The 57671-nt window shown below is 67.9% G+C and carries 34 protein-coding genes and 1 tRNA gene (2 of these 35 cut by a window edge); 28 read left to right on the top strand and 7 right to left on the bottom strand.

All coding sequences use genetic code 11. The annotated features are described in order from the left end of the window. The 14 genes from FKZ61_RS12115 to FKZ61_RS12050 all read left to right on the top strand — a co-directional run. Positions 1 to 170, top strand: partial view of a GPW/gp25 family protein gene (locus FKZ61_RS12115; protein ID WP_141610381.1) — the final stretch only. Its footprint begins 229 nt before the window's first position; only the last 170 of its 399 coding nucleotides appear in the window; its start codon lies off the left edge, out of view; the stop codon is at positions 168 to 170. Positions 171 to 173: 3 nt separating this feature from the next. Next, the gene (locus tag FKZ61_RS12110) at positions 174 to 2396 is read left to right on the top strand and encodes a putative baseplate assembly protein (RefSeq protein ID WP_141610380.1); all 2223 of its coding nucleotides are present in this window, start codon (positions 174 to 176) and stop codon (positions 2394 to 2396) included. After that, positions 2396 to 4993: a phage tail protein gene (locus tag FKZ61_RS12105; protein ID WP_141610379.1), complete on the top strand. Its 2598-nt coding sequence runs from the start codon at positions 2396 to 2398 to the stop codon at positions 4991 to 4993. Before FKZ61_RS12110 ends, FKZ61_RS12105 begins: the two co-directional genes overlap by 1 nt. A 21-nt stretch (positions 4994 to 5014) precedes the next feature. After that, positions 5015 to 5326 carry a hypothetical protein gene (locus FKZ61_RS12100; protein ID WP_141610378.1) on the top strand — a complete coding sequence of 104 codons (312 nt, stop codon included), beginning with the start codon at positions 5015 to 5017 and terminating at the stop codon, positions 5324 to 5326. Positions 5327 to 5332: 6 nt separating this feature from the next. Continuing rightward, positions 5333 to 5527, top strand: a complete 195-nt coding sequence (locus FKZ61_RS12095; RefSeq protein WP_141610377.1) for a hypothetical protein — start codon at positions 5333 to 5335, stop codon at positions 5525 to 5527. A 95-nt stretch (positions 5528 to 5622) separates the two neighbouring features. Then, positions 5623 to 6519, top strand: a complete 897-nt coding sequence (locus FKZ61_RS12090) for a hypothetical protein (RefSeq protein ID WP_141610376.1) — start codon at positions 5623 to 5625, stop codon at positions 6517 to 6519. Between the two features lie 15 nt (positions 6520 to 6534). After that, the gene (locus tag FKZ61_RS12085; protein WP_141610375.1) at positions 6535 to 8460 is read left to right on the top strand and encodes a hypothetical protein; all 1926 of its coding nucleotides are present in this window, start codon (positions 6535 to 6537) and stop codon (positions 8458 to 8460) included. Continuing rightward, positions 8457 to 12548 (top strand): hypothetical protein, encoded by a 4092-nt coding sequence (locus FKZ61_RS12080; protein WP_141610374.1) that lies wholly within the window; start codon positions 8457 to 8459, stop codon positions 12546 to 12548. The genes FKZ61_RS12085 and FKZ61_RS12080 overlap by 4 nt, the downstream gene beginning before the upstream one ends. Positions 12549 to 12568: 20 nt before the next feature. After that, positions 12569 to 14503: a hypothetical protein gene (locus FKZ61_RS12075; protein ID WP_141610373.1), complete on the top strand. Its 1935-nt coding sequence runs from the start codon at positions 12569 to 12571 to the stop codon at positions 14501 to 14503. Further along, positions 14500 to 16521: an AAA family ATPase gene (locus FKZ61_RS12070; RefSeq protein WP_141610372.1), complete on the top strand. Its 2022-nt coding sequence runs from the start codon at positions 14500 to 14502 to the stop codon at positions 16519 to 16521. Before FKZ61_RS12075 ends, FKZ61_RS12070 begins: the two co-directional genes overlap by 4 nt. An 11-nt stretch (positions 16522 to 16532) precedes the next feature. Continuing rightward, positions 16533 to 18146: a hypothetical protein gene (locus tag FKZ61_RS12065; protein ID WP_141610371.1), complete on the top strand. Its 1614-nt coding sequence runs from the start codon at positions 16533 to 16535 to the stop codon at positions 18144 to 18146. Positions 18147 to 18177: 31 nt separating this feature from the next. Beyond that, positions 18178 to 21303, top strand: coding sequence for an eCIS core domain-containing protein (locus FKZ61_RS12060; protein ID WP_141610370.1), 3126 nt, complete (start codon positions 18178 to 18180; stop codon positions 21301 to 21303). 85 nt (positions 21304 to 21388) lie between these two features. Beyond that, entirely contained in the window at positions 21389 to 26113 is a 4725-nt protein-coding gene (locus tag FKZ61_RS12055; protein ID WP_211358530.1) for an eCIS core domain-containing protein, read from the top strand. Next, on the top strand, positions 26110 to 26808 hold the full coding sequence (locus tag FKZ61_RS12050; RefSeq protein ID WP_141610369.1) for a hypothetical protein: 699 nt from the start codon (positions 26110 to 26112) through the stop codon (positions 26806 to 26808). Before FKZ61_RS12055 ends, FKZ61_RS12050 begins: the two co-directional genes overlap by 4 nt. Before the next feature lie 187 nt (positions 26809 to 26995). Here FKZ61_RS12050 and FKZ61_RS12045 read toward each other — a convergent pair whose 3' ends face one another. Then, positions 26996 to 27766: an SDR family NAD(P)-dependent oxidoreductase gene (locus FKZ61_RS12045; RefSeq protein WP_141610368.1), complete on the bottom strand. Its 771-nt coding sequence runs from the start codon at positions 27764 to 27766 to the stop codon at positions 26996 to 26998. 258 nt (positions 27767 to 28024) lie between these two features. Between FKZ61_RS12045 and FKZ61_RS12040 the strand changes: the two genes are divergently transcribed. From FKZ61_RS12040 to FKZ61_RS24290, 11 genes are all read left to right on the top strand, one after another. Then, on the top strand, positions 28025 to 28426 hold the full coding sequence (locus tag FKZ61_RS12040) for an SCP2 sterol-binding domain-containing protein (protein ID WP_141610367.1): 402 nt from the start codon (positions 28025 to 28027) through the stop codon (positions 28424 to 28426). A 12-nt stretch (positions 28427 to 28438) separates the two neighbouring features. Continuing rightward, on the top strand, positions 28439 to 28696 hold the full coding sequence (locus tag FKZ61_RS12035; RefSeq protein WP_141610366.1) for a UPF0175 family protein: 258 nt from the start codon (positions 28439 to 28441) through the stop codon (positions 28694 to 28696). After that, positions 28693 to 29181: a DUF3368 domain-containing protein gene (locus tag FKZ61_RS12030; RefSeq protein ID WP_141610365.1), complete on the top strand. Its 489-nt coding sequence runs from the start codon at positions 28693 to 28695 to the stop codon at positions 29179 to 29181. The genes FKZ61_RS12035 and FKZ61_RS12030 overlap by 4 nt, the downstream gene beginning before the upstream one ends. Positions 29182 to 29369: 188 nt before the next feature. Beyond that, entirely contained in the window at positions 29370 to 31373 is a 2004-nt protein-coding gene (gene dnaG, locus FKZ61_RS12025; protein ID WP_141610364.1) for a DNA primase, read from the top strand. Positions 31374 to 31498: 125 nt separating this feature from the next. Further along, positions 31499 to 32683: an RNA polymerase sigma factor RpoD gene (gene rpoD / locus FKZ61_RS12020; protein WP_326838565.1), complete on the top strand. Its 1185-nt coding sequence runs from the start codon at positions 31499 to 31501 to the stop codon at positions 32681 to 32683. A 120-nt stretch (positions 32684 to 32803) separates the two neighbouring features. Further along, positions 32804 to 32879, top strand: a tRNA-Asn gene (locus FKZ61_RS12015). Positions 32880 to 33428: 549 nt separating this feature from the next. Continuing rightward, a complete protein-coding gene (locus FKZ61_RS12010) occupies positions 33429 to 37082 on the top strand; it encodes an indolepyruvate ferredoxin oxidoreductase family protein (RefSeq protein WP_141610362.1) in 3654 nt (1217 codons plus the stop codon). An 18-nt stretch (positions 37083 to 37100) separates the two neighbouring features. Continuing rightward, entirely contained in the window at positions 37101 to 38279 is a 1179-nt protein-coding gene (locus FKZ61_RS12005) for an acyl-CoA dehydrogenase family protein (protein ID WP_141610361.1), read from the top strand. Between the two features lie 487 nt (positions 38280 to 38766). Then, positions 38767 to 40401 (top strand): carboxyl transferase domain-containing protein, encoded by a 1635-nt coding sequence (locus FKZ61_RS12000; protein WP_141610360.1) that lies wholly within the window; start codon positions 38767 to 38769, stop codon positions 40399 to 40401. 39 nt (positions 40402 to 40440) lie between these two features. Beyond that, positions 40441 to 41991, top strand: a complete 1551-nt coding sequence (locus FKZ61_RS11995; protein WP_141610359.1) for an acetyl-CoA carboxylase biotin carboxylase subunit — start codon at positions 40441 to 40443, stop codon at positions 41989 to 41991. Next, on the top strand, positions 41988 to 42581 hold the full coding sequence (locus tag FKZ61_RS24290; protein WP_170199606.1) for an acetyl-CoA carboxylase biotin carboxyl carrier protein subunit: 594 nt from the start codon (positions 41988 to 41990) through the stop codon (positions 42579 to 42581). Before FKZ61_RS11995 ends, FKZ61_RS24290 begins: the two co-directional genes overlap by 4 nt. Positions 42582 to 42583: 2 nt before the next feature. Here FKZ61_RS24290 and FKZ61_RS11985 read toward each other — a convergent pair whose 3' ends face one another. Continuing rightward, positions 42584 to 43501: an HpcH/HpaI aldolase/citrate lyase family protein gene (locus FKZ61_RS11985; RefSeq protein ID WP_170199623.1), complete on the bottom strand. Its 918-nt coding sequence runs from the start codon at positions 43499 to 43501 to the stop codon at positions 42584 to 42586. A gap of 230 nt (positions 43502 to 43731) precedes the next feature. On the opposite strand from FKZ61_RS11985, the gene FKZ61_RS11980 reads away from it, so the two are divergent. After that, on the top strand, positions 43732 to 45009 hold the full coding sequence (locus FKZ61_RS11980; protein ID WP_141610356.1) for a DUF3179 domain-containing protein: 1278 nt from the start codon (positions 43732 to 43734) through the stop codon (positions 45007 to 45009). A 255-nt stretch (positions 45010 to 45264) separates the two neighbouring features. Here the strand turns inward: FKZ61_RS11980 and FKZ61_RS11975 are convergent, their stop codons facing one another. The 3 genes from FKZ61_RS11975 to FKZ61_RS11965 form a co-directional block, all read right to left on the bottom strand. Next, positions 45265 to 46056 (bottom strand): hypothetical protein, encoded by a 792-nt coding sequence (locus FKZ61_RS11975; RefSeq protein ID WP_141610355.1) that lies wholly within the window; start codon positions 46054 to 46056, stop codon positions 45265 to 45267. A gap of 3 nt (positions 46057 to 46059) precedes the next feature. Beyond that, complete coding sequence (locus tag FKZ61_RS11970; protein ID WP_211358529.1) at positions 46060 to 49626, bottom strand: SH3 domain-containing protein; 3567 nt, start codon at positions 49624 to 49626, stop codon at positions 46060 to 46062. A 107-nt stretch (positions 49627 to 49733) separates the two neighbouring features. Further along, positions 49734 to 50513, bottom strand: a complete 780-nt coding sequence (locus tag FKZ61_RS11965; protein ID WP_141610354.1) for a DUF2975 domain-containing protein — start codon at positions 50511 to 50513, stop codon at positions 49734 to 49736. Positions 50514 to 50803: 290 nt separating this feature from the next. Here FKZ61_RS11965 and FKZ61_RS11960 point away from each other — a divergent pair, with 290 nt between their 5' ends. Further along, positions 50804 to 52477, top strand: coding sequence for a gamma-glutamyltransferase family protein (locus tag FKZ61_RS11960; RefSeq protein WP_141610353.1), 1674 nt, complete (start codon positions 50804 to 50806; stop codon positions 52475 to 52477). A gap of 602 nt (positions 52478 to 53079) precedes the next feature. Beyond that, on the top strand, positions 53080 to 54510 hold the full coding sequence (locus tag FKZ61_RS11955; protein ID WP_407659903.1) for a UTP--glucose-1-phosphate uridylyltransferase: 1431 nt from the start codon (positions 53080 to 53082) through the stop codon (positions 54508 to 54510). A gap of 177 nt (positions 54511 to 54687) precedes the next feature. Here the strand turns inward: FKZ61_RS11955 and FKZ61_RS11950 are convergent, their stop codons facing one another. Together FKZ61_RS11950 and clpB are read right to left on the bottom strand one after the other, a co-directional pair. Then, the gene (locus tag FKZ61_RS11950) at positions 54688 to 55149 is read right to left on the bottom strand and encodes an Hsp20/alpha crystallin family protein (protein WP_141610352.1); all 462 of its coding nucleotides are present in this window, start codon (positions 55147 to 55149) and stop codon (positions 54688 to 54690) included. A gap of 231 nt (positions 55150 to 55380) precedes the next feature. Further along, positions 55381 to 57671, bottom strand: the 3' portion of a protein-coding gene (clpB, locus tag FKZ61_RS11945; RefSeq protein ID WP_141610351.1) for an ATP-dependent chaperone ClpB. The gene runs 304 nt beyond the window's last position; 2291 of the gene's 2595 nt are visible here — the last part of the coding sequence; its start codon lies beyond the right edge, outside the window — the gene reads right to left on this strand; it ends in the stop codon at positions 55381 to 55383.

The following is a 57671-nucleotide window of genomic DNA, read 5'->3' as shown; positions in this document are numbered from 1 at the left end:
AGGTGATCACCCAATCCCTGAACCGCTGGGAGAGCCGTATCCTGGTGGACCGGGTGGAGGTGCGAGAGGTGCCCGACGCGCCGGCGCAACTGCGCATCGAGATCGCCTACCGCCTGCGGCGCACCGGCCTGCTGCAGCAGATGGGTCTCACCATGGAACTGGAGGCATAGACCATGCCCATTCGTCCGCCTGCCCTCGACGACCGCAGCTTCGACGACCTGGTCAACGAACTGCTCAGCCGCATCCCGGCCCACACGCCCGAGTGGACCCATCCCCGCCAGGGCGACCCGGGCCGCACCCTGCTGGAGCTCTTCGCCTGGCTGACCGATACGCTGCTCTACCGGGCCAACCTGATTCCCGAACGCCAGCGGCTGGCCTTCCTGCGCCTGCTGGACGTGCCCATGCGGCCGGCCCGGCCGGCCCGCACCCTGGTGGCCGTGGCCATGGACGACGAGCAGCAGACCCGTGCGACGACCATCCAGGCTCTGGCCAAAGTCTCCGGCCCGGTGACCTTCGAAACCCGCACCGAGCTCACCGTGCTGCCCATCCAGGCCGAGGCCTACTACAAGCGCCCCCTCCCCACCGATGGGGACAGCCAGCTCCAGGAGCTCCTCCTGGGCCTGCAGGTCCTCTATCGGTTGGGCGACCGCCGCCCCCAGCCCTACGTCACCACCCCGGTCTTTGCAGGCGGCGCGGCAGAAGCGACCGGCTTTGACCTGGTGGCCGATACCGTGGACCGCTGTCTCTGGCTGGCCCTGCTGGCGCCCACCCCGGATGGGGTCGAGGCCGTCCGGGAGAGCCTGGGCCGCAGCGACAGCGGCGGCCATCAGCTCCTCAGCGTGGGCGTGGTCCCCGCCCTGGAAGTCCCGGCCCTCTTCGCCGACATCGGTCCCCGGGCCCGCATCCCCCACCTGTGGGAGGTGACAGGCCTCGACCCGGTCAACGGCCGCACCCAGTACCACCCGCTGGACGTGATCGCCGACTCCACGGCCGGCCTGACCCGGCCTGGCGTCCAGCGGCTGGCGTTGCCTGCGGCTCGCTTCCTGGCCGCGCCCGGCAACGATGTGCGCAGCGAGCCGCAGGCCGGTGTAGGCGACCAGCCACCCCGCCTTGACGATCCCAAGAGCGCGGCGCGGTTAGTCACCTGGCTGCGCCTCCGGCCCCTGGTCCCCCTCCAGAGCCTGGCCCTGAGCTGGGTGGGCATCAACGCGGTGGAGGTGGAACAGCGCCAGTCCATCTTCAACCGGGTCGTGGGTCAGAGCAACGGCCGGGCCGACCAGGAGCTCCAGCTACCCGGCCGCTCTGTCGAGGCGGAAAGCCTGCAGCTCCAGGTGGAAGAGCCGGGCCTGGGCTTCCGGGCCTGGCGCCAGATCGACGACCTGGCCCTGGCCGGCCGGGATGACCCGGTCTACCGCCTGGACAGCGAGGCGGGCACGGTCCGCTTCGGCGATGGGGTGCGGGGGCGCATCCCGCCCCTGGGCGGCCGCATCCGGGTGGGCCTCCTGCGGGCGGGCGGCGGCCAGGTCGGCAACGTGCCGGCCGGCTCCCTGAACGCCATCACCGCGGTAGATCTCCAGGGGCGCCCCGTTCCCAAACTCAAGGTGGCCCAACCCCTGCCCGCCACCGGCGGCGAGGACGCCGAAACCCTGGAGGCCGCAGAGCAACGCATCCCGGCCCTCTTCCGCCACCGGGATCGGGCCGTCACCACCGACGACTATCGTCGGCTGGCCGCCGAAACACCCGGCGTCCGCCTGGGACGGGTGGAGGTGCTGCCCCGCTTCCGCCCCCAGCAGCGAGACCCCAACGCCACCGGTGTGGTCTCGGTGATGGTGTGGCCGTTGAAAGAGACGCCCACGCCGCCCAACCCCCGGGCGGACCGGCCCACCCTGGAGGCCGTCCATGCCCACCTGGACCAGCGGCGCCCCCTGGCCACGGAGCTCTACGTCATCGGCTGCGAGTACGTGCCCCTGGGCGTGAGCGTGGGAATCACCATCGCCGACGGCGCCGGCCAGGAGACGGTCCTCAACGGCGTGCGGGAGGCCCTGCGACGCTTTCTCTGGCCCCTGGGCGGCGGCGGCCCCCTGGGCAACGGCTGGCCGCTCAACACCCCGGTGCGGGACCGGGAACTGGAAGTGGCCGTGGCCCGGGTGGAGGGGGTGCGCGGGGTGCGCGGAGTGCGCCTCTTCCGGCGCCAGGGCGATGACTGGCAGCCGGTGGCCGGACCCAATCCCGGCCTGCCCCAGGAAGTGGCCATGGCCCGCTGGCAACTGCCCGAGCTCCTCTCCCTGGTGGTGGTGGCCGACGTGGATCCCCCAGGCGATCTGAGCGGCGTCCCCAATCCCTTCGCCGCCGACACCGCCGTGGCCGTGCCCGTGGTACCGGAGGTCTGCTACTGATGGACGCCAATGGCCTGCGTTTCTGGATGCTGGCAAACGAGGATGACTGGGCGCTTCCGGGCGCGCCGCCCCAACTCCACTACGATCGGGAGCGACGGTCCCTGCGGCTGGCCAGCCAGCGGCTCGGGGATCCTCTGGGCGCGCCCCCCGGGGATGATGCCGAGGTCGAGGCCCTTTCCCGGCTGGAGCAGGTGCCCGCCACGGTGGATGGCTTCGGCACCTGGGCCTACTGGGATCCCCTGGCCGAGGCGATCCAGGTGGCCTGGGCAGGCCCTGGCGTTTTGACCCTCTTCAAGCCGCCGCTGTCCGGTACCCCTACGGACCTGGCCGTGGGCCACGATGGCGTGCTCTATGTGGCCATGGCAGGCCGCCTCCTCCTCTACGACCTGCACCGCCTGTGGCGCCCTGTAACCCTGGCCGCACCTGGCTTCGACGCCTGGCGCCTGGCGGCCGACCCCCGGGGTGGCGTCTGGGTGCTGGACCGGACCCACCGTCGCCTGGCCCGGGCCCAGGGCCTGCCCTTGCCCGAGCGCCCCTACGCGGCCTATGCAGCCCAGGTTTTCCGGCCCTGTCCTGAAAACCCGAACCCGCCCCGACTCACCGTCCTGACGGACCTGACCTGGCCCGACGACGAAACGCCCGTGGCCATCGACTGCAGCCCCCAGGGCCAAGTGGCGGTCCTGAGCTGGCGGACGGGGCAGGAAGCGCTGGTGCGCCTGCTGGCGCCCGGGAATGCAGAGCCCCTGGGCTGGTACAAAGCCGTCCGACTGCTGGGGATGCAGCACCCGTACAGCATGGCCTGGGCCGCCGAAGGCCACATCGCGGTCCTGTGGGCCGGGACCCCGGCAGAGGCGCCGGTCTACCCCGTGGATGCCCTCCCCGTGGGAGAGGAGAGCCCTGCCGTGCTCCCGGTTGGGGACTTCTACCCCCTCCAGCAGCATGACGGCGGCCCGTTCTTCAACGGCGTGACCCTCCCGCCCCACTATCCTACCCGGGAGGCCGGCACCCTGGCTCCCCGGCCGCTCCACCGGCTGTCCTTGCCCGCCTTTGCCCCCCAGGGCGAAGCCACCGGCCGCCTCCCCCTGGACAGTGGCTCGCCCCAGACCATCTGGCATCGGCTCTACCTGGAGGCCCACTTCCCGGCCCGGGGTGGCATCCAGGTCTTCCTGGCGGCGACCGACGATCCCCTGCCGCCGGCGGATCCAGCCCAGTGGCACGAACACCGCTTTGGCCCCCTCTTCGCCGACAGCCACCGGGATCGGCTGCCCCAGGGCGCCTGGGTCTCGTGGCCGTCTGAGTTGCCCTTTCACCCCGGCCTGATCCGCTGCCCTCGCCGGCCCGGACGGGCGGGGCTGTTTACGGTGCTCATCCAGCGCAGCGGCAGGCGGGTGCGCACCCTGCGGGGACGCTATCTCCACGTCCGGGTGGCTTTGCAGGGCGACGGCCGCACCACCCCCGAGCTGTGGGCGCTGCGGGCCTACGGCTCCCGCTTCTCCTACGTAGAGCACTACCTGCCGGCCCTCTACCACGAGGATACCTTCAGCCCGGAGGCGGACGAATCCCTGGCGCCGGGGGAATCCAGCACGCCGGCCGATTTCCTGGAGCGCTTTCTGGGCAACATGGAGGGCATCCTCACCCCCCTGGAGGACCGCATCGCCGCCAGCTATCTGCTCACCGACCCCCGCACCGCGCCCGAAGAGGCGCTGGCCTGGCTGGGCAGCTGGATCGGCGTCACCCTGGACACCGCTTACGGGCCGGACCGCCAGCGGGCCCTGATCGCCCGGGCGCCCGAACTCTACCGCCGGCGAGGCACCCTGGCCGGCCTGGCCCTGGCCCTGGAGGTGGCCACGGGCGGCGGCGTCTCTGGCGGCGAGATTGTCATCGTGGAGGACTGGCGGCTGCGGCGCACCTTTGCCACCATCCTGGGCGCCGAGCTCTCGGGGGCCCAGGATCCCCTGCTGGCCGGGCTGACGGTCAGCGGCAATTCCTATGTGGGCGACACCCTTTTTCTGGGCGATGCCGCCGTGTTGGAGGAGCCCGCCCGCCAGGAGTTCCTGGCCCTCTTCCGGGTGGATCAGCTGGCGGATGAAGGCGAGCGGGCCACCGTCCAGGCCTTTTTCGACCGGCTGGCCCATCGGGTCACTGTGTTGGTGCACCAGGATGTGACGCCCCAGGATCTGGGCCTGATCCGTCGCATCGTGGCGCTGGAGACGCCGGCCCACGTGGAGGTCAAGGTGCTGGAAGCCAGCATGTCCCTGCTGGTGGGGCTGGCCTCGCTGGTGGGCGCGGACACCTATCTCGGCCGGGCAGAGGATGGGCGGCTTCCTGGCGGGCCGCGGCCGGGCGAAGGCAGACAGCGCCTCCCCCGATCCGTGGGCACCGCCGGGGGGCTCTCCCTGGGGCGACCGGCCAGCCTGGATCCCAGGCTACAAGGGGGAGCCCTGCCCGCCACCCCCATGGGCATCCGGCCGCCCCAGGCCCACGTGGCGCCCGTCCCGCCCACGCCTGCGGGCACCCCGTTTGTGCTGGATGCCAGCGGCTCCTGGGCGCCGGCAGGCCGACGCATCGTCCGCTACATCTGGCGACGAGTGGAATAATTCCTGAATCTGGAGGATCTCATGCCCAAGTTTGAAATCGGAGTACCCGTTCCCACCACCGACGCCAAGGTCGAGGTGGAAGTAGACGCCAACGATCCCCTGCGCCCCGGCCGATACATCTTTGAGCTGCAGGTGGTGGACGACGACGGCAACGTCTCGGCGCCGGCCCAGGCCGTGGTCACCATCACCGACCCGGGCCCCACCGCGGTCATCGAGGCACCGTCTGAGGTGCCCTTCGGCGAATCCTTCGCCCTCAGCGGTGAAGGATCGTTCGATGTGGCCGGCGGTACCATCCGAGAATATGTCTGGACCCTGGTGAATGTGGAGCGGTAGGCGACCATGCCCAGGTTTGAGCGGGACCAGCCCATCCGCACCCGCTTCCCCCGCGTCGAGGTGGAAGCGCCCACCCGGCCAGGACGCTACCACTTCCAGCTGGTGGTGGTCAACGACCGGGGCCAACGCAGCGCGCCGGCCCGGGCCGTGGTCGTGGTCCGGGAGCGGCCCGGCGACACAGATCCCACGCCGCCTCCGTAGGGCCATGAGACACGAGAGGCAGCCCCGGGTAACCATCCGGGGCATGCCCGTCTACCCAGGCCTGAAGCAAATCCGCAGAAGATGGGAAGGGAATGATGAGCACACGGGATGATCCACTGGTGCGCCCACGGGAGACCCCCCGGCGACTTTTCTACGCCACAGGAATCCTGCTGGACGCCGACGATTTTACCGACGAACAGACCTATCACCGGGGACGGCTGGCCCGAGCCCTGGCCTATCTCCACGGCCACGGCACGGTCGCCGGCCTGCGGGTGGACTGGGAAGCAGCCCTGGCCCCCGGCGAGGACCCGGACTTTCCCGATGGCCGGGAGGAGCAGCTCCTGGTGCAGCCCGGGCTGGCCATCGACCGCATCGGGCGCCTGATCGAGCTGCCCCGGCCCGCCTGTATCCGCCTGGATCGCTGGTATCAGGCCCAGGATGCGGAGGCCCTGCGCCAGGGACTACACGGGACGCCGGTGGCCGGTGTGACCGTGGGCGACGGCATCACCATCGACGAGGCGGTGGTGGTGGACCTCTTCGTCCGCTTCACCGTCTGCGAACAGGGCAAAACCCCGGCCTTCGCGGCCGGGCCCTACAACGCCCTGGACGCGGTCATGCCATCCCGGCTCCAGGACGGCTACGAGCTGGAGCTGGTGATCCGGACCGAGGCCGACCCGCCCCTGCCCCAGCCCCTCTGGCCGGACCTGGCCGCGGTCCCCCCGGCGGACCGGGCCGGCGCGCTGCGCGCGGCCATCCTGCAGGCCTGGCGGGAAGGCACGGCCTTCACCGACCTGGGCGGGCTGACGCCCCTGCCCGAGCATGCCCTGGGCCAGGATCCCACCGCGCTCTTCCTGGCCCGGCTGCTGCTGCCGGCCACCGCGGCTGCATCGCCTGCGCCGCCAATCCGGGGAACGCAGCCTGTCCAGGTCGGCAATGACGCCCGCCCGCTGGTTTACCCCAGCGGTGCCCTGGCCCGCTGGCTGGGCCTGTGATCAAAGGAGGCAACCATGTTTGACACCACCCAAGTCCCCGCCCGCGAGCGGATCGACAGCGTGGAGGTCCCGGCACTGCTCAACAGCGGTGTCCTGATTGGGGACGACCTGCGGCGGCGGCCCCTCTACTTCAACGGCCGCTTCCTGACGGCCGAGGATCTCACCCGGGAGCAGGTCTACTTCCTCAGCCGCCAGCAGGATCTGGGCCACGCGGGCGGCCAGGGCGTGGTGGACGGCCTTTGGGTGCGCCAGGGAAGCGCCGCCGGCCGGATCCACATCGACGCCGGCCATGGCATCACGGCCCTGGGCGAGAGCGTCCTGCTGACCCAGGGGGTGGAGGTCGACCTGACCGATGTCCCGGAGATCCAGCGTCTGGATGCGGCTTTTGGCCTCCTGCGCCTGCCGCGGGAGCCCGCCCGCAATCTCACGGGCCTGTACATCGTCGCCCTGCGGCCGGTGGAGTTCAGCGCCAACCCCATCGCCTCCTATCCCACCTCCCTGGAAGCCAAACGGACGGTGGAGGATAGCGAAATCGTGGAGGCCACCGCCATCACCCTGATCCCCTTCGCGGACAACGCCGGGGCCGGGGGGCTGGCGGTGGCACCGGGCCGACGTCGGAGCCTGGTGGCCGCCCAGATCTTCGGCGACAGGCCCCAGGTCTCCCCAGCCCTGGATGGCAGTGCTCCGGGTACCACCGGCGCCCTGCCCCTGGCCATGGTGGCCCTGAGCAACAACGTGGTCCAGTGGATCGACAACTACCTGGTGCGCCGGGACGTGGGCGCTGGCTTCCCCCTGGGCCAGGGCGACGTGTTGGGCCTGGGGCTGCTTCCTCGGGCCACCCGGGAAGCCCATGTCCTGCAGTACCACGAGCAGCTGGATGAACTCCTGGCGGACCGGGCCGCCGCGGACGCCGACCAGCACATCAGCGCGGCCGACTACTTCCAACTGCTGCCGCCCGTGGGCCGTATGCCCAAAGGCGCGGTGCGGGCCGCAGATTTCACCCAGATCTACTTTCCCGTAGGCGTGGCCGCGGACCTCACCATCGTCCCGGACGATGAGCTGGCAGCCCTGGTGGAAGAGAGCCTCCTGCTGCCGGCCATCGACCTCTCCCTCTCGGCCGAGGAGCAGGCATCCACCTCTGTGCTGGTGGTGATTCCGGTGCCCCGGCCCCAGGTGCGCCGTCTGCAGCAACAGCTGGGCACCCTCTCCCGCAGCCTGCGGCCGGTCGCGCCCAACCTGCGGGCCACCTTCTCCCCCCAGCAGGCCCTCTCCACCCTCAAGTCGGCCGCCCTGACCCAGGCCGCGCCCGTGGAGACAACCCGCAGCGAGGCCGACGTGCTCTGGCAGGCTCTGCTGGACAACGCATCCACCCTCTGGTACGTGCGGCAGCGCAACCTCACGGGCCGGGCCGCACCCGGTGGCCCCCCCGTTGCCGTGGAGCTGACGGCCGATGAGCGGGAACGAGAGCGAAATCTGGTCAACCGGCTGCGGGAGTTCGGCCTTACCACCCGTTTCGGCAACCTGCGGCGCCGGGGCACCGCCCTGGCCGACGCCGAGCTGATCACCACCCTGGCGGCCCCCCGCTTCACCACCTCCCGCACCCTGCTGGACGCCGCCATCCGGGAGTTGGAAAGCCGCTCTCAAGGGACACCGGGCATCGACCGGGCTGCCGTCCTGGCCGTGACCGAGCGGTTCGCCGACGTGGAGCTGGGCGAAGGGATCCGCCGGCTGGAGGCAGCCAACCCCAACCTGGCCAGCACCACCCTGTCCCGGAGCCTGGCTCAATCCGGCCGGGTTCCCGAACTGGATCGCCTGGCCCGCCTGACGCCCACGCCCCGGCTGCCCGCCCTGGCCGAAGAGCTGGAAGCCGTCATCCGGGCCGGCTCGCCCCAGGACGTGGCGGAGTTTGTGGACAAAATGCTAAAGGAAGTGGCGCCATGAAAGTCAGACCGCTGGCCAACCCCATGGAAGGTGAACGGATCGTCGGTGTCCAGCCTAAGATGGCACCCCAGGTGCAGGAGGGGGCAGCCGCGCCGGCGGTGCGGCACCGGATCCGCTTCTACCCGGGCCGGGCCCTGAGCGACATCGCGCTCACGGTGGAGCAGCAGAACCGGGCCGGACGCCTGGCCTTGCTGGGCCAGGCCTTCTCCCCCGGGGTGATCCACGGGCTGGAAGTCGCCCTGGAGCGCACCGGCAGCGCCGCGTTCTACCACGTGGCCGTGGGGCGGGGGCTGGCCGCCAGCGGCGAGGATGTGAAGGTGGTACGCAACCTGCGCATGGATGTGCGCGCCGTGCCCGTCTACGCGCCGGTGGCCCTCCTGGCAGGCGAAGCGCCCCCCGCCGGGGATCCCCCCCTGGCCCGGGTGGGCGAACCCTTGCTGCCCCGACGGCTGGGCCCCTCCCTGGGAGAGCTGCTGGATGAAGGCATCCCGCTGCCGCCGGCCGGGGTGCTGGTCCTGCAGCCGGTGGTCAGCGAAGTGGCGGCCCGCTTCGATCCCACCGACCCCTGCCCGGTGGAGCCCGGCGACATCGCCTTCGAGGACTGGCAGACGGTGGATGGCTGCCGGCTGGTCTGGTATGCCTGGCCCGAAGAGTGGAAACCCCTGCCCCTCCCCGGCGACGGATGGCGCAACCGCCTGGCCCACACCATCTTCGAGGCGGAGCGCCTGGCGTTCTTTGGCAAGATCTTGCCCTGGGAAAGCCTGGGTGTACCCATCGCGCTGGTGGGCTTTGACGACGCCTGGCAGCCCCTCTTCGTGGATCGCCACGCGGTGGTGCGGGAGGGGGGACAGCGGAAGGCGCGGCCGCCCCTGGTGCCGGACTCGGGCACGCCCTTCCTCTGGCAGGCCCGCATCCAGCAGTTCATCCAGCAGGTGGCCGAGGCAGTGGCCACTGGCGCGTCCCCGGAGACCCTGCGCCAGGAGTTCCACTACCTGCCGCCCGCCGGCCTGTTGCCCCGCACTGCGGTGGAGGCCAGGGAGGCTCGCAACCACTTCTTCCCGCCCGCCTACACCGTGGACGCCGTCCCCATTCCCCTGGAGCAGTTGGAACTGGCCACCGCGGAGAGCGCCTCCCTCTCCCCCTTCGACCTCTCCGTACCGGACCGGGTGCGGGTGCTGGTGCCGGTTCCCCAGAAGTGGTTCGACCCGCACCTGCTCCAGATCGAGGCGGTCAGCCCGGAATTTCAACAGGCCATCGACCAGTTCGTCCAACGTCGGGCCCGATGGCTGCGCCGGCGGCTGGACGTGCGGACAGTGGCCACTGCCCTGTTCCAGGCCATCCACGGCGAACCCCTCACCTTCCCCGACCCGGATCCGGATGCGCTGGAAGCCGAGGCGATCGCGGACGACGGTGTGGATCCCAGCGTGCCCGAATTGGCCGAGCCGGAGCTGCCCTACGGCACCCAACCGGCCCCCCAGGGCGATAGCAGCCGCCTGATGGTCCTGGCCGTGGAAGCCCTGCGGGACTACCTGCGCGACCAGACGCCCCTGAAACATGTGACCGTGGTCTCCCTGCAGGGCGCGCCCCAGGGCATCTTTCCCCTGGCATTTCCCCCTGAGCTGGCCGGCCGCATCGAGTACAGCGAAATGGGCCACAGCCTCATCTTCCACGGCCGGATGACCGACCAGGAGTTCGAGCTCCTGGTCAATTTTGGCAACCTGGGGGAAATCGCCGCCTTCCTGGGGCGGCTGTACGAAGAGAGCCAGAACGACGAGCTGTCGGAGCTGGATCGCCTGGGGCTGGAGAAGTTCATCCTCTTCCTGGAGGCCAAAGTCCGCCAGGCCAATGACCAGGTGGACCTGGGCTTCGTCCGGGCCCAGACCAACATCTACCGCCTGCGCCACCTGATGTGGGGCACCCTAGATGCCAGCCGCCTGGCCACCTCCCCGGCCCTGGCCGCCATCGCCACCGAAGAATCCGCCCGGACCACCAAGGAGGGCATCCAGGAATATCTGAACAAGGTCAAAAGCCAGACACCCGAACCCGACCCGGAGTTTCTCCAGCGCTTCCTGAACAAGGTGAAGAGCCCCAGCAGCGGGGTGGGATTCAAGCCCGTGGGCGCCCCCCAACCGGTCAGCGCGGTGGCCTTCACCTCGTCCGAATTCCTGGGCGCGGGCACCTTCCGGGAGCGGGAGCGCGCCGGGGGCGGCCTGGTGGTGGACCGGCTGCTGCGGGAAGAGGGGACGCTCACCGGGGTCACCGAAGCCACCACCGTGGAAGGACGCGTCACGTCCGGCGGCCTGGCGGAAAAGGCCACCGCTTCTGTGGAGAAAGTCAGCGAGCGGGGCGTGCTCTTCGGTGGGGCCGAGGCCGTAGCCGGAGCCAGCAAGGAAACCATCGTGGAGCAGCCCTCCATCGTGGGCAACGCCTACGACTTCCGCACCGTCACCGTGGCCGAGCGCATGAAGATCCCGCCGGCCAACGAAGCCAAGGCGGCCTCGGTCGCCGCCAAGTTCGAAGCCGTCGTGGGCATCGCCGACCTGGGCATCCAGGTGGACGACCTGGTGGTCAGCCGGCCCCGCTTCAACGCCCAGGGCGAAGAGGTGGCACCGGCCCGAACCTTTGCCGACTACCGCCGGGAAGGCTTCCAGGTCATCCTGGACGACCCCGACCCGGAAGACGCGGACGAGGCCCGCTACTTCGCCGCCTCGGTGGATGTGTTGGACGACCTGGTGGCGGCCCTGCGCCGGGTGGAAGGGCGCATCCGCCAGTACAACCAGGCCATCGAGCGCTGTCGCCAGACCCTGGCCCAGGTGCAGGCCCTGGCCGTCCAGGCGGACCGTCGCCTGGCCACCATCGGCAACCGGCTGGCCGAAGCCCGCCACGACGTGGCGGTGGCCCGGGCCCTCCTGGCCGAGGAGACCCAACGGGTCCAGGCCATCAACGCCCGCCGGGACCAGATCCTGGCCGAGCAGGTCACCTTCCTGGCCTTCCATCGCCCCCGGCTCAGCGAAGCCCGACTGGAGATGCCCACCCGGGTCATCGACTCTGGCCTGCGGGAGGCGCCCCTGCCCGCCTGCCGCCGGCGAACCCTCACCCCGCCGCCGGAACTGCGTCGCCTGGTCAGCCTCCTGCGCCAGACGCCGCTCCTGTGGTACCGGCGGGCCCCCAGCCTGCTGGAGCGCCTGGGGCGGCCGGAGACCCTCTGGCGGACGGTGCAACGGGCCAGCCTGCGGGCACAGCAGGAGGCACTGATCGTCCAGGAAGCTCCAGGCTACGACCCGACGGCCGGTGGCCTGCTGGCGGGCAGCCTGGAGAAGATCCTGGGGGCCCAACAACAGAAGGTCAGCCAGATGATGGTCACCAAGGCCCAGTTTACCGTCAGTGCCCTGGCCGATCTGAGCTGGCAGCAGACCGTGGAACAGGCCCGGCTCGTTCTCTCGCTGGGGGATCTCAGCGACGCGGACCACGGACACGCGGACGTGGCCCAGGAGGCCACAGCCCACCTGGACGAGATCGCCCAGACCGCCACCTGTCTGTACGGCCATTTCGGCGACGTGTCTGCGGCCATCCGGCTCAACTGGGCAGAACGACTCAGCCAGTTCGATGCCCCCGTCCGGCTGGAGGATCTCTCCATCCTGCCCCGGTGGGGCGAAGTCGACCGGCTGGCCCGTCGGGAGATGCAGGCGCTGGTGGACTGGCTTTACGACAACATCGACCGCCGCCAGCCGGACGCCCTCGGCCTGATGGACGACCTGGTGCGGGTCTGCATCCTCCTGGCCAGCCATGCCCCCGTCCACCAGATCGTGGCCGGCCGCGTCCAGCAGCCCACCCGGGCCCAGGTGGGCACCCGGGTCAAGGTGGCCGTCCAGCCGGGCAAGGTGGCCATCGGCACGCCGGCCCTCATCTACGCCAACAACCAGGTGGTGGCGGAAGCAGTGGTGGACGACCTGTTGGGCGGCCAGGCCGTCACCCGGGTGATCAAGACCCTGCACGCCAACATCCAGATCGACCAGGGGGCGTCCGTTCACTTCGGCGGGCTGGAGGCGCTCCAGGGCAATGCCCTGACCGCCCGGGTTGGGTTTTGAGCAGTCAAATGGGAATCGCCATGGATCCATCTCCGCCGCGCCGGGTGCGCACCCTGCGTCTGAGAGCCCCCCGCGAGCCCCTGATCCGGCGGGGCGCCATCTTGCTGGCAGACGCGCTCCATACGGCTACCCTGCCCGGTGACGATGCCCGCCTGTGGGTGGTGCGACACCTGGACGTGGGCGCCATCCACCCCGGAGAAAGCTCCGCCGCCCTGGCCCTGCGGGTAGAGGCCCGGCTCCGCCAGGTGACCGTCCAGGCCGTCCATGGGAGCCGGCCCGACGGAGAGCGCCGCCCTGCCGTCTACTTCCGGGACGAGCTGGAGCCGTACATCCTGCTGGCCCGGCACCTGGCCCAGGGCGGCACGGCCAGCGCCTGGTACTGGCCCCGGGCCATCCGCCCCTGGGATCCCCGCATGGCCACGGCCGCGGGGTTGAGCCTCCTGCTGGCGGGGGCCACCGGCACCCGGGTGGGGCCGGTCGGCGCCCTGCACCTGGTCCGGGCCCTGCTGGAGGCGAACTGCCTGGATCCCCTGCTGGCCTGCCTGACTCCACTGGACGGAGACGCCTGGCTGCGGCGCTTTGGCTGGGACTGTGCCCCCCGCCGGTTGCCCCCTGGGCGCGACCCCGGTCATGCCCTGTCCTGGCCGGCCCCACCTGCCAGCCTGCCCGGCCAGGACGCGCTGATCCGCTGGGCCAGGCAATGGGGCCTGGAGGACGCCCGTACCCGCTGGCTGGCCGCCGGGCTGTGGACGCTGGCCAGCACCTGGGCCGGAACCTGGCTGCTGGATCCTGGCGGCCTCATGGCCCAGGTGGGCCAATGGCTTCAGGCCCGGGCAGGCGAAACCGGCCAGGCTGCAGCCCAGGCCGGGACCCCAGACCAGGCTCTCCCGCCGGCGGCCGGCCGGCCGGAATCCCTCCGCCGTGCCCAGGACGGTCTGGAGCCAGTTGACTCGGAGGCGGCGGAGGCCAGTCAGGCTTCCGACCGGCTCCACAGGGAGGGCCGCCAGCCGAGTCTCCCCCCCGCATCGGCGCCCGCCCACGCCCCTCGAGGACAGCCGTCCGCGCGCCAGGGCCAGGAGGCGGAAGCCCCGAGGGCGCGACCACCAGCCGGGTCGGAGCTGGATCCTCCACCTGTCCCCGGAGAGGAGGATGGCCGGCAGGCAAGCCGGTATGCGGGACGGCTTTTCCTGCTCAACGTCCTGAACCGCCTGGCCTTCGGCCCCTGGCTGGCGGAGCATCCGGCGTGGCTGGCCGGCCACTTCCCGGCCCACCTGTGGCACCACCTGGACCGACGCCTGGACCTGGATGGCCAGGATCCCCTGCTGCTCGCCCTGGCGCCTCCCCTGCCAGCGCCCGCCCAACTGGCCGACCTCGGGGACCTGCACTTCGTGGCGCCGGCGGCCTGGCGGGCAACAGTCTGCCGGGGCGAGGGGCTCCAGCTGCGACGTCTGGGACCGACAGGCGAAGTCCGACTCCTGCGGGACGGCTCTGGCCGCCTGTCCCTGGCCACCTGGCACGGGGACCCACCGCCAGAAGTGCCAGCCCGCTTCGGCCCGGTGCCCGAAAACCCGGACCGGGTCAGCCGCGGACTCGGGGCTTCCGCCTCCCGGCTGGACTTGGCCTGCCAGGCGTGGACGCTGGCCATCCGCCGCTGGCTCTGGGGCTACGCCCGGCTGGGGCTGGCGGAGACGGTGAAACGGCCGGGCTACATTGCGGCCACTCCCACCCACGTGGACATCTATTTCCCCATCCGAGACACGGATCTGGCCATCCGCAAGGCCGGCCTGGATCTGGACCCGGGCTGGGTACCGTGGTTCCAGCGGGTGGTCACGTTCCACTACGTAGACGACCCTGTGGACGACGATGCCCTGCCTGGGGGCTTTCTCCGCCTCGCCGGCGACGGAAATCCATCCGGTCCCCCGGAGGGCACAACTGGAGGAAGAGGACGCCCATGACCATTGCCCCCACCGAGCAGGCTCAGCGCCAGAGTAGTGCCGGCCCGTTGCCGGATCAACCGCCCAGCCAGGGCACTCCTTTGCTGCGCCATTTCGCCCTGGCGGCCCTGGCCGACCGCCTGTACGAAACCCTGGCCGACCGCCCCGATCTGCCGGAGCATCAGTTCCTGCTGGATCAGCTAGCCGTGGTGCAGGCCGCGCCCGGTGGGCATGGGGACTGGGTGGAGCGGCTGGCTACCGCCCTGCGCCGGCCAGCATCCGCCGACCTGCACCTGCTCCACCTGGCCCAGACCCTCCAGCTCACCGTCTTTGAGCTGTTGACCGTGGCCTTGACGGCGGCGGTGGAAGACGAGGCCATGGTGGGCCGGACGCTGGCCCACCTGCAGACGCCCCTGGGCGGTTCCCGGCCTACCCTGGGCCTGTTGGCCACCGCCTTCTCTTCCCTGCTAGATGCGACCACCCATCCCATCCACCTGCTGATGACCGGCGCGGCCGTGCAGAGCGGCCTGCTGGAAGTGCTGAACGCCAGCGCCCCCTGGACAGAGCGCAGCCTGCGGGTGCCGCCCCACCTGTGTCTGGCCATCCACGGCCACGATGGCCTGTACCCCGGCGCGACCATCGGCGTGGCGCTCGAGGGGCTCCCGCCGCTGCCCCCCTCCCTCCGGCGGGAGGCCGCCCAGCATGCCCGGGGGCTGGCCGCGGGCCGGCAACTTCTGGTCATCCGCACCAATGCCCTGGCCGAAGGCAAAGCCGCCGCCGCCTGGATCGGGGAGGAGCTGGGCCGGCGTCCGGTCTTTCTCTCCGAGGAGCGGCCGGTGGGGCTGAGCCCCTGGCTGATCCTCCGGGAGCTGCTGCCCGTCTTTTTGCTAGAGTTGGCGCCGGGCCAGCGGTATACCCTCCCGCCGCTCCCCTTCTACCCGGGCCCCGTCCTGGCCCTTTGCGGCCCAGACGGAACGGTGGATGGTGAAACCATGCCCACCCTGCGCTGGTCCTTGTCCGTCCCGCCGCCGGCCGAGCGCCGGCAACTCTGGCAGATGGCCCTGGACAACCCGGACGAGGCGCTGGTGGATGAGCTGGCCCGGCACTACCGGCACGGCAGCGCGCGCATCGCCGAGCTGGGTCACCTGGCCCGGCTGCAGGCCATCCGCCGGGGGGCAGAGCAGCCCGAGCGATGTGATGTGCTCCATGCGGCCCGCAGCGGCGAAGGGGGCGGGCTGGATGCCCTGGCCCAGTTGCTGCCCGACAGCATCCCCGACGAGGCCCTGGTCACGCCTCCCACCCTGCAGCAGGAACTGGAACGGTTGCTCCTCCGTTGCCGGGCGCGGGATGGGCTGGTGGAGGGCCTGGGCCTGTCGGCTGTGGCCCGCTATCGGCCGGGGGTGTGCGCCCTCTTTGTCGGCCCTTCGGGCACGGGCAAGACCCTGGCCGCCGGCTGGCTGGCCACCCGGCTGGGCCTGCCCCTCTACCGGGTGGACCTGGCCGCGGTGACCAGCAAGTACATCGGCGAGACGGAAAAAAACCTGGCCCAGCTCCTGGCCCGGGCCGAACAGGCGGAGGTCATCCTGCTTTTCGACGAAGCCGACTCGCTCTTCGGCAAGCGCACCGACGTCCAGCAGGCCAACGACCGCTTCGCCAATGCCCAGACCAACTACCTGCTCCAGCGCATGGAGGCCTATGACGGCATTGCGATCCTGACCAGCAACAGCCGCACCCGCTTTGATCCGGCCTTCACCCGCCGCCTGGATGCCATCATCGAGTTCGCCGTGCCCGGCCCCCAGGAGCGGCGCGCCCTCTGGCTGGCCCATCTGGGAGAGCACCATCGCCTGCCTCCCCAGGATCTCAACCGGCTGGCCGCGGCTGCGGATCTCACCGGCGGCCACATCCGCAACGTGGTGCTGGCCGCGGCGGTGCTGGCCCAACAGACGTCACGGCCCATCGAATACCGGGATATCCTGGAAGGGTTGAAGGCCGAATATCGTAAACTGAACAAACAGATGCCGGTAGTATTGAAACCATAGCGGAACCTGCCATGGCCGATGGACTGCTGCCGGTGGCGCCCGAGAAAAAGGGCTGGCCACCCCAATCCAACAAGGAGACCCGACCCGCAGAGCGGGACGTACCTGCCCGCGCGGGGACGCCCCTCTTTTTGCAGCGCGCGCCAGGACAGGCCCCAGCGACTGGTACCGACGTGGGCCAGGCATCGACGGATGTCCCACCGGAATCCGCGGCGGAATCCCCCCTGTACGACACGGTCTACCAGGAATTTTGGTCCCTGGTGGCGGGGCTGGCCATGGCCAACCAGCAGGCGCCCACGGTCACGCGTCAGACGTGGGGCGAACAACTGGGGCGGGAACTGGGCGAACTGGGCGGGCCGGGCGAGCGCAGCGACGCAGAGCTGGCCCAGCTCCTCACCCGGGCGCAGGGATACCGGGCCCAGATCAAGAAGTTCAACGAGGACGCCCAGCTCTACTGGGGCGACCTCATCGAGCAGGCCCGGTGGGAGCTGGAGCGGCTGGAAGGCCGGGATGACCCGGCCGACGTCAAGGCCCGGGAGGTGCTGGCCCGGGAATTTGCGGCCACCGAGAAGCGGGTGGACGACGTGGGCGACTTCCTCGTCCGGGAGGATCTCACCCAACTGGAGTACATGCTGGAAAACCGCACCCACCTGGAGCGGGGCCTCCAGATGGCACAGCGGATGGCGGACCTGGACACGCCAGAAGAGCCGGACACCGGGGGCCAGGATCCCGGCTTCATCCTCTCGGTGGTGCTCTGCTACCTGGGCATCCCGCCCTCTTTGTGGAAGACCGTCACCGAAGAGCTGCTCCAGGCCGTCTGGGAGGAGTACCGCGAGACTTACGACGAGGCGGCAGCCCAGGAGAAGTTCCGTTCCTACCGCCGGGCCTTCTATGCCTATTCGCCCTTCAAAATTCTCAAGCTGGTGTTGACCTTCGCGGTGCAGGGTAAGATCGGGATCATCCCTGTGCGCAGCGAAGCAGCCCGGCGGTTACAGGCTCAGATCATGAAGCGGCTCATGGCCTACGGCGCCACCGAGGCCGGCATCAAAGCGGTGGAGGCGGTGCTACGCAAGGCGCTGCTCATCGTGGAGCTGGCCTTCCTGGGCGGCTGCATGCTCCTGGCCTTTGCGGAAAAATTGGGGCAGGCGGTGCTGGCGCTCATCGAAGGAATGGTGAAGGGCATCGAAATCACCATGGAGTTTGGCCGGATCATGGGCGGGTTGGGCCGGGGCATCCTGGAGCAGATCTTCCTGCAGCCCCTGCTGGTGGCCCGGGCCACCCTGGATCCCGCCAACTGGCAGTTGAGCACGGTGACGCCGGGACTGGCCAGGGACCTCCAGGAATTCGGCCGGGCCATCTGGCAGGAGATCGAAGGCGATGACCTGGACACCCTGTTGGCCAAGCAGGATCTGGCCATCGAAGACTACCCCCTGGATCGGGCCCTGCTCCAACGGGTGGTAGACGGCATCAACGCGGACATGGCAGCCTGGGGAAGCGGACAGCAGCTCACCCTGGAGGAAGTAAGCGCCATGACACCCCTGGCGCTGGTCCGTTTTCTCCACAGTCAGAAGCTGCTGACTTTTGTCGCCCATCCGGAGACCATCGCCGACGAGCTGTTGGGCAGGTGAGGGGAAATCCCCAGAAAGTGCTGACAGATCCTTGGAAGCCACCTTCGCGGTTGAAAAAAAGCCAGAAAAGCGCCCCACTCCGGCCCCCCAGGCGGATCCCGCGCCCCAGGCAGCCAAGGACGCCATCGTGGGTACGGCGGTCGGCACGCCCCTGTTCCTGGTGCAACGGCAGTGCGCCACCTGCTCGGGGGACGACGACACCCTGCTCCAGCCCGCGCTGGCGGTCAACGAGCCAGGGGATGTCTACGAGCAGGAGGCGGAGGCCGTGGCGAACCTGGTCATGCGGCAGCCGGCGGCAGGGAGTACGCCCACCGTCCGCCGCTGCGCCTGCGGCGGCGCGCCCAGGGGGCACCCGCCCCCAAGCAGCGGACCCGACGCCGAATGCCCCGCCTGCCGGGCCCGGCGCCTGTCCCTCCAGCGCCAGGCCCAACCCTCCGGACCGGGACGCGCCCCAGCCTCGGTGCTGCCCCAGGGCGGCGGCCACCCCTTGCCCACAGCCACCCGCCGCTTCTTCGAACAACGCTTCGGCCAGGACTTCTCCCCCGTCCGCATCCACAGCGACAGCCAGGCCGATGCGCGGGCGCGGGCGGTGCAGGCCCGGGCCTTCACCGCAGGCCGCGACATCGTCTTTGCCGCCGGTCAGTACGCACCGGAAACAACGGCCGGACAGCACCTCCTCGCCCACGAGCTCACCCACGTGGTCCAGCAGGGTGTCAGCCGCAACACGCCCCAAATCCAGCGGGCCCCTCCTGCAGGCATGACCAGCCCCGACGCGCCGGCCAGTGTGGTGGCGCCGGAACCTGTCGCCTCGAGCAGCCCCGGCACAACCGTGGAATTCGAGGGACGCACGTTATCCGGTAGCCCCAGCCAGATCCGCAGCGTCCTCTGGCCCATTTTTCAGGATCAGGGAGCGGCCGAGCTGGCCAACTTCCAGCGCCGCTTTACAGAAAGCATCGAGGCCGACCGGCGGGAGATCCAGCGGCTCCAGGCAGAGGAGTCCCGTCAGCGGCGGTTTGAGGAGGAATACAACCGGAATCCCGGCGACATTCCCGGCGGCGTGCCGTGGAACCCGGACATGTATGCCAATCTTCAGGGGCAGATTCGCCAGATCGAAGCCCGAATCGCAGCCAAGGAGCGCATCCGGCCCATCCTGGGGGCCCAGGCTGAGCGGGTGCGTAACGAGCCGACCATCACCCCCGGCGATCTGGAGACCATTGGCCGTCTACAGGGAAGCCATAGCCTCTACAACGCGGTGGATGCCTACCGCACGGCGGCCCGCAATCTCAGCATGGCCCGCACCCTCCGCTCGTCTGCCCGGGATCCGGCCATGGCGGCCGAGTCCATCTCCTACCTGGAGGATCAGCTCCGGGCCCGGGAAGGGGAGATGCAGCGTCTGTTGTCGGAGCAGGGTTTCGCCAATCTCGACGACTTCACCCGTGCCGTCACCAGCTTCGAGTCGTTCTTCCAGCGCTATGCCCTGCAGACCGCCTTCGCCATGCTGGCGGAAAACGAACAGCTGGTACAGGCCGAACAGACCCGCTACGGCGGTGCTGTGGAGCGTAATCCCGACGTCACCCGACTCCACAGCGAGCTTGCGCCGGTCCGTATCCATGCAGGGAGGGCGCGCACGCTGCGCCGGGACTCCATGATGGCCCAGATGGGGCCGGGTATGGCCGCGGGCGCGGGCGATCTGCGCCGGGCCGACCGCGCCATCGCCCTGGCGGCCGAGGCAGCGGCCGAGGAGCAGCAGGCTCGTGCCCAGCTCCAACAACTGGGGCAGCGATACCCAGTCCTCCTGGATCCTTCCATCAACCTGGACGATCTGACCCAGGCCAGCCCTCAAGCCCTTCAAAGCCTGGTGCAGAACACCGCCGGCGACCGGCTCTCCGACATTGCCCGGGCCCGCACCCTCCTCACCGAGGATCCCGAGGCCATCTGGGAAGCCGAAGGAGCCCTGGAGCGGGCGCGCCAATCCCTGGGCATTCGCCCGGGCACCGTTTACCACGCCATCATCGAGGACAAGCTGCGCGCCATCGAGCACCGCCGCATGATCCGAGACATTTTCCTGGCCGCGCTGGCCATTGGCTTTGGCCTCCTCACCGGTGGGACCGGTACGGTCGCCGTGGTCGGGGCCGTCGGCGCGGCCGCCGTGGGGGTCACTACCGCTGCGCTCCATGTCCAGGAGTATCGGATGCGCCAGGCTTTCGTCGGCAGCGCCTTCGACCGGGCCAGAAGCCTGTCGGCCAACGAGCCCAGCCTCTTCTGGCTGGCCGTAGATATCGCCGGCGCGGTGTTGGACCTGGGCGCGGCGGTTCAGGCCTTCCGCCGCCTGGCCCCCCTGGCTCGGGCTGCGGCCAGCGCTGCGGGCGAAACCCGGGGCGCGGCCGCAGCGGGCGAAGCCGCCGTGACCAATCTGCGCCGTGAGGGGAATGCCATTCAAGAGGGCCTGGGCGACCGGCTGGCGGCCAATGCCCAGCGCGCTCGCAGCGATCAGGGCTTCCTGGAGACGACCCGCCGGGCCACCTCCGAACTCTCGCCCACTGAAGTGCAGCGGGAGCTGGAGATCGCCCAGCGGTCGGGCGAACGCCGGCTGCTCAGCGGCAACGACTACGTGGAGGAGATCGCCCTGCCCAACGGCCACACCTGGCGCCGCACGCCGGACGGCCGCTGGTGCCGCTTCTCCAGTGGTCCCCTCTGTTTCCTCCTGGGCGAAGGCCCCGAAGCCGGCTTGGTTCGGGAAGTGGGTCGGAGTACCGCCGGCATTCGGGATACCGAGGCAGACGCCGCGCGCGCTGCCTTGCGCGGCAACCTGGGCACTGCGCCCTTCGATGGCGCCCAGGCCCACCACATCGTCCCCCTGGAACTGCGCAACCACCCCCTCATCGACGAGCTGCGCCGCAACTACGGCTGGGATATCAACGGGGCGACCAATGGCATCCACCTGCCAACCCGACCAGGGACGCCTGGCGCCGGCACCCGGGCAGTCCACGCCGGTTCCCATCCCCGATACAGCAGCATGATCGAATCGCGCCTGGATCAGCTCTACCAGCAGTGGCGCTACGGCCAGGTGTCGGACAGTCAGTTGCTGCCCCAATTTGAGGCCATTGTAGGCGAATACCGCGCCAGATTGGTCAGCGGCACCCTGACCCTGCGCTGATAGCAGCAAGAGATGAAAGCCGGAAAGGGCGCTGAGCCGGCCCAGCGGGACGGGCCATGATGAAGTGATGTGAGGGAAGCGCGCCATGGAAAGCAAGGCCACAACCCAACACCAGGAAAAGCAACAGGCCCACGCCGCGCCTGCGCCGACAGCCGAACCTCAGGCCATGCTCCCTCCGGAGGTCGGCGCGCCGGCGGGCGTGCCTGCCTTCCTGGTGCAACGGCAGTGCGCCACCTGCTCGGGGGACGACGACACCCTGCTCCAGCCCGCGCTGGCGGTCAACGAGCCAGGGGATGTCTACGAGCAGGAGGCGGAAGCCGTGGCGAACCTGGTCATGCGGCAGCCGGCGGCAGGAAGCACACCCACCGTCCGCCGCTGCGCCTGTGGCGGTATCCTGCCCCCAGGCAGCGGACCCGACGCCGAATGCCCCGCCTGCCAGGCCCGGCGCCTGTCCCTCCAGCGCCAGGCCCGGAACCGTACCCAGGAGGCTCCCGAAGGGCGAGCGCCGACCACGGTGTTGCCCCAGGGCGGCGGCCACCCCTTGCCCACAGCCACCCGCCGCTTCTTCGAACAACGCTTCGGCCAGGACTTCTCCCCCGTCCGCATCCACAGCGACAGCCAGGCCGATGCGCGGGCGCGGGCGGTGCAGGCCCGGGCCTTCACCGCAGGCCGCGACATCGTCTTTGCCGCCGGTCAGTACGCACCGGAAACAACGGCCGGACAGCACCTCCTCGCCCACGAGCTCACCCACGTGGTCCAGCAGGGGGGGCAACGCCGTCGCATCCAGCGGGACAACGGCGGGACAGAGAGCGCCACGGACGCGCCGGCTCAGCCCACCACTACGACCACTGCGGCAGCGCCCGTGCGGGCCGGCATCTCCGTCAGCATGACGGGCATCATCTTCCTGCCGGCAGCCGGCTCGGTCTTCCGGGCCGGTACCAAGGCCCGCCAGGGCCTGGAGATCGCCCTCTACCGCCTGGTGGGCGGCCAGTACACGGAAGCCGTGGCCGATGAACTCTACCAGAAGGCCACGGCCTCGGGCTGGGGCGGCCTGGGGGGGCTGGCCGGGGAAGCCACCGGCGGCGAGCCCATCGAGAGCTTCGGCATCCCCCTGCGGGAATCCCTGCTGATGCTCACCTGGCTGGAGAAGACCAAAAAGCTCCAGGTCCACCTCTCCGACAGCCAGCGGGATCTGCTGCGCTATGGCGCGTTCACCCAGGCCGCCTGGGCCGACCTCACCAATCCCGATGTGACCGGCGAACTTCAGGGAGGGCTGCCCCGTTGGTTCGATGAAGCCCTCTTCCGCCAGCAAATGGCCAGCCACATCGAGCTGCTCCGCCGCTACATCGACGCGGTCACCACCCTCCACGCGGACCCCACACCGGCCAATCGCGCTCCGGCCATCCGAACCCTGCAGGAGATGCTGGACACCTTCAGCGAGAGCAGCGGCGTGCTGGAGGCGATCCGGGATGACGATGCCCTCATCGGCCATCCCGGCTACCAGCTCCTCTGGCCCACGCCCCGCCCCGCCGACCTGCCGGAGGGAACGGAACCGACGCCGGTGAAGGCCCCGCCCGACCGGCCGCCCAACCCCAACCTGGCCTCGGCCTTCCTCTCCTTCACCCACAGCCAGGAGGCGCTGGTCGCCCAGGCGTACAACGACGGCAGCGCGCGCCAGCAGCTGTTGGATCGCTTCACCCGCTTCATGGCCCGCAGTACCCTGGGTCCCGGTGAAGGCGACCAGCAGATCTCCGACCGGCCGGGCACGGCCAACGCGCCGCCCTTCCCCGCCGTGCTCAGCGTGTCGCCGCCCCTCTCCGGCCCACCCGGCGCGCCCCAGTTTGAGGCTTCGGCCGAGGCCGACTACCGCTTCATCATGAGCATCCAGTTTCCCGACGTCTTCTCCGCCTTCCAGACCTACTACTACGAGTGGAACTACGTGCGGGTCCCCGATGAGCGCCTGGGCCAGCCCGTGGACTTCGACGAGCTCAATCCCCAGGAGCCTTCCCGCTGGGACGTGGCGGCGCGGCGCTTCCGCCGGGCCGGGCGCTACGCCGCAGAGGACGTGGAGACCGTTTTCAGCGAGCTGGGGCCCTTCGGTGTCGGCGCCACCAGCCTGGTGGCGGCCAACGCCATCCTGCGCTTCATCGGCACGGGCATCCGTCTGGGCATCGAGCTCCTGACCATGCCCAGCAGCGAACGGAGCATCGCCTTTCCCGGCCCCGGCGTCTACGTGGTGCGCAACAAGGCCATCCCCTACACCCGGGATGGGGCCGAACTGGTGCGACCGCCCAGCGTCGCCTACCACCCGGTCATCGTGCGGGATCCGGTGGAGCTGGTGGAAGACCGGGTGCGCCAGGATGCGGCCGTGGCGGACCGGGACTTCCAGCGCATGCAGGAGCTGCGCAGGCTGTTGATGGAGCCGGTCTCTTATGCCGACGAAGACAAGATGCGGGCCGAGCTGGACACCCTGGAGCGATCCCTCAGCTCGGTGGGCGGCGCGCTGGAGGTCCAGCGGGAGCGGCTGGTGGAGTATCGCAACTCCCTGCGACCTGGCAGCCCGGAGCACCGCCAGGCCGAACAGCAGCTCGAGCGGCTGGACCAGATCATCGCGGTGCGGGCCGCCCGGGGCGAAGGGCGAAACCTCACCGGGGCCGAGCCCTTGATCGCCAGCTTCATCAGCGACGAAGGGCAGTCCATCCGCCTGACCCTGGAAGCCCTCTACCAGGGCGAGCAAAACGGCCGGGTCACCTACTGGGTTTCTGACCTGACCACGCCCAACAGCTCTCAGGATACCGGTGTGGGTGCCAACCGGGCCGAGGCCATCATGGCGGCGGTGGAGGGGATCCTGCGGGGTCACGGCGGCTATGGCCGGGGCTACGTGGCCGTCCAGATCGACGGTCAGACCCACAGCCGGCGCATCACAGCCAGCCTGGGCAACCTCTTCATGGAGGCGCTGGAAAATATCACCCTGGCCCTGTCGGTGGCCCTGGTGGTGGCCGCGCCCTTCACCGGTGGCGCCACCCTGGCCCTGCTGCTGCCGGTGGGGGCCATCGGGGCCATCCCCTCGGCCTACCGGCTGATCAACCGGGCCATCGACGACACCCTCCGCTTCGACATGGCCACGGTCATGGATGTGGTGAACATCGTGGGTGGGCTGGCCGGCCTGGGCCATGCGGCCACGCCCCTGCGCATGGTCACCCTGGGCCGGGCCTTCATGATCATGGGTCTGGGAGCCGACGGCCTGGGCATGCTCCTGATCCCGGTGGGTGTGGTGGCCCAGATCATGGAGCTGGAAGGGCTGCCGCCGGGCGAACGCTCGGCCCGCATCATGGAGATCCTGGGCCAGGCCATGCTCAACGTGGGCATCATGGCCGGCGGCGCGCTGGCCCAGCGAGCCCGCCAGCAACACATGGAAGCCCACGGCCGCAGCAGCCTGCCGGAGACGACGGGCCGGCGCCCGGGCGAGGGGCCCCTGCCCGGCGAAGAACGGGTTCCCCTGCCCGAGACACCCCGGGTTCCCGTGGAGGAAGGGACACCGGGGAGCCGCCCCGCGCCGGACGTCTCCACGCCGGCGCCCCATGTGGGCAACCCGGAGGCGCCCCCCGTCCTGCAGGCCACCACCCGCGACGGCCTGGCCACCATGAAGTTGACCGAACAGGGCCGGCTGGTGCTCTGTAGCTCGCCCTGCACCTTCCTGGAACAGCTTTTCGGCCGGGAGCTCTCGGTCAACGAGTCCCTGCGCATCGAGCACGACAACATCGTCCGCAGCCTGGAGCGCCAGATGCGCCGTGCGCCCCAGAACCGGGACCAGGGGGTGCTCTGGTCCCTCTTCGAGCGGGGGCTGCGCCTCCAGGAACAGCTCCAGAACGCGCAGCGGGTTTACCGCACCACGGTGGAGCCCAGCCGGGTCAACTTCCCCGGCCACGTGGACACCCTCAACAACCTTCAGGCCACCCTGGCCCACATCGATCCGGGCGATCCCCAGCTGAGCCAGAGCCGGGTGCACCATGCCGAGGTGCTGAATGACGTGGCCCGCCTCCAGAACCAGGAGGGGCGCATCGCCGGCTTCGAGGATTGGCTGCAGCGGGCCAGCGGTCCGGCGGAACGGGTGGCCACCACCCACAGCCGGGCCCAGGAGCCGGCCGAGATCAACGCCACCCGGGAGGCTGCCCGGGACGTCAACCGGCTGTTGGGCGAGCTGTACGAAGCCCGCCGTCTGGCCGAACAGTACGGCAATGACCCGGATGTGGTCATCCGCATCGGCCAGGATGGCACGGTGGTGGATCCCCTCACCGGAGAGGCCCGGCGCTCCTTCGACATCAGCATCGAGCGACGCGGGCCCGGAGGCGAGACCACGGTGGAGCGGCGGGTGGAGGTGCAGTACGCCGGCCCGGTGGCGGGCGTCACCGACCTGCACACGGGCATCATCCACGGCGCACAGAAGATCGCGGCCGAGGTGGCCGCGGGCCGCGCCCCCCGGCCGGCTGAGGCGCTGGAGTCCACGGTACAGATCGAGTGGCCGCCGGCTGGACGGATGCGCAACATCGAATATGATATAGACGGCTATTACCGGGTCTACGACCAGCGCGAGCCCAACCGGGTACGCCAGACCGGCTCCTTGATGCAGGATCTGGTCTATGGGCGCAACGGACTCAACACCCCCGGTTTCGACCCCCGGGTTCGGCAACTGTCGGTGATCCACATCATCGACCAGAATGGCCGGCTGATCTGGCGGCTGCGCAACAGCGCGCCGGGACGTCCGGCGTGGTATATCGACTACGTGATCCCTGCGGAGAGTCGCCCATGACCTACTTGCTTGCCGACAGCGGCGAACGGCTGACCCTGCGCCGGCCAGCCGGGCCGGACAGCCTGGAAACAGCCGGTCGGGTGGCGGTCACCCTCTGGCCGGTGGTGCGGCCCCTGGCCGTTGACCTGTGGCTGGCCTGTGCCCGGCCGGAGACGGGGGAACTCTGGCCGGAGGGAGAGCCGCCCACGCCCCGGCGTCACATCCGTCAGGAACCGGCCCCCATCCCCATCGAAAGCTGGGCTGGCAGCGAGCCCCAGATCACCCGGGTACCCAGGTTGACCCCTGCCGGGCTGGTCGCCTGGCTCCAGGAGGCTGGCCGGCAGACCGCCGACTGTCACCCTGCCCTGGAACGTCTTCGGGTTGACTATGCCGCGGCCCGCCTGCCCACCGACCAGGTGCCACCCGACGGGGAATTTATCCCGGTACGGGATGGATCGACGTATCAGCAGGTCCCGGTCTGGGTAGACGGGGAAGAGGTGTGGGTAGCCGGCCCCCAGCCCGGGCGGCTTCTCTTTCCGCCCATCTTCTATGCCCTGGCCCACGAATGGGGCTGGCTGCAACTGGACATCTGGGTCACCTGGGGCGACCTCTGGACCCGGCCGGGCTCGGCGCTGGAGGCGGCCCTGCAGGAGTTGGTGGACCAGGGCTGGGAGGCAGAACGGGGGCCGCCGGGCTTTCGCCTGTCGTCCGACTAATGCACGGTGCCCTGCTGCCCGATTGTCCGGCCAGGAGACCGGACCTACAGCATGGCCCGTCATCCGTAGGTCACACATCCCTGCGTGACAGAGCCGCACGGCACCCTGCCGCCCGATTGTCCGGCCAGGAGACCGGACCTATCGCGTGGTGCGTGTACCGGTCGACGTACCACGCACTATCTGACGACTAATGAACGGTCCAACCGCCGTCAATGGTGATGGCGGCCCCGGTGATAAAACTGGAGGCGTCGCTGGCCAGGAAGACCACCAGCCCCTGGATCTCCTCCAGTTCTCCCCAGCGGCCCAGGGGGATCTTGGCGATGAAACTCTGGTAGGCCTCGGGATCGTTCATCAGGGGCAGGTTCATCTCCGTGGCGAAGGGGCCGGGCAACATGGCGTTCACCGTGATGTTGTAGGGCGCCCACTCCAGGGCCAGGACCCGGGTCATCTGGAGGATGGCTCCCTTGCTGCTGGCGTAGGGGGTGCGGTCGGCCAGGGCGATGATGGAGAGGGTGGAGCCAATGTTGATGACACGCCCGTAGCGCCGCTCCTTCATGTGGGGCGCCACCGCCCGGCACATGAGCCAGGGGCCGGTGACGTTGGTGGCCTGGACCTGGAGGAACTGGTCCAGGGAAAGCTGGTCGATGGGGCCCCGAATGTTGATGCCGGCATTGTTGACCAGGATGTCCAGATGGCCGAAGTCGTCCAACACCTGGGAGATGAGCTGGGTCACCTGTGCCTCGTCGGTCACGTCGCAGGCATACCCCTGACACTGTCGTCCCGTGGACCTGGCCAGTTCTCCGGCCACAGCTGCGACCTGGTCCCCATGGCGGCTGACCACAGCCACCCGGGCGCCGGCTTCGGCCAGGGCCGCGGCCATGGCCCTGCCCAGCCCCTTGGTACCTCCTGTGACCAGCGCAGTCCGGCCATCCAGGCGGAAACGATCTAATACGGGCATGTGCTGCTCCTTTTCGTTTTCATGTTCATGTGGTTCATGTTCATGCAGGTGCATGCCATATTTTATTGAGGAGTTTCATGCTATAATGCAGCCGACATCATCCCGGGACGGACACGACAGGACGGTCCGGCCGGGGTCGCCAGACATTGTACACCCCTGTCACCAGGGGTAAAAAACGGGGCTCGCTGTCCTTTGAGCTGGCTACGGCACGCGGCCGCGGCCAACCAGGGAACTGGTGAGCCATGGGAAGGGACATTCATGCCGGTTTTTGCATCTGACGAACAGCTATACGACGTGCTCCAGGCGGTATTCGAGCGGATCAGCGAGGAGCCGGCTCGCATTGAGCCATTCACCCGCAGCAACCTGGTCATCCGCATGAAATTTCGTGAACCCACAGCCGAGGTCCTGCTGGATGGGCGCCAATCGCCCCTGGAGGTGTTCTATGGACCGCGGCCGGGGCGGGCCGACCTGGAATTCGAGATGGAGGCAGACCTGATGCACCGCATCTGGCTGGGAGAGGAGAAGGCCAGCCAGGCCTTTTTCAGTGGTCGCATCCAGACTCGGGGCAACTTGATGAGGGCCATGCCGCTGTTGGAACTATTTCGGGAGTGTGAACGGGTCTACCCCGATGTGGTCGACACGTTTAAGCTTGGGACCTAGAAGGGGAGAGCGATGTCCAACACGGTATCTATCGAGATCCCACGTGAGATCCTTCATGCAACACGGATGACCCCTCAGGAGCTGAAAGTAGATTTAGCGATCCTTTTATTCCAGCGCGGCAAGCTTTCCTTCGGCAAAGCCCGAGAGATGGCCGGCATGTCCGTGTGGGCTTTTCAGCAACTCCTCGGTAGCCAGGGAATTCCGGTCCATTATGATGTTGAGGAGTATGACGAAGATCTCCAGACGCTGAGAGAGCTTGGCCGGCTATGATTGTAGTAAGCGACGCCTCGATTCTTATTAACTTGGCGCGTATTGGCGAGTTAGACTTGCTCCAAAAGCTCTACGGACAGATAACTATCCCAGATGCTGTATGGCAAGAAGTCGTCGTAGATGGGGGTGATCAGCCCGGCGCAGAGGATATCCGTACAGCCATCTGGATCAGAAGGATGGCTATCACCAACCGTCATTTAGTCCAGGCTCTACGGCAAGATCTGGACCCGGGCGAGTCTGAGGCGATTGCGTTAGCATTGGAGATCGGTGCTGACTTGCTCCTAATGGATGAACGCCTTGGGAGAGAAAGCGCCCGCTATTTTGATTTGCGCTATATCGGTCTGGTTGGTGCACTGGTTGAGGCCAAGCATAGAGGTATCATTACCAAGATCCGGCCCTATTTGGATGCATTGCGAGATAGGGCCGGTTTTCGTCTATCCACGGCACTTTATGAACGAGTCTTGCGAGATCAGGGCGAAGGATAAGGCCGACCTCTCCCGGGCGCTTTGACACCCCTTTCAACAATCGTTATAATTTCCCTGCCTGGTCCACAGTCGACTTCGTCCAACTCTCCCGGGCATCCGCTCAACGGTGAAAGGTGTTGTCGTGACACGATGTGAACAGGGCGCCATGTGAAAGATACAGGGTGAACTGAAACAAGGGGGCGGCAGAAATGAGCGCGATCGACGAGATCAAGCAACGGGTCGACATTGTCGAGCTCATTTCCCGCTACACGCCGCTGAAGAAGGCCGGCAGCACCTACAAGGGGCTCTGTCCGTTCCATCACGAGCGAACACCCAGCTTTGTGGTCTTTCCCCACACGGGAACGTGGCACTGTTTCGGCGCCTGCAGCACCGGGGGTGATGTCTTCACCTTCCTGATGAAGCAGGAACAGCTGGAATTCCGGGAAGCGCTGGAAATGTTGGCCCGGGAAACCGGCGTCTCCCTGGAGAGCAGTCAGGACGAAAGCTATCGCCACCGGACGACCCTCTACGAAGTCAACGCCGCCGCCGCCACCTACTTCACCCAGATCCTGTGGGAACACCCGGCCGCCCAACCGGCCCGCTCCTACCTGGAGCGACGGGGCATCGACCGGGCCACGGCGGAACAGTTCCAGCTGGGCTATGCGCTAGATAGCTGGGACAGCCTGCGGGATCACCTCTCGGCGGCCGGATACAGCCTGGAACTGCAGCTGGAAGCCGGCCTGGTCAAACGCCACGAGGAACGGGAGAGTATCTACGACGCCTTTCGGGCCCGGGTCATGATTCCCATCCGGGACCGGCAGGGCCGGGTGATCGGGTTCGGCGGCCGTGTGCTGGACGACCGGCAGCCCAAGTACCTGAACACCGGTGAGACGCCCATTTTCCACAAATCCCGGGTTGTCTTCGGACTGGATCAGGCCTACCGGTCCATCCGGGAGCGGGGGATGGCAGTCATCGTGGAAGGCTACATGGACGTGATCGCGGCCCACCAGCATGGCTTCACCAACGTGGTGGCCTGCATGGGTACGGCCCTCACGGCAGAACAGTTGCAACAGCTGCAGCGCTATACCGACCATTTCGTGCTGGCCCTGGACGCTGACAGCGCCGGCCAGCAGGCGACCATCCGGGGGCTCAACCAGGCCCGACAGGCCCTGGGCCGGATCCGCAAACCCACCTTCACAGCAGGCGGCCGCCTGCGCCTGGAAGAGCGCCTGAGTGCCCACCTGGCCATCGCCTCCATGCCGGAAGGCCAGGACCCGGACGACGTGATCCGCTCCGATCCGGCCCGGTGGCAGGCGCTCATCGAACAGGCCCAACCGCTGGTGGATTTCTATTTCCAGGTGGTGGCCCGCCAGTACGATTTGACCACCGCCCGGGGCAAGGGCAGTGCAGTGGCCGAGTTGACGCCCCTGATCGCCGAGCTGGACGACGAGATCGAGCAGCAGCACTACATCCAGCAGCTCAGTCGCCTTGTCCAGATCGACGAAATGACCATCGCCGGCCGGGTACAGGCAGCCGCCCGGGCCATCCTGGCCACCAGCGGCAAAGCGGCCCAGCCTGGAGAAGCCCGGCGTCCGGCACAGCCGGGATGGCAGCCCGGGCGGGCGGGCCCGCCAGATGGGCCGCCTCCGCAACAGGCGCCCCGTCCGGAGCTGGCCCAGCGCGGTGATGTCTCGGAAGACTACCTGCTGGCCAACCTGCTCCTGGATCCGGAGCTCCTGATCTGGCTGGCCGGTGCCACGGCAGAACGGGAAATCGAGCCCCTGCGGGTGGAGGATCTGGAAAACGTTGAGAATCGAGAAATCTTTCGGGCGCTCAAGCAGTTCCTGGCCGGGGACGAACCCTGGGACTTGGCCCTGTTCCAGGAATCCCTCACCGGGCACCTTCACCGGCGCCTGGCGGAACTGCTCCAATATGGAGCTCAATTGCCCAACCGTAACCTGGAGGAACTACAGCAAGACCTGCTGAAGGTGGTGGTGCGCATGCGCCTTCGCCGGCTACAGGCCGAATATACCCGCATCAAATTCATGCTGGACGAGGCGCAACGGATGGGTGACCGGGATGCTGTGCGGGAACTTTACTCGGTCAACAACCGTAATTTGCGCGAGCGATCCCATCTCGAACAGACGTGGGTCGGCCTCAGTCGGGTGCTACACGCACAGGGACACCCCAGCCAGGGGGTGAAAGTTCGCTAAACTGCCCGTACGGGCAAAGGAGACAGATGGTTAGGCGACGCCGGACTGTAACCAATCGCAGCAGCGCCGGGCGCGATGAATCCATAGCGCCCCTACCGCGGAGCCGGAGCTCGGCGGAAAGTGAGTTGGACGAATACATCCATCTCGGCGAAAACGAAGAGGAAGAAGACGTCTTTGACGACGTGCCCGAAGAGGAGGACGAGGAAGAGGAGAGCGCGCCCATTCCTCGTATCGAACGGGACACCAAGCTGGAAGAGGAGATCGAGCAAGAGAAGTACGTCCCCATCGAAAAACTGATCGAGGACGTGCCCGAGCTCGGCCAAAGCCTGGATCCCGTTCGCATGTATCTGCGGGACATTGGCCGTCACCCACTGCTCACCGGCGAGGAGGAGCTGGAGCTGGCTCGGCGCATCGCCGAAGGGCGCGAGGCCCAGCAGAAACTGGCAGAGGTGACCGACCCCGAAGAACGGGCGCGCCTGGAAGAAATCATCGCCCGGGGCAAGGAAGCCCACGACCGGCTGGCCCGCAGCAACCTCCGCCTGGTGGTGAGCGTGGCCAAACGCTACATCGGCCGGGGCCTGAGCTTTCTGGACCTGATCCAGGAGGGGAACCTGGGGCTCCTGCGGGCTGTGGACAAGTTCGACCACACCCTGGGCTTCAAATTCAGCACCTACGCCACCTGGTGGATCCGGCAGGCCATCAGTCGGGCCATCGCCGACCAGGCCCGTACGATTCGCATCCCGGTGCACATGGTGGAAACCATCAACCGGCAGGCGCGGGTCAAACGACGGCTCCAGCAGGAACTGGGCCGGGAGCCCACCTTCGAGGAGATTGCCCTGGAGATGGACTTTGTGGAGCCGGAAGCGGCTGAGCGCATCCGGCAGGCCATGCAGGAAGGCAAACCCCTGGATCCCGACCTGGAGCGGCAACTGGAGCGGGCCGCAGCCAAGGTGCGGCGCATCCAGCGGCTCAGCCAGGAGCCCCTGAGCCTCAACACGCCGGTGGGCAACGAAGAAAACAGCTACCTGGGCGATTTCATCGAGGACGACAGCCTGCCCGGCCCCAGTGATATTGCCAGCCGGCGACTCCTGAAGGAGCACATGCAGGAGATCCTGGACGGGCTCAGCGAGCGGGAACGCAAGGTCCTGATCATGCGCTTCGGCCTGGAAGACGGCATCACCCGTACCCTGGAGGACGTGGGCAAGGAGTTCGACGTCACCCGGGAGCGGGTCCGACAGATCGAAGCCAAGGCCCTGCGCAAGCTGCGTCACCCGCTGCGCAGCCGCAAGCTGCGGGACTACCTGGGATGAAATGGCCCTCCTTCCCGCGGGGGAAAACGCAAACGGAAAGTGTACCTTTCGCCCCTGGAAATTTGACAATCCAGGGGCGAAATCGTATACTAAGCCCGTAATGTTCAAGGGCAACCATAATCCTCGGTAGCTCAATCGGCAGAGCATCCGGCTGTTAACCGGACGGTTGTTGGTTCGAGTCCAACCCGGGGAGCCAAACAATTACAACACGGGAGGCTGTCTGGCCTAACACCTGGCCAGACAGCCTCCCTTCGTTTAAAGGTTTAAAGAATGTAAATGACTCCCCTGCAAAAAGGCATTTTTCAACGCAAAGGCGCAGAGGGCGCAAAGCCGCAAAGAAACGCAGGAGAGAATTGTTCTAATCAGCGTTTATCTGCGTGGGGCAGCGTCCAATTTGACCTTTTTGCAGTAGAGTCATACCTGAATTTTGATATTTGCAGAGCCACGTATCATATCTTGCTAACCACAAACAATCTACAACAAAACATGCAGATCTTCCCCCATCTATGAACTCCGTATGCTCCATTACGTCGAGCGGACAAGCCTTTCGGCTACAATGAACGTACCGGACGCGCCAACATCACAGCTCCCCTTGCCCCGTCCCAGCACCGATTCCGTCCCACACCGTCGTGGGATTGTTGCAAGCCGATATGCCGCAGTAGGCCCTGACCCAACCCGGCACGGCTGCCAATAATCCCGACGGTTCCCCGTCGGGATTCTTGTTGTGTATGTGGAGAGGTGCATCATGCTGGCAACTCCCGAACGTATCCTGGAGCCGCCGGACCTTCCGGCGACGCTCCCGCCTGAAAAGACCAGACAGGAGCCCATCTCCCTTTCCCTGGATGACAGATATCTCCTGGAAGAAGGCGTCGTCCTCCTCACCGGCATCCAGGCCCTGGTTCGGCTCCCTCTGGATCAGCATCGCGCCGATAGGCGACGTGGCCTCCTCACCGCCACCCTGATTTCCGGCTACCGGGGTTCTCCCCTGGCCGGCCTGGACCTGACCCTCCAGAAGGTCCAACATCTCCTGGCTCAACATCACGTGGTCTTCCTGCCCGCAATCAACGAGGACCTGGGCGCCACCGCGGTCTTTGGCAGCCAGCTGGCCAATCGACTGCCCAACCCCAAGTACGATGGCGTCCTGGGCCTCTGGTATGGGAAGGCCCCCGGCGTGGACCGAAGCGGCGACGCGCTCAAGCATGCCAATTTTACCGGCGTGGGCCGGTACGGCGGCGTACTGGCCGTGGCCGGCGACGACCCCATCGCCAAATCGTCCACCCTCCCCTCCCATTCGGAGGTCGCCCTCTACGATGCCCAGATGCCGGTCCTCTATCCGGGATCTATCCAGGAAATCCTGGACCTGGGCCGGCTGGGTTTCGAGCTGTCCCGCTACAGTGGCTGCTGGGTGGGCTTCAAACTGGTGACCGAGCTGGCCGATGCCTTCGCCACCGTGGAAGTGTCCCCTGAACGGATTCACGTGGTGGACCCAGGATTCCACTATCGAGGCCGGCCATGGCAGGCCACCCAGAACCCCACCCTCCTGGCCCCCCACAGCCTGTACCTGGAAGAGGAGCTGGTGGAAGGCCGGCTGGAGGCCGCCAGACGATTTGCCGCGGTCAACCACATCAACCGCATCACCGTACCCACCGCCGACGCCTGGCTGGGTATCGTCGCGGCGGGCAAAACCTACTACGACCTGCGGGAAGCCCTGCAACGCCTCGGCCTGGATGATGCCCGGCTGGAACGCTACGGCATCCGCCTGCTGAAGGTGGGCATGCTCTATCCCCTGGAACCGGACATCGTCCTCCGCTTTGCCCGGGGGCTGGAGGAGATCCTGGTCATCGAAGAAAAGCGGGCCTTTGTGGAGCTCTTCCTCCGGGAGATCCTGTACAACCGGCCTGACCGTCCCCGCATCGTGGGCAAACGGGACGAGACAGGTGCCTGGCTGGTCCCCGGCCACGGAGAGCTGGACGCGGACAAGATCGCCGCGTTGCTGGCCCCACGACTGCGCCGACGCCTGCCAGCGGAGGCCATCCGGCTCCCCGTCCCCGACATCCCGGCCCCCTCCGTGGATCCCCTCCCGGTCCAGCGAACGCCGTACTTCTGTTCCGGCTGCCCCCACAACCGCTCCCTGCAGACCCCGCCCGGCTCCCTGGTGGGTGCGGGCATCGGCTGCCACACCATGCTCCTGCTGATGGACCAGGACAACGTCACCGGCATCACCCACATGGGCGCGGAGGGGGTCCAGTGGGTGGGTGCGGCCCCCTTCAGCGGCGTGCCCCACCTCTTCCAGAACCTGGGTGACGGCACCCTGGCCCATTCGGGGACCCTGGCCATCCGTCAGGCGGTGGCAGCCAACGCCAACATCACCTACAAGATCCTCTACAATTCGGCCGTGGCCATGACCGGCGGCCAGGCTGTGGACGGCGGCCTGCCCATCCCGGATCTGACCCGGCTGCTGGAGGCCGAGGGCGTGCGACGTACCATCGTGGTCAGCGCCGATCCCGGACGCTTCCCCCGCCAGGCCCGCTGGGCCCAGAACGTGGAGATCTGGGGCCGGGAGCGGCTGGATGAGGCCCAACGGATCCTGCGGGAGACGCCGGGCGTCACGGCCCTCATCTACGACCAGGAGTGCGCGGCCAACCTGCGGCGCAAACGGAACCGGGGCCAGGCGCCTGATCCGCCCAGGCGCATTTTCATCAACGAAGCAGTCTGCGAAGGCTGCGGCGACTGTGGCCACAAGTCCAACTGCCTCAGCGTGGTGCCGGTGGAGACGGAATTCGGGCGCAAGACCCAGATCCACCAGTCCTCGTGCAATCGGGACTACAGCTGCCTGGAAGGCGATTGTCCCTCCTTCATCACCGTGGAGCTGGATCCGGACCACAAGTCCGTTGTGTCGCCGGACCCGACCCTGGGCAGGCTTCTGAGCGGTCCGATGCCGCCTGAACCCCGTCGCCGGGTTTCGCTCCCCTGCCACATCTACATGATGGGCATCGGCGGCACCGGCGTGGTCACGGCCAACCAGATCCTGGGCACGGCCGGACTGCTGGATGGCTGCTTCGTCTATGGCCTGGACCAGACCGGCCTCAGCCAGAAGGGCGGGCCGGTGGTCTCCAGCCTGAAAATCCTGGCGCAGCCCCAGGAGGTAGCCCACAAGGTCGGAGAAGGCAGTGCCGACCTCTACCTGGTCTTCGACCTGTTGACAGGGAGCACCGACGCCCACCTGAGCCGTGCCTGGCCGGAGCGCACCTTTGCCGTGGTCTCCACCAGCCAGGTACCCACCGGGGCCATGGTCCGCTCGCCGGATCTCGCCTTCCCGCCGGCAGAGCAGCTGTCCCGGCGCATCGAAGCCCGGACCCGGCCGGGCGAACAGCTCTATCTGGATGCCACCGGCCTGGCCGAGGCCCTGTTCGGCAGCCACATGCAGGCCAACCTGCTCCTGGTGGGCGCCGCCTATCAGGCCGGCCTGCTGCCCCTCCGCGCCGCATCCATCGAGCAGGCCATCCGCCTGAATGGCGTGGCCGTGGAGAAGAACCTGGAGGCCTTCCGGGCCGGGCGACGTCTGGTGGCCGCGCAGGCGGAAATGACCGGGCAGCCGGATTCCACAAATGGGCGGGTGCCGGCGCTCCATCCTGCCGGCGCAATGGCCTACCCCGCTGCCCGGCCCCCCCTCTCGTCCGAGGCCCAGGCCCTGATCGACCAGGTGGGCGCGGAAGGCGAGCTGCGCCGGCTCCTGGAAATCCGGGTACCGGAGCTGATCGCCTACCAGGACCTGGCCTACGCGCGTCACTATGTGGCGTTCGTCCGCCAGGTTCTGGACGCAGAGCGCCGGACGATGGGCGACCAGACGCGCCTGAGTGAAGCGGTGGCCCGGTATCTGTTCAAGCTCATGGCCTACAAGGACGAGTACGAGGTGGCCCGCCTCCACCTGCTCCCCGAAGTGGACGCCGCCCTGGCCCGCCAGTTTGGCGGTGGCCAGAAGCTGCCCGCCCGCATCCGCTACCAGCTTCATCCCCCGCTGCTGCGCGCCCTGGGCCTGCGGCACAAAATCGGAGTAGGGCGATGGTTCCGGCCGATCTTCCGCCTCTTGGTCTGGCTGCGACGGCTGCGGGGAACCCGGCTGGACATCTTCGGCTACACCCATGTCCGCCGGGTGGAGCGGGCCCTGATCGGCGAATATCGGACTGCGGTGGAGCAGGCCCTGGCCCACCTGCAGCCGGAGACCTACGACCTGGCCGTACGCCTGGCCGAGCTGCCCGATCTGGTGCGGGGGTACGAGGCGATCAAGTTGCGCAACGTGGACCGGTACCGGTCGGAGCTCCGCCGGCTGCTGGCCGAGCTGGAAAGCGCAGCCGCCAGGCAGGCGCAAACGGCTTCTGGCCCGGCCCCGAAAGCCTGACCTCCCAGGAGGCATACCATGGATTTCCATCTCAGCGACGAACAGCGGATGTACCAGGCCGCGGTGCGGGATTTCTGCCAGCGGGAGCTGGCGCCCTACGCCGCGGAGGTGGATCGCACGGGCGAGCTGCGTTGGGAGGCGATTCGAAAGATGCCGACCCTGGGGCTGACGGGCATGGGCGTCCCCGAAGAGTATGGCGGCGCGGGGCTGGACACGGTCAGCGCGGCCCTGGCCATGGAAGAGGTGGGCCGGGCCTGCGGCTCCACTGGCCTTTCCCTGGCCGCCCACAACAGCCTCTGCTGTGGGCCCCTGGTACGGTGGGGCACCTCCGCCCAGAAGGAGCGCTTCCTGCCTCTACTGACCAGCGGCAACTACCTGGGTGCGCTGGCCCTGACGGAGCCGGCCGGTGGCTCGGACCTGGCCGGGAGCGTCCGTACCACAGCCCGCCTGGAGGATGAGTGGTGGGTGATCAACGGGCAGAAGGCCTGGATCACCAACGCCCGCCATGCCCCGGTCATCATCGTCCTCTGCCGCACAGAGACGGAAGCCACCCCCTCCCGGCCAACCCACAGCTTCAGCATGATCCTGGTGGAGCCAGAGCGGGAAGGCGTCACCCTGGGCAAGCCCGAAGCCAAGATGGGGCTCCACGGCTCCTGCAGCCAGATGGTCACCTTCGACAATGTGCGGGTGCCGGCGGATCACCTGCTGGGCGAGCGGGGTCGGGGCTTTCACCAGGCCATGGCCACCCTGGACGGCGGCCGCATCCTCATCGGGGCGCTAAGCCTGGGCCTGGCCCAGGCCGCGTACGAGGCAGCCCTGGCCTATGCCCGCCAGCGTCACGCCTTCGGCCGGCCCATCGCCCAGTTCGAGGCCATCCAGTGGATGGTGGCCGATGCCGCTGTGGAGCTGGAGGCGGCCCGGCTGCTGGTCTGGAAGGCGGCCTGGCTCAAGGATCAGGGGGAGGATTTCACCCGGCTGGCCGCAGCCGCCAAGCTCAAGGCCTCGGAGGTGGCGGAGAAGGTCTGCTTCCACGCCATCCAGATCCACGGCGCTTACGGCTACAGCCGGGAGTATCCGGTGGAGCGCCTCTACCGGGACCAGCGCCTGATGTCCATTGGCGAAGGCACCAGCGAAATCCTGCGGCTGGTCATCGCCCGGCATGAGCTAGGCCTGCGTGGGGGCGACCCTGCCCCGTAGGGGCGGGCCCCCGTGCCCGCCCGATGATGCCGGTCTCCCGCAGATCCGGCCACGTTCGGCGGGCCGGAGACCCGCCCTACGGAACCCGTGGCCCAACTGGGGTGGATGGCACCCCGTGCCGTAGGTGCGGTCTCCGGCCGCACGGTGTCGCCAGCCCAGGCAGATGAAGGGACAGCGACGGATGCGTAGGGGCGGGCCCCCGTGCCCGCCCGATGGTGCCTATCTCCCGCAGATCCGGCCACGTTCGGCGGGCCGGAGACCCGCCCTACGGAACCCGTGGCCCAACTGGGGGGGATGGCACCCCGTGCCGTAGGTGCGGTTTCTAACCGCACGGTGTCGCCAGCCCCAGGCAGATGAAGGGACGGCGTCGATGCGTAGGGGCGGGCCCCCGTGCCCGCCCGATGGTGCCATACCCAGGCAGACGAAGGGCACCGGTTTTCGCAGGTGTGGGCAGACGAATTCCAGGAAACCCTCGAGAACACACACCATGGAACCCATCCCATCCCGCGTGGATCCCCACGATCCCCAATTTCAGGCCAATGCCCGCCATCACCGGGCCCTGTTGGAAGAGCTCCACACCCGGCTGGAGCAGATACGCACCGGTGGCGGCCCTGAACCGGCCGCGACCCAGTGGCAACGGGCCCGGCAGCGTCACCAGGAACAGGGCAAGCTGCTGGTGCGGGACCGCATCGACCGGCTGCTGGACGCCCATTCCCCCTTCCTGGAGATCGCGCCCCTGGCCGGCTGGGCGCTGTACGAGGACTATGTGCCGGCGGGCGGCCTGGTGGCGGGCATCGGACGCATTGCCGGCCGGCCTTGCATGATCATCGCCAACGATGCCACGGTCAAGGGCGGCACCTACTACCCCATCACCGTCAAAAAACATCTGCGCGCCCAACAGATCGCCCTGGAAAACCGGTTGCCCTGCATCTACCTGGTGGATTCAGGCGGCGCCTTTCTTCCCATGCAGGATGAGGTCTTCCCCGATCAGGACGACTTCGGCCGCATCTTCTACAACCAGGCCATCATGAGCGCTGCGGGCATCCCCCAGATCGCCGCCGTGATGGGAAGCTGCACCGCAGGCGGCGCCTACATCCCCGCCATGAGCGACGAAGCCATCATCGTGGACAAGACGGGGAGCATCTTCCTGGGGGGGCCGCCCCTGGTCAAGGCGGCCACCGGAGAGGAAGTTTCGGCCGAGGAGCTGGGCGGCGCCTACGTCCACACCCACATCTCCGGCGTGGCCGACCACTTCGCCCGAGACGACGACCACGCACTTCAACTGGTGCGGGAGATCGTGTCCACCCTGCCCAAGCCGCCCCCCACGCCCCTGGACCTGGCTGCCCCGGAAGAGCCCCTCTACCCACCGGAGGAGATCCTGGGCATTCTACCCCAGACCTTCCGGGAGCTCTATGACGTGCGGGAGATCATCGCCCGGCTGGTGGACGGCAGCCGCTTCCGGGAATTCAAGGCCGACTACGGCCAGACCCTGGTCACCGGCTTCGCCCGCATCGAGGGCTTCCTGGTGGGGATCGTGGCCAACAACGGCATCCTCTTCAGCGAGAGCGCCCTCAAGGGCACCCATTTCATCCAGCTCTGCGCCCAACGTCGGGTTCCCCTGCTCTTCCTGCAGAACATCACCGGCTTCATGGTAGGCCGGGAATACGAGGCGGGCGGCATTGCCAAAGACGGCGCCAAGATGGTCCAGGCGGTGGCCAATGCCCGGGTCCCCAAGCTGACAGTCATCATCGGCGGCAGCTTTGGCGCAGGGAACTATGCCATGTGCGGCCGGGCGTACGGGCCCCGCTTCCTCTGGACGTGGCCCAACAGCCGCATCAGCGTCATGGGCGGCGAGCAGGCCGCCAACGTGCTGGCCACCATCAAGCAAGATCAGTTGGCCCGGCAAGGGAAACCGCCCATGGACGACCAGGAACTGGCCGCCTTCAAGGCGCCCATCCTGGAAAAGTACGAACGGGAAGGCAACCCCTACTACGCCACCGCCCGGCTGTGGGACGACGGCATCATCAGCCCCCTCCAGACCCGACGGGTGCTGGGGCTGGCCCTGGCCATCTGCACAGGCGTCCCCGTGGACGAGAGCCGTTACGGCGTCTTCCGCATGTAGGTCGGACAGGGGTTCCTTCACAGGCCACGGAGAAAAGCCATGTTCCGCAAAATCCTGATCGCCAACCGGGGCGAGATTGCGGTGCGCATCCTGCGGGCCTGCCAGGAGCTGGCCATCCCCGCGGTGGCGGTCTATTCCCAGGCGGATGCCCAGGCCCTCCACGTACGGCTGGCCCACGAAGCCGTCTGCATTGGGCCGCCCGCCCCGACGGACTCCTACCTGCGGGGAGAGCGGCTGGTGGAAGCAGCCCTGGAGACCGGCTGCGATGCCATCCACCCGGGCTACGGATTCCTGGCCGAATCCGCCTCCTTCGCCCAGATGGTCCAGGATGCGGGGCTGACCTTCATCGGGCCGCCGCCCCAGGCCATCGCGCAGATGGGCGTCAAAACCCAGGCCCGCGCCCTGATGCAGGAGGCGGGCGTGCCCGTGGTCCCCGGCTACGCCGGGGGGACATCCGATGAGGATTTCGCCCGGGCTGCGCAACGGATGGGCTACCCGGTCATGGTCAAGGCCGCGGGGGGCGGCGGCGGCATCGGCCTCCAGGTGGTGGAGGAGCCGGCCGCGCTGCCCGAAGCCCTGGCCACCGCCCGCCAGGCCGCGCAACAGGCCTTCGGCGACCCCACCGTGTTCCTGGAAAAATACATCGCCCAGGGCCGCCACGTGGAAGTCCAGATCCTGGCCGACCATCACGGCAACGTGATCCACCTCTTTGAACGAGACTGTTCCGTTCAGCGCCGGCACCAGAAAATCGTGGAGGAGGCCCCTTCCCCGGCCCTGGATCCGCCCCTGCGGGAAGCCCTGGGCCGGGCGGCGGTGACGGCGGCCCGGGCTGTGGGCTACGTGAACGCGGGCACGGTGGAGTTCCTGCTGGATCAGGATCGGCGGTTCTACTTCCTGGAGATGAACACCCGACTCCAGGTGGAGCACCCGGTCACCGAGCTGATCACCGGCGTGGACCTGGTGCGCGCCCAGATCGCCATCGCCGCGGGCCAGCCCCTCCCCGTGGCCCAGGACCAGGTGCGCCCCCGGGGCCATGCCATGGAGTGTCGGCTGTATGCGGAAGATCCGGCCCGGGGCTTCCTCCCGGTGACGGGGCGAATTCATCGACTGGTGGAGCCATCGGGGCCCGGCGTGCGGGTGGACTCGGGGGTGGCTGCCGGCGACGAGGTAACTGCCCACTACGATCCCCTGCTGGCCAAGCTGATCGTCTGGGCGGAAGACCGGGAGCTAGCCCGACGTCGCATGCTCTGGGCCCTGGGCCGGTACACCCTCCTGGGCCTGACCACCAACCTGGCGTTCCTGCGCGCGGTGGTGGCCCACCCCACCTTTCAGGCCGGCGCAGCCACCACCGCGTTTGTGAGCCGGGAGATGGCGGGATGGCAGCCCGGCAGCCACAGGCTGGACGTGGCGGCCCTGATCGCGGCGGCCCTGGCCGAGGAAAGCAGCGACGCCGACATGGACTGGGTCACCGATTCTGGGCGCCAGGCGATGCCAGATCCGTGGGCGCGGCCGGACGGCTTTCGCCTGGGCGGAGGCTTCTGGCCACCCGGAGCAACAGCGAGAGGAACAACGAGAGGAACAGCAGGGTGAGCGTTTCCTATCAACTGGGCGATCAGATCTACACCGTCCGCCTGGAGCCCCAGGGGAATGGTACCTGGCTGGCCCACGTAGGCTCGGAGACCTTCCGGGTGGAGCTCCTCTCCCGCTCTGCCGGGGAACTCCGCTTCACCGTGGACGGCCAACCCTTCGAAGCCTCGACCGCCCGGGAAGCCGGGGGCAATCCGGGTGGGCGACGCCGCTTCGTGGCGCTGCTCGGTCGTCCAGAGCCGGGCGCGGCGCCGGCGGTCCACCACTACGAGCTGACCCGGCTGGCAGACCCCCAGGGCCAGGCCCTCCAAGATCCCGCGGTCGCCAGACCGGCCGGGGCGCCGGGGAGCGGCCGGGGGGTGGTGGAGGCGCCCATGCCGGGCCAGGTACGCCAGGTAGTGGTGCAAGAGGGGGAGCGGGTCCAGGCTGGTCAGCCGCTGCTGGTGCTGGAAGCCATGAAGATGACCACCCGCCTGACAGCGGGGATTTCGGGTCGAGTGGCCCGGGTGTGGGTGCAGCCGGGGGAAGCAGTGGAGCGAGGCCAGCGGCTGGTGGAAGTGGAACCCGCGTCTGAACCGCCCGGGCCGGCGTGACCCTAGAGCTTTCTGGCTGCCCGCGCGTCGGCCAGGATCCGCTCCGCGGCCCGGATCATGGGCCGGTCCACCATCTTCCCTTCGTGGACGAAGACGCCGGCGCCCTGGGCGGCATGGGCGTGATAGGCGTCCAGCAGCCGTTGGGCGGCGGCGATCTCCTCGTCGGTGGGGGCGAAGGCCTGGCGGATGGGGGAGATCTGGGCAGGGTGGATGGCCAGCTTGCCGGTGAAGCCCATTCGTCTGGCGGCCCGGGCCTCTGCATGCAGGCCGTTCAGGTTCGTCAGGTCGGTGTAGGGGGTATCGATGGCCTGAAGCCCAAAGGCTGCGGCATGGAGGACGACGGCTCCCCGCGCGTAGCCCAGCTCTGGCCCGTCGGCCGTGCGGTCGCTGCCCACGTCTGCGGCCAGATCTTCCGCGCCGAAGATGAGCCCGGCCAGCCGCCCCGGCGCCGCAGCGGCGATTTCCCGCACGTTGACCACGCCCCGGGCCGTCTCGATCAGGGCCAGGATTTTGGTGCGGCCTATCTCCATGCCCAGGGACTGCTCATGCCCCAGGAGCAGGCGGGCGAAGCGTTCCACATCCTGGGCAGACTCCACCTTGGGCAACACGTATCCGTCCGGCCGGCCCTGGATGGTGGCGGCGATGTCCCGTGCCTGCACAGCCAGCTCATCGGGGGGAGCCACCCGCGCGCTGTGGATCGTATTCACCCGGACCAGCCGGGCCATCCGACCGGTGGGGAAGAGGCCGGAGACCAGGCTGTGGCGCACCAGCTCCCGGGCGCTGACCTTGTTGGCCGGTGCGACGCTGTCTTCCAGGTCCAGGATCACGGCGTCCACGTCCAGGGTGGCGCCTTTGGCCATTTTGCGCTCGCTGTCGCCCGGGATAAAGAGCAACACACGCCAGATGGGATGGGTATTCATGGGTTGCCTCCGAGGAAGGAACAAACAATCTGACGATTGGACGTAGGGCCACCTACAGTCATCCCGCCGGGATTGTGACACAGTGACCACGAAGTGGGGCGATGATCCGACCGCAGCGCCCCCCGCACGACAAAGAGTTCCCGCAGCCATTCACCCCCTCCCCCCTAGCGGGGGAAGGGGGATGGGGGATGAACAGTTACCAGTTCCCCATGTTTCCAGGAGGTGCAAAGATGCGTTGGACGGCCTGGTCCCTGACCGTAATCGTTCTGGTGGCCCTGAGTCTTTGGAGCCTGGGTGCCTGTGTCAACCCCGGCGAGCCTGGAACCACCTCTCCGGCGGCCTCGTCTGGCGCTGGCACAGCCCCTGAGGCCGCCGACTCCGGGGCTGTGGACAACGCACCCGCCCCGGGCGAGGTGGCCAAAGCGCCTCAGGGTATCGCGCTGTTGCCACCGGAAAGCCCTCCGGCCCGGTTGAACAGCTCCTACTGGCGTACGGATTTCTCCCGCCGCACCGTGCCATGGGAGGAGATCATCTCCGGCGGCCCTCCCAAGGACGGCATCCCAGCCATCGACGAGCCCACCTTCGAAAGCCCGGAGAGCGCCCGAGAGTGGCTCTCGGACCGGGACCCGGTGATCCTCTTCGAGCACGACGGCCATGCCCGGGCCTATCCCCTGGCCATCCTCATATGGCATGAGATCGTCAACGACACGGTGGGGGATCTGCCTGTGGCTGTCACCTTCTGCCCCCTGTGCAATGCCAGCATCGTCTTCGAGCGTACCTTCGACGGCCAGGTGTTGGACTTCGGCACCACGGGCCTGCTGCGTAACAGCGACCTCATCATGTACGACCGGCAGACGGAGACCTGGTGGCAACAGTTCATCGGCCAGGGCATCGTGGGACGCTACGCGGGCGAGCAGTTGACCTTCCGGGCCAGCCAGGTGATCAGCTTCGGCGATTTCACGGCCCGCTACCCCAACGGCGAAGTCCTGGCCCGCCCGGCCATGCCCCGCACCTACGGCGCCAACCCCTATACCCAGTACGACAGCACCGCGGGCCAGCCCTTCCTCTTCCGAGGAGAGCTGGATACCCGCCTGCCGGCCACTGAGCGGGTGGTGGGCATTCAACTGGGCGACGTGGTGATGGCCTATCCCTTCTCCACGGTGGCCGAGTTGGGAGTCATCAACGACCGGCTGGGCGACGTGCCCGTGGTGGTCTTCCATAAGCCAGGCACGGCCAGCGCCCTGGACACCCGCCAGATCAGCGAAGGCAAGGATGTGGGTAGCGTGGGCGTCTTCGACCGCCGGGTGGACGGCCAGGAGCTCACCTTCGTGCGCAACGCCGATGGCACTTTCAGCGACCAGGAAACCGGCAGCACCTGGAACATCCTGGGCGAGGCGGTGGCAGGCCCCCTGGCCGGCCAGCGGCTGGAGCGCATCCTGGCCTTTGACCACTTCTGGTTTGCCTGGTACGCCTTCTTTCCCCAGACCGCACTCTACCAGGGTAGCTGAAGCTCCGACGCTCCACGGATACCACAGATTTCGCGGATGGCAGGGATGCTTGCTCTGGAAAATCTCAGTACTTCACGATTGTTGCCCATTTGTGGAGTGAGCATCCTCAGATACGGCGCTGTCTCGCCTGGGTCGGCATCTGAGGTGCCGACTCCGCGTCGAAATCGTGAACTGCTGGATCTGTGTTCATCGGTGGTTTCTGCAGTGGAGTCACAGATGGCTGGACTGTGAAATTTGTGGCTCTCCCCTGGCTTCCTACCGCCAGCAGGAGCCATCCAGGGGGACCTGGGTCAGGCTGAGTGCGGTCACGCCGCTGGGGTCCAGGGTGATGCGATAGCGACGCCAGGGGATGTAAAAGTAAGTATACCCCCGCAGGCAGACCTGCTTGACCTCGCTCTGGCTGAAGGTGGCCGGCGCATCCTGGGCTGGGGCAGCGGTGCGGATGTCCTCCAGCGCCAGCCGCTGCACCCACAGGCCGGTGATGCGATAGGTGAACTCCGCGGCCCGGCGGGCGTTGACCGCCAGCCGCAAGTCCTCACCGGTAGCTCGGGGCTGGGGCGGCTCCAGGAGGCGGGGCATGAGCGCCCAGGGCAGGATGGCCACCACCAGCACGAAGAAGAGTCGCGCCCGGGTAGTACGCCGCCACCACTGGAAACCCATGCCCAACAGGGTCCAGATCAGGCTGGCGCCCAGCCAGAGCAGCCAGAGCATGAACAGGTTCATGGCGAAGTCCACCGGCGCCACCCGGCTGACGCCATCCAGCCCGATGCGGGCGATGGGCAGCGGATAGCCCCGCCAGCCGGGGCAGCCCTGGGGACAGCTGGCAAAGTACGGCGGCACCACGAAAAGATAGAAGCTGCTGATACACATCAGCAAGCCGGCCAGGAATGTGGCCGCACAGACCCGAAACCAGTGGCGGGTCTGCTGGCGCCACCAGATGATCAGAAGGGTCACCACCACCGCGCCCACGGCAGCCAGGAGCAGGTCCCGCCAGTCGGTGAAGTAGGCCCAGGGCTCCGGCAGGGGCGGCAGTCTCAACGGCCACATGGCTTAGCGAAGTTGCAACAACGCATCCGAAGCCTGCCAGCAGAGGAAGGTTCGGGTCAGGTTGGGTGGCAGCGCCAGCAGCGGCTCCGGCCGCGGGCCGCCATCCCAGCGGGAGAGCTCCAACACCCCCTCCTCGGTGCTGGCCACGGTCAGGGTGTAGCGGCCATCCCGGCAGACCGCGTAGTCCCGTAGCTCCTTCTGGTTGGGGAAGAGGTAGCTGTTGGCCGTGACCGCGCCAGCTGCCTGGCCAGGCTCCGGCAGTTGGATCTGGGTGATGCCGAAACGGTCCAGGCCAAAGGTTTCCCCCGGTGCAAAGCGGCTGCGGGCAACCACCAGGCGGTCGTCGCCCAGCCAGGCCAGGTTGGGGGCCAGAAACTCGAACCGGCTCTCGCTCTCGTAGACGGTACGGATGGTGCTGGCGCCGCGCCCCAGCAAGGTGTAGACCCGTACCGTGTTGGCCGGGCGGATGAAGCCGGAGGTCAGGCTGGGCCGTTCGGGGTTGTAGACGAAGTAAGCCATCCGGGTCTGATCCGGGCTGATCCGCAGAGGGCCCCGATAGCTCTCAGGCGCCAGGAGCAGCTGGGGCAACCCACTCACCACGCCGGTGCCATCCCCATTGATGGCCACCGTGATCCGAAATACGCCCATATACAGCCGCTGCTGGACGTTGTCCAGGGTATCCAGGATCAGGGTCACCTGGCTGACGGTGCCGGTATCCGGCCGAAATTCCGGATAGGCGCCGATGAGCACTGGCACCAGGGTTGGGCTGACGATGGCGCTGCCCTGGCGGAAGAGGGCGCCAGAGGCCCGCAGACGCAAGGCCACCTCCCCCCGCACCGGGTCGTAGTGCCAGAGCTGCCACTGGTCGATGTCCGCCTGGGGCGTCTCGATCCACCACAGCCCCCCGTAGAGATCCCCCACCACGCCCCGCAGGCTGTGGAAGGGCTGGGTGAAAACCTGGACCCCTTCCCCATCCGGGCGAATCCAGCGGAAGCTGTTCAACCCCACGGGTGCTTCCCCCGTGTGGACAATCAAGCCCGCGGCCGGATCGCTCCCCGCCCAGGTCGCCTCCTGTTCATCCACCCAAAGTTGATAGACGGTGCCCGTGGCCTCCAGCAGGTAGACGCCGGGCTCCTCCCGACTGCCCAACAGGGCCACGCTGCTCCCCTGGCCCAGGGCTTCAGCCAGGACCGGCGCGGTGAAGCGTTCCACCCGGGGTCGCGCCCCGGCGTCCGTCGGCGCCTGTGCAATGCGCACCCGAGAGGCGACGAAGCGATCCGGCTGTGCGGGATCGGACGTGCCCACCACGTAGACCTGGGTGCCTGGCCAGAGGAGCTCGGCCGGCGCCGACTCATATTGGGGCGGTTCTGCGGCGAACATGCCGCTCCAGATCTCCACCCGGGCCGTATCCACCACCAGTTGGACCGACCGGCCGTCCGCGGTGGTGGCAGGAATGGGCGCCAGAGGGTTGGCCGGAATGCGGTCGCCGCCGATGGTCATCACCACTTCCTCCGCCACGGGCGGCGGCACAGGCACCAGGCCGGCGGTGGCCGGCAGCACCTGGATGTCGCCCAGGACCGGCGTGGACCTGGGGGTCGGCGTGGGGGTGGGCGTGGGCGGCCCCGGGGTGGGGCTGGGCGTCGGCGTGGGCGGGATGACCGGCGTGCCATCGGCCCGGTAGAGCGGCAGCAACGCCAGGTCCGCCGTGGGCTGCACCAGCTCCGCCGCCATCCAGCCGATGACGTTGTGGCTGCCGTCGGCCGGCTCGTTGACCCGCAGCAGCACCCAGTCGCCGGCTTCGGTCACGCCGTAGAGATCCACGTGGACCCCGAAACCCAGTTGGGCCAGGACAGGGTAGTCTGTGGCCGGGCCGGCCCGCAGGTTGGCCGGCGCGCGGAAGATGGTCCCGGTCACCAGAGTGGCCTGATCGGGCGGGATGTCGGGCAGGGGATAGGGTTTGGGCGTCGGCGTGGCCGTGGGCGTTTCGGTGGGCGTGGCGGTGGCCGTAGGGCTGGGCGTCGGCGTGGCCGTGGGCGTGAAGGTGGGGGTCACGGTGGGGGTTTCCGTGGCGGTCGCCGTCGCTGTGGCCGTCGCGGTGGGGGTGGGCGTATCGCTGGGCACGGGCGTAGGCGGCGCTTGCTCTGCCGGCGGGACTTCGCCCCCGATGCCTGTGGGGGTCTCTGTGGGCGTGGCCGTGGGCGTAAAGGTGGGCAGGGCAGGCGCCGGGGTGACCCACTCCTGGGCGCCGTAGGGCTCAGCCGGCTCGATGGCGGCCACCCGGTAGCCCACGGCCTCATCCGCCTCGAAGATGGCCGTGTAGGTGCGGTCCCGGTTGCCGTTGTCGAAGAAGCGCAGGCGCAAGGTCACCTGGCCGTCCCACAGGGGCTGGTCTGCTTCATCCAGGTAAAAGGCGAGCCAGTGGGCCGGCTGGGTGAGGCCCATGTCATAGGCCTGTTGCAGCAGGTCGAAGCGGCTGGCAAAGTTGGCCGCGGTGCCCACATCCGATGCCCGCAGCAGCAGGAGGAAGCGGGCCAGGGTGGTGAGGGGTGTGGGCAGCAGGCTCGCCTCCTGGAGGTGATAGCCAGGTCCAGGGGACTCACGGCTGTCTGCCTCGTCGGCCTCTTCCTCGGACACAAAACGCCACAGGGTCTGGGCCCACTGGCGGGCAAAGGGCGGCTGTTCCACGAAGAGTTGAGGTGCGTCCAGCAGGCGCTGCAACCCGGGGTTGCCGGCCACGGGGGCCACCACCTGGATGGCAGGCAGAATGTGCTCTCCGTCCGTCTGCAAGGTAACCTGGCTGCCGGGCGCCGCACCGGGCCAGGTGGGCTCCGTGGCGCTCTGCCACAGGAGCTGGAAGTCCTCGGCGGGCTGGGGCTGGGCCAGGACGTAAGCCGTCAGTTGGGAGCGTAGCTCCGTGCTCTCCACCAGCAGGATGTGCCGACGGCCCAGCCGGTCGGCTCCCATCACGCCGTGGCTGACGCCAGCCAGCAGGGTGGTGTAGTCCCGTTCCCGGCCCAGGGCGGCCAACAGCAACTGGCTGCGGACGCGGTTGCGGTCGTTGGGCTCTCGCCAGAAGAGCATGGGCAGGGCTTCACCGCCCGGCGCCCGGGGAACGACCAGCGCCGCCCAGGGGTCGGCGTTCAGGGGAAAGTAGGTGGCTGGCACAAAGGCCAACCCCTGGGCCTGAGCCAGGCGGCGGAGCAGGGCCTCGGCCCGTTCCCCGGTGAAATCCAACAGGGACATGGAATTGAGCCCTTCCTCGGCCACCTGTTGAAAACGCTGGGCCCACTCCTCAGGCGACGCCGGGGTGGGGGTCGGTGTGGGCGTGTGAGTGGGCGTCCAGGTGGGGGTGGGCGTCAGGGTCGCCGTGGGGGTCGGCGTGGGTGTGGGCGTCTCCGTGGCCGTGGGCGTGGAGGAGAGAAGGGCCACATACTCGGCCTGGAGGGTCAGCAGTTCGCCGCGCACGCGCAGCCGTCCGCGTGCCACACCCGCGTTGTAGACCACGATGAGGGCCACCAACAGAAGCAGCGTCAGGGCCACAGTTACCTGGATACGAAGGTTCTCTTGCATGCGCGAATAGAGTCTGGTGTAAATACCACGGCGGAAATCTGGCTGCGCCGACTGGCGTGGGCACCCTCGGTGGATTTCCGCCGGGATTTACCATGCTGCCCGATTTTCTAATTTTGCACGTTGATGGTGACCTGACACGGGGGCGGATAGTTGCCCGTCTGATCCACCACAATCAGCCGCAGGGTCCACGTGCCATTGCCCAGGCTGGCGGTGTCGATGCTGGCCAGCACATTGCTGGTCACCGGCGTTGTCCCACCGGCCAGGTAGCCGAAGTTGGCATCAGCATTGGCGCCGGGCGCAAATTCGATCTTATAGTATTGGAAATTTTCATGGGTCGCCGTGCCGATGACGTTGATCACCCCGCTGACCACCTCGTTGTTCCCAGGCCGCAACAACACCGACCGGCTATCCGGGCAGGCCGGCGCCTGAATGGCCGGCGTGGGCACGGGAGTGGGCGTAGGGGGATCGACCTGGGATGCCGGCGGCGTCTCCACCGCGTTCACCGCCGCGTCCCCCTCCACGACGGCCGGAGCTGCCGTGGGCGTGAAGGTAGGCGTGGGTGTGACGGGCAGGGGCGTGTTGGTGGGCGTGGGCACAAAGGGAAAGGCGGGCGTCGGCTGCAGGGCTTCGGAGACCAGGGGATCCACGGCCGTGGCCAGGGTGGTACTGGTAAAGTAGGTTACCCCCATGACGAAAAGCAGCAGCAGGGCAATCGCAAAGATATTGTACATATCCCGCACGGCCTTCTCCCGCTCCAGGGAAAAGACCGCCTGCCGGCGCTCGGATCGCACCAGCCAGATCCGGTAGATCTGATAGAGGGCCGTCAGGCCACAGATGGCGTAGATCCAGGGGGCATAGGTCGCCACATACTGGATGATAAAGCCCATAGCGTTTTGCTAGTACAGTCTGGCATCTAAACCACGGCAGAAATCCCGATACCTGCCGGGCACCTCTCCCAACTGGAGAGACCGGCGACGAATTTCTGCCGGGATTTATTAGTCTACCTTACGGCCGGACAAACCACCAAACCCTCTCCCCCGGCCGGAATGTCCCAAGTTGAACCTCGTTTGTGGCGGCCTTTGGGGGCAGAAAATTGCCAATTGGACATGAGTCCTATTCTCCTATTATGATGCAGAGCGCAGTGAAACGCAATCAAGCCCAACGGTAAGGAGAACGTATGAAGTTCGATGCTGTGTTCCGCTCCCGGAGGAGCAATGTCATGGCGACCCGGGGGATGGTGGCCACCAGCCAGCCCCTGGCTGCCCAGGCTGGTCTGGAGATCCTCAAGGCCGGCGGCAACGCAGCCGACGCGGCCGTGGCCACCGCAGCCATGCTCAACGTGGTGGAGCCCATCTCCACCGGCATCGGCGGGGACTGCTTCGCCCTCTTCTGGGACGCGCGGACCAAACAGGTCACCGCGCTCAACGGCTCCGGACGGGCTCCCGCGGCCGCGTCCATCGAAGCCCTGCGCTCCCTGGGCTACACGAAGATGCCCACCTTCACCGGCCACGCGGTCAGCGTGCCCGGCACGGTGGCCGGCTGGAGCGACCTGCTGGAACGCCACGGCACCATGTCCCTGGCCGACGTGCTCCAACCGGCCATCTGGACCGCCGAGCACGGCTACCCTGTGAGCGAAATCATCGCCACCGGCTGGCGCTCCCAGGTGCCCAAACTCCTGCGCTCACCGGACTGGGAAAGCGGCGACCTGGACAACGGGCCGGAACAGCCCAGCGGCCACGAGCTGCTCATCGACGGCCGAGCCCCCCGCCCCGGCGAAATCATGCGCATCCCCACCCTGGCCGAAACCCTGCGGGGCATCGCGGCCGAGGGCAAGGACTACATCTACCGGGGCGAATTCGCCCACAAACTGAGCGCCCACGTCCAGAAATACGGCGGCTGGATCACATCGGAGGATATGGCCGCCCACGAGAGCACCTGGGATGAGCCCATCCACGCTGACTACCGGGGCGTGACCCTCTACGAATGCCCGCCCAACGGCCAGGGGCTGGCCGCCATCATTGCCGCCAACCTGGCAGCCGGCTTCGACCTGGCAGCCATGGAGGAAGTGGATCGCCTCCACATCCTGATCGAGTGCATGCGCCTGGGTTTCGCCGACGCCCAGCGCTGGGTCTGCGACCCCCGGGTGGTGCCCATCCCCCTGGAGGAGCTGGTCAGCCCGGCCTATGCGGAACGACGGCGCCAGGAGATCGACCTCCGCCGCGCGGCCCAGCACGTGCCCTACGGCGATCCTTTGGCCGGCTCGGACACGGTCTACCTGAGCGTGGTGGACGGCGAGGGCAACGCCTGCAGTTTCATCAACAGCCTCTACATGGGTACCGGCACCGGTCTGGTGGTGCCAGGCACCGGGGTCAGCCTGCAGAACCGGGCTGCGCTCTTCCAGCTGGACCCGGAACACCCCAACGCCCTGGCGCCCCACAAACGACCCTACCAGACCATCATCCCGGCCCTGACCACCCGAGGCGGCGAGCTCCACGCCTGCCTGGGCGTCATGGGCGGCTTCATGCAGCCCCAGGGACACCTGCAGATGCTGGTCAACCTGGTGGACCTGGGCATGTGGCCCCAACGGGCGCTGGATGTGCCCCGCTGGCAGCTGGCCGGCCCCAGCGGCGGCCTGGGCGCCCAGGAAAGCGGCGGCCTGGTGGCCATGGAGGAGGGGTGGAGCTTTGCCACCCTGGCCGAATTGGCCCGGCGGGGCCATCGACTGGTGCCCGTGGACGGCTTCGGCCGCACCGGCTTTGGCGGCGGCCAGATCATCCTGCGGGATCCGGAGACGGGCGTCCTCATCGGGGGCAGCGATCCCCGCAAGGACGGCTGCGCCGTTGGTTGGTAAGGACGTGGGTGCCACGGGAACGTAGGGTGGGTCTCCGGCCCGCCGGACGTGGCCGGTTCTACAGGAGACCCATGTCCGAGGACGGCAGCGGGCGGGGCTTGCCCCGCCCCTACAGAATTGGGCGCCCCGTCGTAGGTGCAGCTCGTAGCTGCGCAGCCGTCGCCGTCCCTTCACCCGCCGGGGCATGGCACCAGCGGGCGGCCGGAGACCGCACCTACGGCACGGGGTGCCATCCATCCCGGTTGGGCCACGGATCCGTAGGGCGGGTCTCCGGCCCGCCGGACGTGGCCGGTTCTACAGGAGACCCATGTTCGAGGACGGCAGCGGGCGGGGCAAGCCCCGCCCCTACAGAATTGGGTGCCCCGTCGTAGGCGCAGCTCGTAGCTGCGCAGCCGTCGCCATTCCTTCATCCGCCTGGGGCTGGCGACACCGTGCGGTTAGAAACCGCCCCTACGGCAAACCGGCGCCCTTCCTCGGCTGGCACCAGCGGGCGGGCACGGCGGCCCGCCCCTACGTGATTAAAGACAAAGATTCAGAAGCGAAGGAGCTGATGAGCAATGATGCACCAAGCGGATCACCCCCCCCAACCGTCGTCACAGCCCATGGACGACCCACGCTTTGAACGCTTCGCTGCTAAGATGCAGGCCGCCGGTGTACCACCTTTAGCCATCCGCATCTTTCACTTCTACTATCAGCAACTGCTCGCCGGCGCCACCGGCTACATCAGCCAGGACGAGGCCGCACCGGTGGATACCCTCCCGGACTACACGGACCTGGGTGACCGCCAGGCGGAGATCGGCCAAAAGGCCCTGGAGCGGGCCGTGGTCCTGAAGTTGAACGGCGGCCTGGGTACCAGCATGGGCATGGACGGCCCCAAGTGCCTGCTTCCGGTCAAGGGAGAGCTTACCTTCCTGGACATCATCGTGAAGCAAGTGCTCCACCTGCGCAAGCAGACCGGCGTCCGCCTGCCCCTGGTGCTGATGAACAGCTTCAACACCGTGGAAGAGACCCGGGAAGCCCTGCAGCGATACCCGGAGCTGGAACAGGACATCCCCCTGGACTTCCTACAACACAAGCTGCCCAAGATCTGGAAGGAGAGCCTGCTGCCGGCGGAATGGCCGGCAGACCCGGAGAAGGAGTGGTGCCCGCCGGGTCACGGCAACATCTACGTCGCCCTGCTCACCAGCGGCATGCTGGAAAAGATGCTGGACGCCGGCTACGAGTACGCCTTCGTCAGCAATTCCGACAACCTGGGCGCTGTGCTGGATACCCGCATCCTGGGCCACTTTGTGGAGCAACGGCTGCCCTTCCTCATGGAAGTGGCCTATCGCACCGCCGCCGATGTCAAAGGGGGACACCTGGCCCGGCGCCCCGACGGACGGCTGATCCTGCGGGAGATCTCCCAGTGCCCGCCCGAGGAACAGGCCGCCTTCCAGGATATCGAGCGCTACCGCTATTTCAACACCAACAACCTCTGGATCCACCTGCCCACCCTGCGGGAAGTGCTTCAGCGCCACGATGACATGCTTCAGCTCCCCCTGATCCGCAACGAGAAACCCGTTGACCCCACCGACCTGGATTCCCCGCGGGTCTACCAGCTGGAGACGGCCATGGGCTCTGCCATCGCCCTGTTCGAAGGCGCCGAAGCCCTGCGGGTGCCCCGTAGCCGTTTCATCCCGGTCAAAAAGACCAACGATCTGCTGGTCCTCTGGTCGGACGTCTACGAGCTGACCGACGGCTACCTCCTGCGCCTCACCCCGGACCGGCCACCGGAAGCCGCCCGCCGGCCGCCCCTGGTCTTCCTGGATGATCGCTATTACATGCTCATTGCCGACCTGCAGGAGCGCTTCCCCCACGGCGCGCCATCCATGCGGCGGTGCCTGGAGTTGCGGGTGGATGGAAACATCTACTTCGGTCGGGATGTGGTGGTGGAGGGGAAAGTACACCTGAAGCACGAGGGCAGCGAACCGCTCCACATCGCGGATGGGACGGTCCTGGGGCCGGAGACCACCCCCTTTGCGCCATCGCTTTAAGCCACAGGGGAACCATTCACCCCCTCACCCCCAACCCCTCCCCCTCGGCGGGGAAAGGGGCCAGGGAGATGGGGATGAACAGTGACGAGAAATGAAAAATCCCGGTGCGAAATTCGCACCGGGATTTTTGCCCGTCCACCGGCCGGCCCTGTGGGGTGTTGATGAGTCGGCCTGGAATCACCCGCCGTTGACCACGCTCTTGACCGCGATCTTCTTGGGTTTGGCCGACTCGACCTTGGGCAGATGCAGAGTCAGGACACCGTGCTCGTGGATGGCCTCGACTTTGTCAGCGTCCACGCTGGCGGGCAGGGTCAGGCTGCGGCTGAAGCTGCCAAAGCGGCGCTCCCGCAGGTGATAGTTCTGCTCGTCGTACTCCTGCTCGCTCTTGGTCTGACCTTTGATGGTCAGCACGTTGTCGGTCAGGGTGATCTCGACGTCGTTCGGATCCACGCCAGGCAGCGACGCCTTGACGATGTATTCATTCTCCGTCTCGATCACATCCATCGGTACGCTGAAGCCCTCCAGCCGACGGCTCCACAGGCGCGGCGCCTCAAAGAACGACTCATCGAACAGGCGATCCATCATTTCACGGAAGGTTGCCATCTCCCGGAACGGATCCCAACGAGTCAGAGCGGTCATTTCACATCACCTCCTCTATTTCAAGAATTGAATTCTCGAAATAGACTGATGCGCTATTGCCACCACAGGGCGGCCGGTTCAGTGAGCCGGTCAGCCCGGGAAGGGATCGCCCGTGGCGCTTTCCCTTCCCGGCGACTTTCACTTTTAAGTGTATGCACCATCTGTTAGATGGTCATATGCGCAACGTTAGTGTTTTGTCTGACTTTGACGCCCCCATGAGGAGCCGGCCCATCAGGCCATGGCCGGCTCCACCACGGTGAAGGTGATCTCGCCGTTGACCACATCCGCCACCACATGGTCGCCGTTCTGGATGCGGCCTTCCAGGATCTCCAGAGCCAGCGGATCGGCGATGCGGTGCTGGATGACCCGCTTCAAGGGCCGGGCACCGAAGGCGGGATCGTAGCCCTCCTCCACCAGCAGCTCCCGGGCCCGTTCGGTCAGCTCCAGGGTGATGTTGCGATCCTTGAGCAGCTGGCGCAACCGGCCGAGCTGGATCTCCACGATCTCCTTCAGCTGATCCTTCTGCAGCGAGTGGAAGATGACGATCTCGTCCACCCGGTTCAGGAACTCCGGCCGGAAGTGCTGCCGCAGGACCTCCCGCACCCGGCGCTCCACCTCTTCGTCCACGCCGGCGACTTCCAGGATGTACTGGCTGCCCAGGTTGCTGGTCATGATGATGACCGTGTTCCGGAAGTCCACCGTGCGCCCCTGGCCGTCGGTCAGGCGGCCGTCGTCCAGCACCTGGAGCAGGACGTTGAAGACCTCCGGGTGGGCCTTCTCGATCTCGTCGAAGAGGACCACCGAGTATGGACGCCGGCGTACGGCCTCGGTCAACTGGCCACCTTCCTCATAGCCCACGTAGCCGGGGGGCGCACCGATGAGCCGGGCCACGGTGTGGCGCTCCTGATATTCGCTCATGTCGATGCGCACCATGTTCTGCTCGTCATCGAAGAGGAATTCGGCCAGCGCCCGGGCCAGCTCCGTCTTACCCACACCCGTGGGCCCCAGGAAGATGAAGCTGCCGATGGGCCGGTTGGGATCCTGCAGGCCGGCCCGGCTGCGCCGGATGGCCGACGCCACCGCGCGGATGGCCTCATCCTGGCCCACGACCCGCTTGTGCAGCTCTTCCTCCATGCGGATCAGCTTGGCCCGCTCGCTTTCCATCAGCTTGGAGACGGGAATGCCCGTCCACTTGCTGACCACCGCGGCGATCTCCTCCGCGTCCACTTCCTCCTTGAGCAGGGGGCTGTCGCCCTGGATCTGGCGCACCCGGGCCTCGGCCTCGGCCAGCTGCTGCTCCAACTGGCGCAGGGTGCCGTAGCGCAGCTCGGCCGCCTTCTGCAGGTCGTAGGCCCGCTCCGCCTGCTCAATTTCCACCCGCACCTGGTCGATGCGCTCCTTCAGGTTGTGGACCTCGGCGATGGCTTCCCGCTCGGCCTGCCAGCGGCTGGTGAGCTCGGCGCTCTTCTCCTTCAGGTTGGCCAGCTCGTTCTCCAGCTCGGCCAGGCGGGCCTTGCTGGCCTCGTCCTTCTCCTTGCGCAACGCCTCCCGCTCGATCTCCAACTGCATGATCTGACGGTCGATTTCATCCAGCTCCTGGGGCTTGGAGTCGATCTGCATGCGCAGGCGACTGGCCGCCTCGTCGATCAGGTCGATGGCCTTGTCCGGCAGGAAGCGGTCGGTGATGTAGCGGTGGCTCAGGGTGGCCGCCGCGATGACCGCGCTGTCGGTGATGCGCACGCCGTGGTGCACCTCGTAGCGCTCCTTCAGACCCCGCAGGATGCTGATGGTGTCCTCCACGCTGGGCTCATCCACGAAGACCGGCTGGAAGCGCCGCTCCAGCGCGGCGTCCTTTTCGATGTGCTTGCGGTACTCGTCCAGGGTGGTGGCGCCGATGGCGTGGAGCTCGCCCCGGGCCAGCATGGGCTTGAGCATGTTGGACGCGTCCATGGCGCCCTCGGCCGCGCCGGCGCCCACCAGGGTGTGGATCTCGTCGATGAAGAGGATGACCTGCCCTTCAGACGCCTTGATCTCGTTGAGGACTGCCTTCAGCCGCTCCTCGAATTCACCCCGGTATTTGGCCCCGGCCAGCAGCGCGCCCAGGTCCAGGGCCACCAGCCGCTTGTTGCGCAGGCCGGTGGGCACGTCGCCGTTGACAATGCGCTGGGCCAGCCCCTCCACGATGGCCGTCTTCCCGACGCCGGGTTCACCGATGAGCACCGGGTTGTTCTTGGTGCGCCGGCTCAGGATCTGGATCACCCGCCGGATCTCTTCATCCCGGCCGATGACCGGGTCCAGCTTGCCCTTGCGGGCTTCTTCGGTCAGGTCACGGCCGTACTTGGTCAGGGCCTCGTACTGGGCCTCGGGGTTGTCGCTGGTCACCCGCTGGCTGCCCCGCACCGCGGCCAGGGCCTGCATGATGGCGTTGTAGTCCACGCCATGGCGGGCCAGGAGATCCCGCACCTTCCCTGCGGAAGAGGCCATGGCCATGAGCATGTGCTCGGTGGAGATGTACTCATCCT

Source organism: Litorilinea aerophila (genome assembly GCF_006569185.2).
GTDB lineage: Bacteria > Chloroflexota > Anaerolineae > Caldilineales > Caldilineaceae > Litorilinea > Litorilinea aerophila.
Note: the sequence above shows the minus strand (reverse complement) of the source record. Positions and strands in the feature narration are given on the sequence as shown.

Bases quoted from the DNA above. Each gene is read 5' to 3' on its own strand.
- FKZ61_RS12110 (WP_141610380.1), top strand. From the start codon at position 174: ATGCCCATTCGTCCGCCTGCCCTCGACGACCGCAGCTTCGACGACCTG.
- FKZ61_RS12105 (WP_141610379.1), top strand. From the start codon at position 2,396: ATGGACGCCAATGGCCTGCGTTTCTGGATGCTGGCAAACGAGGATGAC.
- FKZ61_RS12100 (WP_141610378.1), top strand. From the start codon at position 5,015: ATGCCCAAGTTTGAAATCGGAGTACCCGTTCCCACCACCGACGCCAAG.
- FKZ61_RS12095 (WP_141610377.1), top strand. From the start codon at position 5,333: ATGCCCAGGTTTGAGCGGGACCAGCCCATCCGCACCCGCTTCCCCCGC.
- FKZ61_RS12090 (WP_141610376.1), top strand. From the start codon at position 5,623: ATGAGCACACGGGATGATCCACTGGTGCGCCCACGGGAGACCCCCCGG.
- FKZ61_RS12085 (WP_141610375.1), top strand. From the start codon at position 6,535: ATGTTTGACACCACCCAAGTCCCCGCCCGCGAGCGGATCGACAGCGTG.
- FKZ61_RS12080 (WP_141610374.1), top strand. From the start codon at position 8,457: ATGAAAGTCAGACCGCTGGCCAACCCCATGGAAGGTGAACGGATCGTC.
- FKZ61_RS12075 (WP_141610373.1), top strand. From the start codon at position 12,569: ATGGATCCATCTCCGCCGCGCCGGGTGCGCACCCTGCGTCTGAGAGCC.
- FKZ61_RS12070 (WP_141610372.1), top strand. From the start codon at position 14,500: ATGACCATTGCCCCCACCGAGCAGGCTCAGCGCCAGAGTAGTGCCGGC.
- FKZ61_RS12065 (WP_141610371.1), top strand. From the start codon at position 16,533: ATGGCCGATGGACTGCTGCCGGTGGCGCCCGAGAAAAAGGGCTGGCCA.
- FKZ61_RS12055 (WP_211358530.1), top strand. From the start codon at position 21,389: ATGGAAAGCAAGGCCACAACCCAACACCAGGAAAAGCAACAGGCCCAC.
- FKZ61_RS12050 (WP_141610369.1), top strand. From the start codon at position 26,110: ATGACCTACTTGCTTGCCGACAGCGGCGAACGGCTGACCCTGCGCCGG.
- FKZ61_RS12045 (WP_141610368.1), bottom strand. From the start codon at position 27,766: ATGCCCGTATTAGATCGTTTCCGCCTGGATGGCCGGACTGCGCTGGTC.
- FKZ61_RS12040 (WP_141610367.1), top strand. From the start codon at position 28,025: ATGCCGGTTTTTGCATCTGACGAACAGCTATACGACGTGCTCCAGGCG.
- FKZ61_RS12035 (WP_141610366.1), top strand. From the start codon at position 28,439: ATGTCCAACACGGTATCTATCGAGATCCCACGTGAGATCCTTCATGCA.
- FKZ61_RS12030 (WP_141610365.1), top strand. From the start codon at position 28,693: ATGATTGTAGTAAGCGACGCCTCGATTCTTATTAACTTGGCGCGTATT.
- dnaG (WP_141610364.1), top strand. From the start codon at position 29,370: ATGAGCGCGATCGACGAGATCAAGCAACGGGTCGACATTGTCGAGCTC.
- FKZ61_RS12010 (WP_141610362.1), top strand. From the start codon at position 33,429: ATGCTGGCAACTCCCGAACGTATCCTGGAGCCGCCGGACCTTCCGGCG.
- FKZ61_RS12005 (WP_141610361.1), top strand. From the start codon at position 37,101: ATGGATTTCCATCTCAGCGACGAACAGCGGATGTACCAGGCCGCGGTG.
- FKZ61_RS12000 (WP_141610360.1), top strand. From the start codon at position 38,767: ATGGAACCCATCCCATCCCGCGTGGATCCCCACGATCCCCAATTTCAG.
- FKZ61_RS11995 (WP_141610359.1), top strand. From the start codon at position 40,441: ATGTTCCGCAAAATCCTGATCGCCAACCGGGGCGAGATTGCGGTGCGC.
- FKZ61_RS11985 (WP_170199623.1), bottom strand. From the start codon at position 43,501: ATGAATACCCATCCCATCTGGCGTGTGTTGCTCTTTATCCCGGGCGAC.
- FKZ61_RS11980 (WP_141610356.1), top strand. From the start codon at position 43,732: ATGCGTTGGACGGCCTGGTCCCTGACCGTAATCGTTCTGGTGGCCCTG.
- FKZ61_RS11975 (WP_141610355.1), bottom strand. From the start codon at position 46,056: ATGTGGCCGTTGAGACTGCCGCCCCTGCCGGAGCCCTGGGCCTACTTC.
- FKZ61_RS11970 (WP_211358529.1), bottom strand. From the start codon at position 49,626: ATGCAAGAGAACCTTCGTATCCAGGTAACTGTGGCCCTGACGCTGCTT.
- FKZ61_RS11965 (WP_141610354.1), bottom strand. From the start codon at position 50,513: ATGGGCTTTATCATCCAGTATGTGGCGACCTATGCCCCCTGGATCTAC.
- FKZ61_RS11960 (WP_141610353.1), top strand. From the start codon at position 50,804: ATGAAGTTCGATGCTGTGTTCCGCTCCCGGAGGAGCAATGTCATGGCG.
- FKZ61_RS11955 (WP_407659903.1), top strand. From the start codon at position 53,080: ATGGACGACCCACGCTTTGAACGCTTCGCTGCTAAGATGCAGGCCGCC.
- FKZ61_RS11950 (WP_141610352.1), bottom strand. From the start codon at position 55,149: ATGACCGCTCTGACTCGTTGGGATCCGTTCCGGGAGATGGCAACCTTC.